General features: G+C 45.0%; 53 protein-coding genes (2 of these 53 only partly in view). 20 read left to right on the top strand and 33 right to left on the bottom strand.

The annotated features are described in order from the left end of the window. A protein-coding gene (locus MHH46_RS05715) for a translation factor GTPase family protein (RefSeq protein WP_076129526.1) crosses the window boundary here: on the bottom strand, positions 1–1,736 show its 5' portion. It extends 244 nt beyond the left edge of the window; 1,736 of the gene's 1,980 nt are visible here — the first part of the coding sequence; it begins with the start codon at positions 1,734–1,736; its stop codon lies off the left edge, out of view. Positions 1,737–1,923: 187 nt separating this feature from the next. On the opposite strand from MHH46_RS05715, the gene MHH46_RS05710 reads away from it, so the two are divergent. Together MHH46_RS05710 and MHH46_RS05705 are read left to right on the top strand one after the other, a co-directional pair. Next, complete coding sequence (locus tag MHH46_RS05710; RefSeq protein ID WP_076129527.1) at positions 1,924–2,715, top strand: SDR family NAD(P)-dependent oxidoreductase; 792 nt, start codon at positions 1,924–1,926, stop codon at positions 2,713–2,715. Positions 2,716–2,800: 85 nt separating this feature from the next. Next, complete coding sequence (locus MHH46_RS05705) at positions 2,801–3,772, top strand: S-layer homology domain-containing protein (RefSeq protein ID WP_076129528.1); 972 nt, start codon at positions 2,801–2,803, stop codon at positions 3,770–3,772. Positions 3,773–5,154: 1,382 nt separating this feature from the next. Here MHH46_RS05705 and MHH46_RS05700 read toward each other — a convergent pair. Further along, positions 5,155–5,949, bottom strand: coding sequence for a hypothetical protein (locus tag MHH46_RS05700; protein WP_076129529.1), 795 nt, complete (start codon positions 5,947–5,949; stop codon positions 5,155–5,157). A gap of 169 nt (positions 5,950–6,118) precedes the next feature. On the opposite strand from MHH46_RS05700, the gene MHH46_RS05695 reads away from it, so the two are divergent. Next, a complete protein-coding gene (locus tag MHH46_RS05695; protein WP_076194860.1) occupies positions 6,119–7,174 on the top strand; it encodes a GIY-YIG nuclease family protein in 1,056 nt (351 codons plus the stop codon). 45 nt (positions 7,175–7,219) lie between these two features. Here the strand turns inward: MHH46_RS05695 and MHH46_RS05690 are convergent, their stop codons facing one another. The 14 genes from MHH46_RS05690 to MHH46_RS05625 all read right to left on the bottom strand — a co-directional run bounded on the left by MHH46_RS05690 (position 7,220) and on the right by MHH46_RS05625 (position 21,274). Beyond that, the gene (locus MHH46_RS05690) at positions 7,220–7,561 is read right to left on the bottom strand and encodes a hypothetical protein (protein ID WP_076186722.1); all 342 of its coding nucleotides are present in this window, start codon (positions 7,559–7,561) and stop codon (positions 7,220–7,222) included. Between the two features lie 184 nt (positions 7,562–7,745). Next, complete coding sequence (locus MHH46_RS05685) at positions 7,746–9,974, bottom strand: Tex family protein (RefSeq protein WP_076129532.1); 2,229 nt, start codon at positions 9,972–9,974, stop codon at positions 7,746–7,748. Between the two features lie 172 nt (positions 9,975–10,146). Continuing rightward, on the bottom strand, positions 10,147–11,346 hold the full coding sequence (locus MHH46_RS05680) for an MFS transporter (RefSeq protein WP_076100052.1): 1,200 nt from the start codon (positions 11,344–11,346) through the stop codon (positions 10,147–10,149). A gap of 172 nt (positions 11,347–11,518) precedes the next feature. Further along, positions 11,519–12,127, bottom strand: a complete 609-nt coding sequence (locus MHH46_RS05675) for a TetR/AcrR family transcriptional regulator (protein ID WP_081383506.1) — start codon at positions 12,125–12,127, stop codon at positions 11,519–11,521. A gap of 156 nt (positions 12,128–12,283) precedes the next feature. After that, a complete protein-coding gene (locus tag MHH46_RS05670; RefSeq protein ID WP_036686777.1) occupies positions 12,284–12,634 on the bottom strand; it encodes a type II toxin-antitoxin system PemK/MazF family toxin in 351 nt (116 codons plus the stop codon). Positions 12,635–12,637: 3 nt separating this feature from the next. Further along, the gene (locus MHH46_RS05665; RefSeq protein ID WP_025698676.1) at positions 12,638–12,919 is read right to left on the bottom strand and encodes a CopG family ribbon-helix-helix protein; all 282 of its coding nucleotides are present in this window, start codon (positions 12,917–12,919) and stop codon (positions 12,638–12,640) included. Positions 12,920–13,134: 215 nt separating this feature from the next. Continuing rightward, positions 13,135–14,316, bottom strand: a complete 1,182-nt coding sequence (alr, locus tag MHH46_RS05660) for an alanine racemase (RefSeq protein ID WP_036686775.1) — start codon at positions 14,314–14,316, stop codon at positions 13,135–13,137. A gap of 188 nt (positions 14,317–14,504) precedes the next feature. Further along, entirely contained in the window at positions 14,505–15,590 is a 1,086-nt protein-coding gene (locus tag MHH46_RS05655; RefSeq protein ID WP_076129533.1) for an outer membrane lipoprotein carrier protein LolA, read from the bottom strand. Between the two features lie 206 nt (positions 15,591–15,796). Next, positions 15,797–15,970 carry an aspartyl-phosphate phosphatase Spo0E family protein gene (locus MHH46_RS05650; RefSeq protein ID WP_076129534.1) on the bottom strand — a complete coding sequence of 58 codons (174 nt, stop codon included), beginning with the start codon at positions 15,968–15,970 and terminating at the stop codon, positions 15,797–15,799. Positions 15,971–16,117: 147 nt separating this feature from the next. Beyond that, the gene (locus MHH46_RS05645; protein ID WP_076194858.1) at positions 16,118–17,503 is read right to left on the bottom strand and encodes a helix-turn-helix transcriptional regulator; all 1,386 of its coding nucleotides are present in this window, start codon (positions 17,501–17,503) and stop codon (positions 16,118–16,120) included. A 255-nt stretch (positions 17,504–17,758) separates the two neighbouring features. After that, complete coding sequence (locus tag MHH46_RS05640) at positions 17,759–18,517, bottom strand: DUF3600 domain-containing protein (protein ID WP_076194856.1); 759 nt, start codon at positions 18,515–18,517, stop codon at positions 17,759–17,761. Continuing rightward, positions 18,504–19,091 (bottom strand): sigma-70 family RNA polymerase sigma factor, encoded by a 588-nt coding sequence (locus MHH46_RS05635; RefSeq protein ID WP_076194854.1) that lies wholly within the window; start codon positions 19,089–19,091, stop codon positions 18,504–18,506. The genes MHH46_RS05640 and MHH46_RS05635 overlap by 14 nt, the downstream gene beginning before the upstream one ends. Before the next feature lie 657 nt (positions 19,092–19,748). Further along, a complete protein-coding gene (locus MHH46_RS05630; protein WP_076186727.1) occupies positions 19,749–20,711 on the bottom strand; it encodes a DUF4367 domain-containing protein in 963 nt (320 codons plus the stop codon). Then, on the bottom strand, positions 20,708–21,274 hold the full coding sequence (locus MHH46_RS05625) for a sigma-70 family RNA polymerase sigma factor (RefSeq protein WP_076129539.1): 567 nt from the start codon (positions 21,272–21,274) through the stop codon (positions 20,708–20,710). Before MHH46_RS05625 ends, MHH46_RS05630 begins: the two co-directional genes overlap by 4 nt. Before the next feature lie 218 nt (positions 21,275–21,492). Here MHH46_RS05625 and MHH46_RS05620 point away from each other — a divergent pair, with 218 nt between their 5' ends. From MHH46_RS05620 to MHH46_RS05600, 5 genes are all read left to right on the top strand, one after another. Next, complete coding sequence (locus MHH46_RS05620; protein WP_076194852.1) at positions 21,493–21,912, top strand: MarR family winged helix-turn-helix transcriptional regulator; 420 nt, start codon at positions 21,493–21,495, stop codon at positions 21,910–21,912. A gap of 171 nt (positions 21,913–22,083) precedes the next feature. Next, positions 22,084–22,731 carry a hypothetical protein gene (locus tag MHH46_RS05615; RefSeq protein ID WP_076186733.1) on the top strand — a complete coding sequence of 216 codons (648 nt, stop codon included), beginning with the start codon at positions 22,084–22,086 and terminating at the stop codon, positions 22,729–22,731. 12 nt (positions 22,732–22,743) lie between these two features. After that, entirely contained in the window at positions 22,744–23,055 is a 312-nt protein-coding gene (locus tag MHH46_RS05610; RefSeq protein WP_076129542.1) for a hypothetical protein, read from the top strand. A 103-nt stretch (positions 23,056–23,158) separates the two neighbouring features. Beyond that, positions 23,159–24,292, top strand: coding sequence for a copper amine oxidase N-terminal domain-containing protein (locus MHH46_RS05605; protein ID WP_076194850.1), 1,134 nt, complete (start codon positions 23,159–23,161; stop codon positions 24,290–24,292). Further along, positions 24,289–25,071, top strand: a complete 783-nt coding sequence (locus MHH46_RS05600; RefSeq protein WP_076194848.1) for a TatD family hydrolase — start codon at positions 24,289–24,291, stop codon at positions 25,069–25,071. The genes MHH46_RS05605 and MHH46_RS05600 overlap by 4 nt, the downstream gene beginning before the upstream one ends. A 793-nt stretch (positions 25,072–25,864) precedes the next feature. On the opposite strand, the gene MHH46_RS05595 is transcribed toward MHH46_RS05600, so the two are convergent. The 4 genes from MHH46_RS05595 to MHH46_RS05580 all read right to left on the bottom strand — a co-directional run bounded on the left by MHH46_RS05595 (position 25,865) and on the right by MHH46_RS05580 (position 30,336). Then, entirely contained in the window at positions 25,865–26,431 is a 567-nt protein-coding gene (locus tag MHH46_RS05595; RefSeq protein ID WP_076194864.1) for a histidine phosphatase family protein, read from the bottom strand. A 534-nt stretch (positions 26,432–26,965) separates the two neighbouring features. Beyond that, positions 26,966–28,267 (bottom strand): MFS transporter, encoded by a 1,302-nt coding sequence (locus MHH46_RS05590; RefSeq protein WP_076194846.1) that lies wholly within the window; start codon positions 28,265–28,267, stop codon positions 26,966–26,968. Between the two features lie 85 nt (positions 28,268–28,352). Next, positions 28,353–29,504 carry a winged helix-turn-helix domain-containing protein gene (locus tag MHH46_RS05585; protein ID WP_081387657.1) on the bottom strand — a complete coding sequence of 384 codons (1,152 nt, stop codon included), beginning with the start codon at positions 29,502–29,504 and terminating at the stop codon, positions 28,353–28,355. A 148-nt stretch (positions 29,505–29,652) separates the two neighbouring features. Continuing rightward, positions 29,653–30,336: a YjgB family protein gene (locus MHH46_RS05580; protein WP_076194841.1), complete on the bottom strand. Its 684-nt coding sequence runs from the start codon at positions 30,334–30,336 to the stop codon at positions 29,653–29,655. 447 nt (positions 30,337–30,783) lie between these two features. Here MHH46_RS05580 and MHH46_RS05575 point away from each other — a divergent pair, with 447 nt between their 5' ends. From MHH46_RS05575 to MHH46_RS05565, 3 genes are read left to right on the top strand one after another with little or no spacing between them, the layout of a single operon-like run. Next, on the top strand, positions 30,784–31,407 hold the full coding sequence (locus tag MHH46_RS05575) for an RNA polymerase sigma factor (protein ID WP_405132576.1): 624 nt from the start codon (positions 30,784–30,786) through the stop codon (positions 31,405–31,407). Further along, on the top strand, positions 31,404–31,742 hold the full coding sequence (locus MHH46_RS05570; protein WP_076194838.1) for a hypothetical protein: 339 nt from the start codon (positions 31,404–31,406) through the stop codon (positions 31,740–31,742). Before MHH46_RS05575 ends, MHH46_RS05570 begins: the two co-directional genes overlap by 4 nt. Beyond that, a complete protein-coding gene (locus tag MHH46_RS05565; RefSeq protein WP_076194835.1) occupies positions 31,732–34,023 on the top strand; it encodes a carboxypeptidase-like regulatory domain-containing protein in 2,292 nt (763 codons plus the stop codon). The genes MHH46_RS05570 and MHH46_RS05565 overlap by 11 nt, the downstream gene beginning before the upstream one ends. Before the next feature lie 77 nt (positions 34,024–34,100). Here MHH46_RS05565 and MHH46_RS05560 read toward each other — a convergent pair whose 3' ends face one another. The 11 genes from MHH46_RS05560 to MHH46_RS05510 all read right to left on the bottom strand — a co-directional run bounded on the left by MHH46_RS05560 (position 34,101) and on the right by MHH46_RS05510 (position 45,973). Next, positions 34,101–34,910, bottom strand: a complete 810-nt coding sequence (locus MHH46_RS05560; RefSeq protein WP_076129551.1) for an SDR family NAD(P)-dependent oxidoreductase — start codon at positions 34,908–34,910, stop codon at positions 34,101–34,103. 46 nt (positions 34,911–34,956) lie between these two features. Then, positions 34,957–35,391 carry a MarR family winged helix-turn-helix transcriptional regulator gene (locus MHH46_RS05555; RefSeq protein WP_076129552.1) on the bottom strand — a complete coding sequence of 145 codons (435 nt, stop codon included), beginning with the start codon at positions 35,389–35,391 and terminating at the stop codon, positions 34,957–34,959. Between the two features lie 117 nt (positions 35,392–35,508). Beyond that, complete coding sequence (locus MHH46_RS05550) at positions 35,509–36,048, bottom strand: RDD family protein (protein WP_076194832.1); 540 nt, start codon at positions 36,046–36,048, stop codon at positions 35,509–35,511. A 35-nt stretch (positions 36,049–36,083) separates the two neighbouring features. Next, entirely contained in the window at positions 36,084–36,611 is a 528-nt protein-coding gene (locus MHH46_RS05545) for a hypothetical protein (RefSeq protein ID WP_076129554.1), read from the bottom strand. A 4-nt stretch (positions 36,612–36,615) separates the two neighbouring features. Continuing rightward, positions 36,616–36,915, bottom strand: a complete 300-nt coding sequence (locus tag MHH46_RS05540; protein WP_081386495.1) for a hypothetical protein — start codon at positions 36,913–36,915, stop codon at positions 36,616–36,618. A gap of 147 nt (positions 36,916–37,062) precedes the next feature. Next, positions 37,063–38,913, bottom strand: a complete 1,851-nt coding sequence (gene abc-f / locus MHH46_RS05535) for a ribosomal protection-like ABC-F family protein (RefSeq protein ID WP_076194830.1) — start codon at positions 38,911–38,913, stop codon at positions 37,063–37,065. Between the two features lie 377 nt (positions 38,914–39,290). After that, positions 39,291–40,202: a L,D-transpeptidase family protein gene (locus MHH46_RS05530; RefSeq protein WP_076129557.1), complete on the bottom strand. Its 912-nt coding sequence runs from the start codon at positions 40,200–40,202 to the stop codon at positions 39,291–39,293. Positions 40,203–42,184: 1,982 nt separating this feature from the next. After that, on the bottom strand, positions 42,185–43,153 hold the full coding sequence (locus MHH46_RS05525) for a sugar phosphate isomerase/epimerase (protein WP_076186757.1): 969 nt from the start codon (positions 43,151–43,153) through the stop codon (positions 42,185–42,187). Then, a complete protein-coding gene (locus tag MHH46_RS05520; protein WP_038569006.1) occupies positions 43,154–43,885 on the bottom strand; it encodes a ThuA domain-containing protein in 732 nt (243 codons plus the stop codon). Positions 43,886–43,936: 51 nt separating this feature from the next. Continuing rightward, on the bottom strand, positions 43,937–45,013 hold the full coding sequence (locus tag MHH46_RS05515) for a Gfo/Idh/MocA family protein (RefSeq protein WP_076195156.1): 1,077 nt from the start codon (positions 45,011–45,013) through the stop codon (positions 43,937–43,939). Between the two features lie 6 nt (positions 45,014–45,019). Next, the gene (locus MHH46_RS05510; RefSeq protein WP_076195168.1) at positions 45,020–45,973 is read right to left on the bottom strand and encodes an AraC family transcriptional regulator; all 954 of its coding nucleotides are present in this window, start codon (positions 45,971–45,973) and stop codon (positions 45,020–45,022) included. A gap of 346 nt (positions 45,974–46,319) precedes the next feature. On the opposite strand from MHH46_RS05510, the gene MHH46_RS05505 reads away from it, so the two are divergent. From MHH46_RS05505 to MHH46_RS05485, 5 genes are all read left to right on the top strand, one after another. After that, a complete protein-coding gene (locus tag MHH46_RS05505) occupies positions 46,320–47,324 on the top strand; it encodes a LacI family DNA-binding transcriptional regulator (protein ID WP_036680403.1) in 1,005 nt (334 codons plus the stop codon). A 155-nt stretch (positions 47,325–47,479) separates the two neighbouring features. Further along, on the top strand, positions 47,480–48,745 hold the full coding sequence (locus tag MHH46_RS05500; protein ID WP_076195171.1) for an ABC transporter substrate-binding protein: 1,266 nt from the start codon (positions 47,480–47,482) through the stop codon (positions 48,743–48,745). A gap of 77 nt (positions 48,746–48,822) precedes the next feature. Further along, a complete protein-coding gene (locus MHH46_RS05495; protein WP_038568998.1) occupies positions 48,823–49,689 on the top strand; it encodes a carbohydrate ABC transporter permease in 867 nt (288 codons plus the stop codon). Continuing rightward, positions 49,686–50,507 (top strand): carbohydrate ABC transporter permease, encoded by an 822-nt coding sequence (locus MHH46_RS05490; RefSeq protein ID WP_172628781.1) that lies wholly within the window; start codon positions 49,686–49,688, stop codon positions 50,505–50,507. The genes MHH46_RS05495 and MHH46_RS05490 overlap by 4 nt, the downstream gene beginning before the upstream one ends. Positions 50,508–50,541: 34 nt before the next feature. Beyond that, positions 50,542–52,230 carry an alpha-glucosidase gene (locus MHH46_RS05485; protein ID WP_076195173.1) on the top strand — a complete coding sequence of 563 codons (1,689 nt, stop codon included), beginning with the start codon at positions 50,542–50,544 and terminating at the stop codon, positions 52,228–52,230. Between the two features lie 49 nt (positions 52,231–52,279). Here the strand turns inward: MHH46_RS05485 and MHH46_RS05480 are convergent, their stop codons facing one another. Both MHH46_RS05480 and MHH46_RS05475 read right to left on the bottom strand, forming a co-directional pair. Beyond that, complete coding sequence (locus MHH46_RS05480; RefSeq protein WP_254847711.1) at positions 52,280–52,774, bottom strand: NAD(+) diphosphatase; 495 nt, start codon at positions 52,772–52,774, stop codon at positions 52,280–52,282. 72 nt (positions 52,775–52,846) lie between these two features. Next, positions 52,847–54,322, bottom strand: coding sequence for an amidase family protein (locus MHH46_RS05475; protein ID WP_076195178.1), 1,476 nt, complete (start codon positions 54,320–54,322; stop codon positions 52,847–52,849). A 169-nt stretch (positions 54,323–54,491) separates the two neighbouring features. Between MHH46_RS05475 and MHH46_RS05470 the strand changes: the two genes are divergently transcribed. The 4 genes in view from MHH46_RS05470 to MHH46_RS05455 are tightly spaced (at most 32 nt apart) and all read left to right on the top strand, a layout consistent with a single transcriptional unit that may run on beyond the window. Beyond that, a complete protein-coding gene (locus MHH46_RS05470) occupies positions 54,492–55,337 on the top strand; it encodes an STM4015 family protein (RefSeq protein ID WP_076129565.1) in 846 nt (281 codons plus the stop codon). 7 nt (positions 55,338–55,344) lie between these two features. Then, on the top strand, positions 55,345–56,634 hold the full coding sequence (locus MHH46_RS05465) for an STM4014 family protein (RefSeq protein ID WP_076195180.1): 1,290 nt from the start codon (positions 55,345–55,347) through the stop codon (positions 56,632–56,634). After that, positions 56,634–57,416: an STM4013/SEN3800 family hydrolase gene (locus tag MHH46_RS05460; RefSeq protein ID WP_076129567.1), complete on the top strand. Its 783-nt coding sequence runs from the start codon at positions 56,634–56,636 to the stop codon at positions 57,414–57,416. The genes MHH46_RS05465 and MHH46_RS05460 overlap by 1 nt, the downstream gene beginning before the upstream one ends. A gap of 32 nt (positions 57,417–57,448) precedes the next feature. Further along, on the top strand, positions 57,449–57,671 hold the beginning of the coding sequence (locus MHH46_RS05455; protein ID WP_076195182.1) for an STM4012 family radical SAM protein. Its footprint extends 1,127 nt past the window's final position; the window shows 223 of its 1,350 coding nt (coding positions 1–223); the start codon lies at positions 57,449–57,451; its stop codon lies off the right edge, out of view.

Here is a 57,671-nt window from a genome sequence, read left to right as displayed (position 1 = left end):
GTGCCGCGCATCTGCACGAGGTCGTTCATCACCCGGCCGCCATTCTCCTCAGGGACCACGATGCGAACCTGCAGAATCGGCTCCAGAAGCTTAGTGCCTACCCGAGCGAGTCCGTCCATAATTCCCATCGGAGTCGCCACAGCAAAATCCAGCGGATGGGTATGCCATACATGATGCTGTCCCTCGGTCAAGGTCACTTTAAGGTCGGTAACCTCCCAGCCATACAAACCCTGCTGCAAGGCTTCCGGTACACGACGTGCGGTTTCGCTCTGGTATTGCGGCAGCAGATCGGAACTCCGCACTATCGAATCATAGACTAAACCACTGCCCGGAGGTCCAGGCTCAATCTGAAAGCGTAGAATCGCCCAGCACGGTTTCGGCATCGTGTAAGCGATAAAACCTTCGCCGGCACGGGCTGGCGTTTCTTTATATATGACAGAAGGCTGACCGAAAGTAACCTTCAGCGCATATCGCTCCTCCAGAACACTGTTCAGAATCTCCAGCTGAATCGGTCCCATTACTTTGATATGCAGCTCCCGCTCATCCTGCAGCCACTGCGCATCCAAAAGCGGATCTTCATCCGCCAGCTCCTGCAGCGCCCCGATAACCTTATGGTCATCCATATCTGGCTCCCAGAATACACGCACCGTTAGCAGCGGTACAGCCAGCTTCGCCTCCTCCGGAATGGCCCCCGGATGGCCGAGCACATCTCCGATGCGCACCCCGGAAAGACCATAGATAACAGCAATATCTCCCGCTTCAAGCGCTCCAACATCCTCGGTCCGACCACCTTCGACCTTGCGGATCTGGGTCACTTTCCCCTGAATATCCTGCGTATAATTCAACAGCGTATCGCGGTTACGGATCGTCCCTTCATAAAGGCGGACAAACGCCATCCGTCCCATACTTTTATCACGTTGAATATTGTATACGATGCCTGACACCGGACCCTCCACATTCCCACCAGCGCGCGGAAAATACTCAACCATCGCATCCAGCAAGGCAGTAATCCCAAGCCCCTTGGCGGCGACGCCATAAACCATCGGAAAAAAGCGACCTGATGAGGAGGCTGTTTTCATATATTTTTTCCATTCAGCCAAATCAATCGGACTACCAGACATATACTTCTCCAACAGCTCTTCGTCCCGTTCAGCTAAAGCCTCTAATAATTCTGTTCGCTTGTTAGCATCAGCTTCGTTCTCCCATAAATCTCTTGCTCCTATGTACTCCTTTTCTTTGCCGATCGGTTGCTGAACTGGAATGATATCACTAGACAAATAATTTCGCGCCTCTGCCAGCACAGCTTCAGGGTCAGCACCTACACGATCCATTTTGTTCACAAAAATAAGTGTGGGGATTCCCAGCTTGCGCAGCGCGTTCCAGATCATCTCGCTTTGGGCCTGCACACCCTCCACGGCTGAAAGAACAAGCACCGCACAATCCATCACCCGCAAAGACCGCTCAACTTCGGACAGAAAATCGACGTGCCCCGGGGTATCGACCAGATTAATCTGCACACCTTTCCAAGCAAAAGAAGCCAATGCCGCCCGTACGGAGATCCCCCGCTGCCGCTCCACATCCATAGAATCCGTCAATGCCGTCCCCGTATCTACGCTGCCAAGCGCTCGAATGCGACCGCTTTCATACAAAATATGCTCCGTTGTTGTTGTCTTCCCGGCGTCCACATGGGCAAATATCCCCACATTAATCCGTTCTGCTCCCTGCTGCTGAATCATCTATAGTTCCCCTATCATGAGCTAGATTTATCTAAATTTATCTGAATTTATATTATTTACATCCTTATGTTCCATAGTAATATATCCATCCACGTTGTTCCACCCTCCAGTTCAAATGGTTAGATTCAGCTATGCCGGGTATGTAATTACTAATATAAGAAATTTAACGCCGAGGAGGAAATTCATCATGACAGATAAACGTTTACAGGATAAAGTTGCAGTGGTTACAGGTGCTGGTTCCGGTATTGGAAAAGCTACAGCGATACGGTTTGCCCAACAGGGAGCTAAGGTATATATGCTTGACCGCACTCCCGAGGATTCCTATGAAACTAAACGTGAGATTGAATCTATTGGCGGTACAGCAACAGTAATTGAATGCGATGTCTCCAATCCAGGTCTGGTCGAAGAAAGTATTCGTAAGGTTGGGGAGGCGGCCGAGAAGATTGATATTGTTTTTGCCAATGCTGGCATTAATGGTACATGGTCTCCCATCGAAACACTAGAAATCGAAGATTGGGACCAGACACTGAATACCAACCTACGCAGCACCTTTGCCACAGTAAAATACGCCATCCCCCACATGAAAGAAAATGGCGGCAGCATCATTATCACCAGCTCCATTAACGGCAACCGAGTATTCTCGAACATTGGCGCTTCCGCTTACTCATCTTCCAAGGCAGGACAAGTTGCTTTTATGAAAATGGCTGCACTAGAGCTGGCGCAATACGGCATCCGTGTAAATGCCATCTGTCCTGGATCAATCGATACACAAATTGGAGATAATACGTATAAAAGCGATGATCTTCAAGAAGTGAAGATTCCTGTGGAGTTTCCGGAAGGTAATCATCCGCTGGAAAATGCACCGGGTAAGCCTGAGCAGGTTGCCAATCTGGTATTATTTCTCGCATCGGATGAATCTTTTCATGTGACGGGAACTGAAATTTATGTAGATGGTGCCGAATCGCTACTGCGTGGATAATATTTTACTTGAACCGTTATAATATTTTAAATTCTATGCAACATTTTGGTCTAATCTACCATCTAAGAGTATGGAGGTGACGCAAATGAAAAAACCATTATTCATAAATAACGCTAAAAAAATGACTATAGCCTGCGGCATTTTGGCAGCGAGTGTGTCTTTTGGGGCATCCGCTTTTGCTTTTTCAGATTTGAAAGGTGATCCTGCGGAAGCAAAAATCAACTCTTTGCATAAAGAGGGGATTATAAACGGAGTAGACAAAGATAAGTTTGCTCCTAAATCTAAAGTAAGCTTTGCGCAAGGGATACAATTCATCGTTGGGGGTCTGAATCTGACTCCGCAACCAGCGGCAGGTAGTAGTTCTTCCAAAGCGAGTGATTATTTTGATAAAGTGAACGACAAGGCCTGGTATGCTTCAGCTTTCCTGACTGCCAAGCAAAATGGCCTTTCACTCGACCGGACAGTGGATCCTAATGGAACTATCACCCGTGCTCAGTTCGCGCACTTATTGACGCAAGCGCTGCAAAGTAAAGGTAACTTCCCTGTTACGCTGATGTATGTAGATATTAAGGATGGCGATAAACTCTCTACTGAGGTTATAAATAGTCTCCAGATTCTGCTGAATACACATATTGCCACACTCGATAAGAACGGTAATTTCCGGCCAAATGATGCTATTACCCGCTCTGAAGCAGCCGCTCTGATCTATGATGCAGCCGCTTTTGCTAAACGTGTAATTGTATCTAATGGCAGTCCCACTACTCCAACCTACGAAACAGAGGTTACGTTGACCAAAGCGGGTGAAGGCGTAAATAAAGCCACCCTTACCGTTAATAATCTACCTAACCCCGGGTATGGGCTGGTGATTGAGCGAATCGAATTTGGTAAAGACAATACGGCTGTAATTTACTTTAACGTGACTGCTCCTGAACCAGGGAAAATGTACGCGCAGGTGATCACAAAAGCATCTGTTGCCACTTATCTGCCAGATGGATACAAAGCTATCGCTCAACCTGTAACTGGCTCCGCCTCTTATTCGTCTAGCGCGGCACAATAATATAAATCGAACTTGAGGGTTTTAGAGTTAAGGGTCAGTCGCAGCTGCGGTGAATATTTGGATTTCCAGCTACCGTTTATGACGGCTGAGATACGGAGAAGCTTATGCTTACGAAGATGGCTTTCCTGTGGAAAGCTATAGGGAGGGCATTATCGCTCTTACAGTTCCAGAGTTCCCCTTCGCCTCTCTTCCTTTCCTCAGGTATCTAAGTTCATTTTTATAAGCAAATAAGGGATGCCTGAAAAGCCATCATATGGCTGCTGAAGCATCCCTTATTTGTTCTTCCTTCTCCCTTTATCCCAACGCCAAACTCTGAATGATAAGGTAACGGATGCAGCCGCTATCGGACTCCATAGTTGCTATTGTCTTAAAAAATATCCAATATGGGCCTATTTCTAACGAATAGCTGCACTGGGCCCGAACTGTGCTCCAATCGCAATAAATTTGCAAATAACGTCGCTGGGTTCGCAAGCTAACTCAGGCTCAGAAATGCTGATTACTTGGTAGTAATGATTATCAAACTACGAGCGATTCGATCATCTTTGTGTGCATAAAGCTACTTGACGGGGATGAACATCAAACTTCGCGAGATTAGATCATATTTGCACGGACGCAGCTGCTATCGGACCCAGATGACCTTATTCGCAGAAAAATGCCAATTTCACGATACTATCGGACTCCACCGTCGCTATTGGCACAAAAAGCACCATAGATATGCCTTTTTCTAATGAATAGCTGCACTGGAGTCCGAAACTATGCCCTAATCGCTAAAAACACGCGAATAGCGTCATCTGGGTCCGTTAGGCTCAGCGTATATCAATGGATATGAAAATCCGCTAAAGCAGATAGCCAAAAACAAAATACAGGTCAGCGATGCTCCAATGTTTGCGGTATGCGAACGTAGCAGATGGGTGTGTAGCAGTTAGGTATGCAGTAACTAGGTGTTCAGTAACTAGGTGTGCAGCAGTTAGGTGTGCAGCAACTAGGTGTGCAGCAGTTAGGTGTGCAACAGATGGATTTGCAGCGGATGGGGTTGCAGTAGCTATCGGACCCAGATGACCTTATTCGCAGTATAATCGCACATTTGGACTACTAAAGGACTCCATCGTCGCTATTGGCACAAAAAGCACCATAAATGTGCCTTTTTGTAATGAATAGCTGCACTGGAGTCCGAAACTGTGCTCTAATCGCTAAAAACACGCGAATAACGTCATTTGGGTCCGTAAGGATCAGCGTATACCAACGGACGTGAATAATAAGTTGAAGCAGGCAAACAGCGTCCATAATAGCGCCATCTGAGTCCGTAAGCTAAGGCGTCCATAATAGTATCATCTGGGTCCGTAAGCTAAGGCGTCCATAATAGCATCATCTGGGTCCGTAAGCTAAGGCGTCCATTGATCATGAATAATGCCGACTAATGCATGGTCTTCTCCGATCTTTTCGAAGACTAGACGCAGGCTGCGCCAATCCATTCCCTCGACAGAAGGATCGATGCCAGCAATATGATATTCAACGAAATCATATTGCTCCTTAGGATACACTTCGTTTAAGTTATTGATCGTCGTCCCTTGCCCAAGCCCCTTGTTCACAGCAATTTCGGCCTTCTGAATGAAGTCCGCATCATAAACAAACCGCTTGTAGTAATCTGCAAATGTCAGCTCGATTAAATCACCGGAGCCAGCAAATGTTCGCCAGACTCTTTTGGTAGAGTCATTCATTAATCCTTCTACTTCCTCCCGGGTGAATACAAGATCATTTTTTGTATCCACGTATGCATATGGAGAGAAACGTAGCCCTTTATCCCGATGTACCCATGCCGCTAATTGCTTCATATCCTTGTTTTTAATTGACCTTATAACCGTCGTCGCTGCTTCCTCAACTGATGGCGGTAATCCCTCTAGATCCTGCGGCTGCCCCGTACTTGATGTCTCAGTCTCCTGTGGTGATTCCGTAGTAGCCGCTGACTGTGCAGTTGATGTCTGCTCTGGCGTCTGCTTTTGTGTCTGCTCTGGTGCCTGCTCGGGTATCGGCTTTTGCGTCTGCACTGGCGTCTGCTCTTGTGAATGCTCTGGCGTCTGCTTCGGCTCCGTCCCTGCTTCTGGCGTTCCGCTACATGCTGTAAGCCATAACATTGCTGCTATCAGCGCCAGCCCACCGATTTTTTTTGCGAAGTACATAATATCCCTCCTTAGCTTCGATCCTTCACTCTTTAGACTGATTTGAACAAATGAAGGTTGCAAGCTTATACTAAAACTATCAATCATACAACTCTTATGAGAGGGCGGGGTTACCATTCATTTAACAGAAAAACTTAAAAGCCTTCCCCTAACTCCCGGCGTTTATCTCATGAAGGATAATCTCGGTCATATTATATATGTTGGCAAGGCAAAACAGTTAAAACGGAGAGTCCAATCTTATTTTCAAAACTCAAAATCTCATTCCCCAAAGGTTAAGCAGCTTGTAAGAAATATTAAAGATCTGGAAATCATCCTTACGGATACCGAATTCGAAGCCTTTATGCTGGAATGCAAATTAATTAAAGAGATCAAACCCATGTACAATAAAAAAATGAAAAATCCGCAGGCTTATACCTATATCGTAATAGGAGCGAATGAAAAAATACGTTCGTTAGAGATTACGTATGATCCTGCGGTCAAAGAAGGCACTCAGGTTTTGGGTCCCTATACAAGCAGAAGCACGGTTGAACGGGCAGTACAAGGCATTAAAGAAAGCTCAAAAATCCTTTGCAGCAACCCTAGCTTTAAAAATTCCCTATGCCTAAACCATTCGCTTGGCCTATGCATTGGGATGTGTGCAGGCGGAGATGCCGCTGTTCAATATAATAAAATTATTGATCGGGTCATTGGCTTACTAAACGGCTCAGATTCCAGCATCCTCGAGGAAATGGAGCAACGGATGGCAGTGGCCGCGGAGCACTATGACTTCGAAACCGCCGCCAAATACAGGGATTATATTGGAGCTGTTAGCTTCCTGATTCACAAAGAAAAGGTCATCGAATTCGCTCAAGAGAATCAGAGTATTGCTGTTCTTGAGGCCATGAATGAACAGACGCTTAAACTCATTCTGCTCAAGGGCAACCGTATCCTGTCCCATACCAAGCTACAATATGATCAACCGGATATCACCCACCTGCAAGCGGCAATAAAGTCAGCGATTATGACCACTTTTCACAGTGAACCCAATCAGACCCCGGCAGCGATCGGCCGCCATGAAATTGACGAAGCACAAATAATATACAGCTATTTAAAAAGCAGCTCCTGCAGCTATATCATCATTCAAGAGGATTGGCTTGCAGCTGAGCAACGTTCCAATATGGAGGCTTCGGTAAATGAGCTGTTGCAGATTTTTTTAAATGCGCTTCCCTCTCATTCCTATAATTAAAAGGTACGGGTTGTAACTGCGGTAAATGTTTGGACTTCCGGCTGATTATAGTAAACGGCGGCCTGCCTTTGCAGGCTGCATTTTTCGGTTTTGCTTCTTCAACAATCTTTTATAGCGTTTCTGAGTGTAAAGCACCTCACCCGCCTCCATTACCGTTTCCTTCGCCTCATTAACAACCAGCTTAGTTTCCTCCACACATTCCTTCATACGATTGATCTCCGATTTGAATCCCTCAGACCTGTCCTTCGCCTGCTCCAACGTGATCTGAATGTTTCCCTTCATCTCATCTATAGGTTCTTTCAACCCCTCTACTGATTGCTTAACTCCGTCAAGGGATTGCTTCAGGCCATTCACACTATTTTTTAATTCTTTCAATGGATTTCCCACATCTATCTCCTCCTAATAATAAGCCATTAGTTCAACTGTTACTCTAAACTTACCCAAAGAGTGCACGTCCTTCACTTCTATAATGACAAAAAGGGTTCCAGCTGAAAATAATCAACAAGAAGCCAGTCCCCAATAATGGAGACTGGCTTCTTGTTGTCGTTCTTTGAGGATCACTGCGATCTGTCTACTTTACGCTTCCCGCCTCAACACGCGGCGGACGCATCGTCAAGCTGACCCGGCCCTTCTTCAGGTCAACCCCCATCACCCAGACGGTAACATTGTCTCCTACGGAGACAACGTCCATCGGGTGCTTCACAAAGCTGCCGCTGAGCTGGGAAATATGCACCAGCCCATCGTTTTTGATGCCGATATCGACGAATGCGCCGAAATCGATAACGTTGCGGACGGTTCCCTGCATTTCCATGCCAGGAACCAGGTCCTCGATCTTCAGCACATCGGTGCGGAAGATCGGCAACGGCAGCTCCTCGCGCGGATCGCGGCCCGGACGCTGCAAGCTCTCCAGGATGTCGCGCAGCGTAGGCACGCCGACATCCAGCTTCACAGCCAGCTCCTCGGCATTTTGCACCTCAAGCTGTGAGGCCACTTCTTTGCTGCCAAGCTTATTCACATCGAGGCTTAGCTCACGGAACAAACGATCCACCACCGGATAGGACTCGGGGTGAATAGGCGTGCGGTCCAAGGTGTTGTCTCCACCCGGAATCCGGAGAAAGCCGATACATTGCTCATAGGACTTGGCACCTAGACGAGGTACCTTTTGCAGCTGCTTCCGAGTCGTGAACTTGCCGTTCTCTTCCCGGAATTTAACGATATTCTTAGCAATTGTTCCATTAACCCCTGCTACATAAGAGAGCAAGGCAGGAGATGCCGTGTTCACATCCACGCCAACATGGTTTACCGCTGATTCCACGACGGCTTTAAGACTCTCCTCCAGATGCTTTTGGGAGACGTCATGCTGGTACTGTCCCACACCAATAGCTTTCGGATCGATTTTCACCAGCTCCGCCAGCGGGTCTTGCACACGACGGGCGATAGAAGCCGCGCTGCGCTCCGCTACATCCAGATCCGGGAATTCCTCCTGCGCCAGCTTGGAAGCCGAATAGACACTCGCTCCCGCTTCATTAACGATCAGGTACGCCAGCTCTGGATTGCCAATCTCGGCAATCACTTCTGCTGTAAACTGCTCCGTTTCACGCGAGCCTGTACCATTGCCGATTACGATGAGCTGAATGCCGTACTTAGCAATCAACTCTTTGAACTTAGCAGCAGCTTCGAGCTTCTTGTTGTTCGGCGGCGTCGGATAGGTCACAGCTACCTCTAGCAGCTTACCTGTATCGTCTACAACAGCCAGCTTACAGCCAGTACGGTATGCAGGGTCAACACCCAGCACACAACGTCCCTTTACTGGCGGTTGCAGCAGCAGGCTACGTAGATTGCCAGAGAAGATCGAAATCGCCTGGTTCTCCCCACGTTCGGTCATCTCTCCACGAACTTCACGCTCTACAGAAGGAGCAATCAAACGTTTGTAGGCATCCTCAGTCACTGCTTCCAGCAGTTCCTTCACCGGGGATGGCCCTTTAATGATCTTCCGTGCGATATAGGCATGAATTTTATCAGTGACGACCTCAATGCCTACCTTTAATATATTTTCACGCTCACCACGGTTAATTGCTAGGATGCGGTGAGGTGGCATTTTGTGTACAGGTTCACGGTAACTATAGTAATTTTCGTATACAGATTCTTGTTCTGCATCCTTTGCTTCAGACACAAGAATACCTTGACTTGCTGTATACTGGCGAACCCAAGAGCGGATCGCAGGATCATCTGCTATGTTCTCGGCAATGATATCCAGTGCGCCTTGCAGCGCTTGGTCTGCGCTCTCTACTCCCTTTTCCACATCAATATATTTCGATGCTTCAGTCTGTGGATCCCCTTGTCTTTGCTGCTCCAAGATCCAGTTAGCAAGCGGCTCAAGTCCTTTTTCCTTCGCAACACTAGCCCGCGTCTTACGCTTTTGCTTGAAGGGACGATACAAGTCCTCTACTTCCTGAAGCTTGACCGCATTGATAATTTGCTCATGAAGCTCTTTGGTCAGCTTGCCCTGCTCTTCAATATTGCGTATAACGTCTTTTTTACGTTCGCCTAGATTGCGAAGATAACCCAGCCGTTCTTCAATATCACGAAGCGCATTTTCGTCCAGCTCACCCGTCATTTCCTTCCGATATCTGGCGATGAACGGAATGGTATTTCCCTCATCCAGCAGTCCTACCGTAGTGCGTACCTGTTTCAGACTAATGTTCAATTCCTTGGCAATCGCTACGGTTATCAATTCCTGCTCCCGCTGTGCGTTTGCCTCATCCGTAATGACTTCCGTATTGCTGTTATCTACCGCCATTAGTATCCCTCTTCCCGTACACAATCTGCTTATACATATCTTGATCTCATAATTAAAATAGTATCACAGATTCGGCTCTGCACCAAAGACCAGCCCGAATAGCGCGCTTTGTACTGAACCGCTGTGCGATAAAGCGAGGCATGGTAGAGTGGTCAGAGCCCGGATTCGGCGATTACGCCCGCTGTCCCATTCCCCGTTTTCCGGAACTCAGTGACAATACAAAACACAAAGCCAGAACGAGCGCGGCTGCCCCATATGGGAAGTTAATACTAAGATCAAACAAATACCCTGCGACGATAGGCCCAGCAATATTTCCGAGACTTGTATAAGCTGAGTTCATTCCCGCTACGAAACCTTGCTGCGATTCTCCGGCCATCTTGGAAAGCTGTGTGCCTACTGCTGGACGCAGAATATCCATTGCAAAGAACACAATAAAGGTAACCGTAATAATCGCCCAAAAGCCGCTTACAAACAAGGTCAGCAGAATAAACAATGATGAGACTATAAGACAAGTGGAGATCACCTTGTTCTCCCCGAATTTATTCAAGATCCAGCCAAACGCGGACACCTGCACCACCGCACCTGCAATAGAACCAAAGGTAATTACAAAAGCGATATCCTTAGGCGTAAAGCCAAATTTATGGTCCACGAACAATCCGAACACCGTTTCATAATTAGCCAGCCCAAAAGCCATGACAAATACAATAATTAAGCCGAAAAAATACGGTTCGCGATAAGAACGCATCAGCTGCGTCAAGAAGCTTTCCTGATTATTTTTTGATAACGTCGCTTCCTTACGTTTCTCTTCAGATAGAGACTCAGGCAAAATTAAAACTGTAATTAGAGCTGCAACTCCAGCTGCCCCAGCCGCACAGAAAAAGGGTACCCGCATTCCAAGCTCAGCAAGATAACCGCCAATCCCAGGACCAATAATAAAGCCGGTGGTAATGGCTGCATTAATTAGCCCCATTCCTTTAGCTCTCTCTTCAAAAGAAGTCGTGTCTGCTACATAAGCCATAACTGCCGGCATAATTAAAGCAGCTCCTGCACCACCAAGCAATCTCGAAACGAACAAGAGCCAGGGTACATTGGCCAGACCAAAAATCAGCTCCGATATCGCAAACACGATCAAACCTGCTACAATCACCTTTTTTCTACCGATTCTGTCGGATAATCTGCCGGCAAATGGCGATATTAATAATTGGGCAAGCGAGAAGGAGGCGACCAAGAGCCCGACAGTACTTCCGCTGATCCCAAGCTCATTCATGTAGGTTGGCATTATTGGGACTACTAGCCCAATTCCAGTAAAAGCCAGAAAAATATTAAGCATAACAAGCAGCATAGCGCCTCTGTTTCTAAGTAACAATGACATTGTATTAACCCTCCGTGTGTTTAAAGCCAAAACTTCGAATATTATGCATGTTAAGACCGACCATCCGGTCTAAATAATAGTAAAAAAATAACCCTTCCTATTCCGGTGCCTTTGAGAAGCTTCAGCCTTCATGTTCCTGAATGTAAAGCTTCTTTTCATGCCCCTCGTTATCTTACCCCGTACGGATCCCTTGTAATAATAAATTTACTGCTTCCCGGTAATATTTTTTTATATCCTCCTGGGTCTTCTCATGAATCGAGAATTCAGAAACTCTTCCAATCCCTTCAAGCATGCCACTCACGATGATTACATAGTTCTCTAAGTCGCCCTTTACCAAATATCCCGTTTCAATACCTTCCTTCAAAAGATCACGACAAGCATGTGAGGCTGCTTCATAAAGAAGTGAAAGCCGCTTGCTAATCTCTTCCGGGTGGCATCTGCTTCTGGAGAATTCCTCGAGCGCATGAATCAATGGATTCTGAAAATCATTTGCGTAGTGTTCGGCTAACGCATAAAATCGTTCTTCGATCCCTACAATTTCCTGTTTCTTATCATCCCACGCTTGCAGCCACTCTAACGTATCCACTTCCACTACAAATAGAAAAAGCTCATCCTTGCTCGGAAAATGGTGATACAGACTGCCTTTACTGACATTCGAGGCTACACAAACTTCATTCATAGTTACGGCAGCATAACCCTTCTGTACAAACAGCTGCGTGGCCTTGCGCACAATTCTTTTTTTAGTTTCTTCTCCGTCTGAGCGTCCTTTGATTCTAAGCACCTCCTAAACCGACCGTACGGTCTAATAATATCAGATCATTTTCAAAAAGTGAAGACCTAACGATTCTTTATTTACTATACGCAAAAACGCACATTAAAAGACGCCCGGATTCGTACCCGAGCGCCAATCTCATGAGTTATCTATAACCTAGGGTGATTAAAAATCAATCAGACCAAGGCTGATTTGCAGCGATTCATCCACCTTTTTCATCGTTTCATCATCAAGGTGGGTGATCTTGTCAGTTAAGCGTTGTTTGTCAATCGTCCTAACCTGTTCCAGCAAAATAACAGAATCTCTGTCAAAGCCATGAGCAGCTGCGTCAATTTCCACATGTGTAGGTAACTTAGCCTTCTGGATTTGGGCTGTGATTGCAGCCACAATTACCGTCGGGCTAAAGCGATTGCCAATATCGTTCTGGATGACCAGAACTGGCCTTACTCCGCCTTGTTCAGAACCTACAACCGGCGAAAGATCAGCAAAAAAAACATCGCCACGTTTAACGATCAATGTCTACACCCCGCTTACTAAGCGGCCAAGAGTGCTGTCTGCATCTTCCTCCGCGAGGAAAGCCTCGCATGCCATGGTCAAGTTGATCTTAGCCATTTCCATGTAGCCGCGCTGCATGGACTCCCGGATGGAACGTTTCCTCCGTTCGCTCAAGTACAGCTTCATGGCCTGCCTAATCAATTCACTCCGGTTGGAATTCTCCAATTGAACAATTCCGTCCACTTCCTGCAAGAGATGATCGGGCAAGCTGATCATGATTCTTTTGGTGTTCTGCAAATTAGCCACCTTCTCTTCCACCCCCACAAACCTTCTGCCCTTGTGTTCCAGTGTTACAATATACAAGGAATTTTATACAAGGAATATATGCCGCCAGTATATCAAGTATGCTGCATCCCATTATAAACTAGAAATGGTGGTTCGTATAGGCTTTTAGTCACATCTCCTAATACGATACAATTCCTTCTATTTTCTCCCTTGTATAACATCACTGTCAAGAACTTTCAGTTTGTGAGCAGAGCATTTACTAATTTAGGAAGTGTGCCTTCACTTATATAAACGCGGGGCACCCGATGAGCCAACATGCAGATAACCTCGTAGTGAATTGTTCCAAGCTGGAGAGCCAACTCGTCTGCCGTGATCATCACGTCAGCTTGACGGCCGATGAGAACAACTTCTTCGCCTGCTTTAATTTGTTCCGCTTCTGCAGCGAAAGATTTGAGTGATACCATACACTGATCCATGCAGATTGTTCCGACGACAGGAACGCGGCGTCCACGTATTAGCACCTCCGCTTTGCCAGTTAGCATGCGGGAATATCCATCTGCGTACCCCACAGGTAGCGTTGCAATAATCTCCTCGCTCTCTGTGATGTACCTAGTGCCGTAACTGACGCCCCAATCGGCAGGCAGGCTTTTGACATATACAACCTGCGTCTTCAGCGTCAATACCGGACGTAGTTCTACCAGTTGACGGTTCACCTCTGTGGAGGGATAAAATCCGTACAAGCTGATGCCTACACGCACCATGTTGCTGGATAAATAAGGTGAATCAATGGCCGTAGCGCTATTGCCCGTATGTATGATCGGGATCTGAATGTTCTGCTCCCGCAGCGTTTCCGCCACGCTCATGAACCGTCGATGCTGTTCCAGTGTATAGCTTTTGTCTTGTTCGTCTGCCTTGGCAAAATGGGTAAACATACCCTCCAGCTCCGCCTGCGCAACAGACTGCACTTCAGAGATAAATGCAGGTGCGTCAGCTGGTAAAAGACCCAGTCGTCCCATCCCGCTATCAATCTTGATATGCACCTTCAGCCGATGTTCCGGATCTATAGGAAGCTGTCTTATAGCCTCCAGTACCTCCGGTGTGAACAGTGTTACAGTTACATGGTTCTCCCAGGCAACGGCTATTCCTTCTGGGGAAGTGTAGCCAAGCACCAGTATAGGAATCAGTATTCCCGCCTGACGCAGCTCCAATGCTTCATCCAAAAAAGCCACACTAACATAATCTGCTCCGAGTCTTTCCAGCTCCCGTGTCACTTCCACTGCTCCATGGCCGTACGCATTTCCTTTGACGCATCCCATAAACTTTGTCTCTGCCGGCAAGTAGCGGCGAAAGGCTTCGTAATTGGCACGCAAATCATCCAGATTAATTTCGGCTACTGTCGGTCGATAGCTTGCTTGCACTTCAAGTCACCTTCTTACGTTGTAGTAAAACGTCATTGCTGCATTGCATTAATCATTGTCTTAGTACCAATGGTAATGCTACAGAAGGTGGCTGTCAATGTGTGCTGGAGCCCCGGCAAATAAAGAAAAGCGGATACTACGTTGTAGAGGAAAGAATCCCACAAAACGCAGTATCCGCCTACTTTTTATTATTTACCCGATTGTGCCTCCATAGAAGCGGCAATTTGCATCATTTCATTAGCAGGAAGATTGGCACTTGTAATTCGGTACTCTACTCCCTCAGACATCCAAGTCAATGTCTGCTGCTCATCCCCACTCAGAACTCCCCATGTAAAACCAAGGTCTTTCAGGGTTCCAGGCGCCAGTGCTACCGCACGGTCCAGTGGACGGGATTCCATAATAGTGTACTGATAAATCCCATCATATCGGATGAGAACAGCATGGTCTTTGTTCCCCTCCAATTTATGGGAGTCCTTAAACTCTACACCAGCTGGAATATAATCAGGTTCAATGATCCCAAAGTCTCCAAGCTCTGCAGCCACTGGTTGCTCAGCCGGTTCTTGGCCTTCAGGAGCTGTAATTGGATTACCATTCTCATCAACCTCAGCTACTGTGCTCTCTGCGGACTTACCCGAGGCCATGTTCTTTTCCATATCAAAAGAATCCTTGGTGAAATCCGTATCGAATTTGAAGGTGTCAAACTTCACGTTTACAACTACCTTCGCTTCAGAATCCGAGACTTGAACCTGTTTAGGTTCATAAGTCTTTTTATCAAGCCAAATCTTTTGTCGTACAAGGGCATTGCTTTGATAATTCGCGGCTACCTCGAACACATAGTTATCCCCATCTTCCACAAATTGGCGATTATTATCCGAAACTATGCCACGAACCAACGTCTGATACAGATAGACCTGCCCTTGATCATCCGGCCAATCGCTTTGGAAGCGGAAGCTCTTATTCATACTTGGTGTGAGTACGAATACTCCCTCATCATTACGAAGTACGATCTGCGTAATATCCTTCTGAACATTTGCCAAGCTGATCCGGTAGTAGGAAGGATTCTTGTACCATACCTCTACCTTATACTCCTGCGGCTGTTCCCCGGTATACAGGGTCATTGTGCCAGAACCTTGGTACGTTCCCTGCTTACTTTCCAACTTGTCAGCCACATTGTTCAAATCCTTGACTACGGAAGCGGCATCCTTCTTCCCGCACCCCGTCATCACCAGGGCCACGCTCATAATGATCGCGAGTACCCATGTTATCCGGCGCATGACATCATCCCCTTAACCTGTTTTGAATGCATTGATTAGTACATGTCTATGAGGGACTTGGCCGCAATATGCAGACGGGCATGACAAGCGTGCAGCATTGATTTATTTTATGAGCTCCAACAAGCCAAAAAGCCCGCGCACAGCGCTGGCTCTATACTTCATCAGAAGTTGCAATATCATTATGTAGGGTGTTTTAACCATTCTCTTCAATTCTCGTTATCACTATGTACTGCTTTATTGTACTGATTAATTAATTCATCTAATCTCATGGACTGTCTGATCACATTTGGATGCGAAAGCCCTCCATGTTGCCTCTCCATCAAATAAAGTTTGTTTCTAGCACCCTCTATTCTCTTTTGGATAATTTCCTGATCATTCATTAACACTACCTCCCTAATGAAATATTCTAGAGGTATATGTCAAATTCTTAATTTTACATTGAAGTGCATTACTAGAATTCAAAAAAAGCGATTCCAGATTTAATCAGGGAACTCTCTTGATTGATATCTTCTATGAAACTATCACTACTAAGCACTGTCAATAACAAAGCAATTTTTCTTTTCATTGATTCTAAGCAGATTCTGGTACTCTTTCTGCGTTTCTAAAGATGCAATATGCCGAAGCTGCTCAAACATTCCGACACACTTAATTATACATGATTCGTTATTAATCCTTACAGAATTCTCTAAACTATCCATTATATATTTTATACTAAGCTCATATTTTCCTCTTCTTATATAATACAATGCTATTTCAGCCATAAAAAAAGTGTATCTGTCTTCGATAATTTGTCGATTATAACATTTAAGATTTCGCTGCTGATCTCTAAAATCTGATATTTCTGGCTCAAACCGCTGAAGAATATCATCCACATTAAAATCATAGTGGTTGGCTGCCTGAAGGATTTTGAACAGGCCTGGAAGAAATTCTTCTTTTCTATCTTCAATATAGGTCACATATTCCGGAAGCATTGCTGCATCACCTTTTAAAATTTTCAGCAAAAAAATATTAGCCTGCGCCCAACCCATACATTGATTCATGAGTTGCAAAGCTTCCTCCGTATCCTCACGAATCCAGCTCATGTCCATGTAAAGGTTGATATAATGCAATGCTCTATCATAATCTCCAAGCTCTCTGTAAACTACTGAACGTAACACATAAGAATATAAAATATATGAAAATAAGGGCATTGCAGGTTCCTTTTGTACCCCGTTTTTTCTGGCTCGCTCATTATTATAATTATATTGAATGGATGCTTTTTTGCCCAATTCCTTAGTCATTACCATTACCTTATCCCAATGCCTCAAAGCGCTATATGTATTCGCCAGAACCTTCAGTGCGTCAAGCTGATCAACTTCATCAAGCCGATTTACAAAGCCCTCAAACTGCACCGCTGCCCGCAAATTCACATCCTGATCGCCCCCTAGAGCAATCGTAAACAATCTGTATTGGCAAAAAGCCAGCCGCTCTGAATGCTGATACTTCTCACTCTCCGCCACACTCCGGTATAACAACGCTGCAGCTTCATATTTCCCTTGTGCAAAGAAATCTTCTGCTGTATCAAACAACGGGTGTGTATAAGATAGGCTGTCCATCATGATTCCAATCACCCGGCTTATACATTCCAGCTTATCTAGTTCAGCACAGCGATATAGAAAAGGTCGAAGACGTCTCCAATTGGGATTGGAATGTATAAAACACTCCTCCACATACATATCGTAAAAGCAGCCTTCCTCTAATCCCATACCTTTTGTAATCCGATCTAATTGCTGCATGGCTATAGGACGATTCCCATTCATAATGTTGCTAATCGTGCCTGAATTTACTTTAGATACCTCTGCGAATTGATTAATTGTTATTCCATTCTTCTTGAGGTAGTCCGCCAGTTCTGCACGAATGGTCATCTGCTTCATGATCAAAGCCACCTTTCGCCATCATGATTCATATATAGATCAATAGTATTTAAATAATAATATGTCTAATTATTCCAGTGGTCAAATACTTTTTTTGACTCAATTGATTATACATTTATTCAATTAGTGATGTATAAAATACAAATTAGCCGAATGTAAAAAACCACCAGAACACAAGGTGTATTAGACCTTTTCTGGTGGCTTTTCTAATGCTACTTCTATCCATCGTTATTCAATACATGCATTTAAATTCAACTAAGAACTAGGTTTAATCATCATGTCCAGCTTATATATATAAGGGCCGAGCGCTTCAATTAACTTCTCTTGGTTTTGTATCTCCTCTTTCGAAAGCCGATCCATATGAACACTTCCATCTGCATCAAATACCTTGGCATCATAGCTTTGCAACTCATTTATTAATTGTTCGATCTCCGCAAACTCTTCTTTAGTAAGCCTCTGTTCTGCTTTTTCCAGCAAGCCATCCCAGAAAGTATCACGATCAACGACAGCCGACTTTGCCTTAGGGATTTCCGTTTCATTCATTTTCTCAAAATAAGGTTTAAGCTCAACCTGTAAATCGTTATATGCCTTTTGATCCTTCGCACTTAACTGTTCCAGGTGAAAGACTCCTTCAGCATCGGCCATTTGCAGATTGTAAGCTCCCAATTCCTCTAGTAATGACATCAATTTTGTGAATTCCTCTTCGTTAAAACTTTGCTTCGCGCTCTGCAGCTTGGCTTCAAGCCTGTCATATTGTTGCTGGGTTAATCCAATCGTAGCAGCAGTTGCTTGTGAGCCATACAGGGTATCCGCCAAATAATTATATCCGGCATATGCTCCAGTAGGAATTAATAATGCAGCCGCCAAAATGCTTGCTACAAGCCATTTTTTCATTCGTCTTCCCCCTAACCTAGTCTCGGTCTGATTTAGTATTTGCTCCTTCAGTTCCGGTGGGGCACTTAGATTTCTCGCCTCTTCCTGCAGAACTGTCCGTAACTCTTCATTGAAATTCATGCAGGTCCTCCACCTTTCCCTTAAAAAGAGTATGATTTTCTGGCTTCTGACGAAGCTTATGCAGTGCAGCATGAATACGGGATTTCACCGTACCCAGAGGGATACCCAGTATCGCGGCACTTTCTTCCTGTGAATATTCATTTAAATAGTGCAGAATAATCACCTGCTTCAGCTTAAATGGAAGACGATCAACACTTGCTAGTAGACGGCGGTTAGCTAACCTGTCCACAACATCACTAGTGAAATCAGGTTCCATCCTTAGATCAGTCTGCTCTATTTTTTTGACCATTCGGAGATGCGTCCATCTCTTTCTTCGATAGGCATGAATTTGCCGCATAACCAGCCCCATAAGCCAAGGCCTAAAAGGACGATTGACGTCAAATTGCTCAAGCGACCGGTGCACCTGAATATAAATCTCCTGAACAACATCATCCACATCGGAGGTTTCGCGAACGAGAAAATGAACGGTCTGATACACATCCCGAATCGTTGCTTCATATAGTTCACTGTACGCTTCACGGCTGCCGGCTAGCGTAAGCGCAATGAGCTGAGAATATTCATTTGGATGTTTCATCCCTCTCAATCCCTCCTTCGGTCTTACACTATGTATTGGTAAATAGAGAATAAATCGTTCGATTTATTTTAAAAAAACAACCAGGCAGCGATTTTCCGGTTATTGGAGAATCGCTGCCTGGTGTTTTTACTCTGCAGCGGCTTATTGGAGTAGATGAAGTCGGCGGAGGCTGATCTTCAGCTTTGCTTGAGCAGATTATGCGCAGGTGGAAGCTGGTCTTCAGCTTTGCTTGAGCAGATTATGGGCGGTGGAAGCTGATCTTCAGCTTTGCTTGAGCAAATTATGCGCAGGTGGAAGCTGATCTTCAGCTTTGTACGCCAGCTTTGGCCGGACCCTGCCGAAATCTATGAGATAACTGCATTCTGTACACTTATTCCGTATGTAAAAGGGTTTACTCTGATTTTAAGTGTATTCTATACAATTAAAAAGCAGAGAAGCTTCCTATAGTGGTGTAAATCGTGAAAATAAGTGTACGAAATACAGCTATTTTCATTGGAAAGATATTTCGCAGAAATATCGTTGTACGAAGTACAGCTATATTCTCCCAATCGTTGTTTGCATGTGCCCTCAATAAAGCGAAAAAGGGGAGATCCATATGGATCATCCCCTTACCCGTATATACTCGAATAGTAACCGCCTATCTTTCTAAAAAATCAGTCAGCGGATAGACTCAGCAACTTTGATCAAATCATTCTTGTCCAAGCTAGCTGATGTTACACCGTATAACACTCCATTGGCTTCCCAGTCCAACCCTTTTCCATTAACCAATACAGCATCAACTCCGTTAATCTTCACTTTTTCGATGGTGCCATCCGTCGACATCTCATAAGCCGTTTCGGAATCAGCGTGCCGCTGCTGCATCGAGATGATCTCATCGGTAGCTTCATTAACAAAATATAAATTAATATATTTGCTATTGATCACATCACCATTGCTATCCTTATAAAACTCTGCACGATCAAAGGTATAACCCTCTGGTAAATACGCCGGTAAGCCCACATCAAAAATCGTATATTCGTTTAGCTTGCTAGAATCCCTCTCGATCAGCAATTCCGCTTTCTCTTGATCCCTCTCAGATTGCGTAACCAGTCTGCCGTCTTCAACTCCGACGATTTTTTCCCCATCAGCATTGTAGATATCACCTGCCTTTTGAGCAGCGTCGAGGGTCACAAGCGCATTTCCTTTGCTATCAAAAATCTTCCCCTTTAAGTCATCCGGAATCACGTTGGAATCCGCAGAAAATTCTACTTCATGGGCTACAATATGGCCTAAGTTTATCGTTTGCAATACTTTCATTAACAGCTCCTGCGCAAATGACGGCTGCACAAAAGTTACACTTAATACGCTAACCACTAGCAAAGTTGCCAGCATAACAGCAGGACGTCTTAATCTATGTTTTGTATGCAATCCTTTCTCCTCCTTTTGGCCGGCATACTTTCTCCGTGCCTTGTTCAGAATGGCTGTTTTGTCAGAGCCCTCGCTGAGATCTTTATGGGCCAGAACCCTGCCTAGCTCCAGCAGCTCCTTGTACTCCCCAGCACCCTTTAAATCATTTGCCGCTCCATATATACTTTCATCTAAATCTGCTGAGAACTTCTGCTGTATGTCTTTACTGTTCATAGCTGCTCCACGCTCCCTATTTCAGTCTTCAGCTTTTTCATAGTCCGGTAGAGTATCACACCGATATTGCTCTCCGAAATTCCCGTAACCTGGGCAATCTCTCTATTTCTCAGATTAGCACCAAATTTTAGAGCCACAATATTCCGCTCCTTTGAGCTCAATGTATTCAAGGCTTCGTTAAGCCTTCCACTACGTTCTCCCTGGAGGATCAAGTTTTCCGGATCTTTCCTGCTAGAAACCAGTTCCTTGACGGCATCCAGCGAAAAGAAAATTTTCCTTTTAAAACTCCGGTAATGATCATTGACCACGTTTCTGGCAATGGCGAATAACCATACCTCTAAAGGAGCTTTTTCCTGAGAATAGGTCGATAGTTTCGCCAACGTTTTCTCAAAAACGAGGCTTGTCAGATCCTCAGCCGTATGGAGAGAACTAACCCGGTAAGCGATGTAGTTAAATATTCTTTTATAGTAGGTTTCAAAAATCGTTGTGAACAAAACATCTATGTCAGCATTTTCCTGTATATTCTCTTTTACAAAAGGATGAAGCAATGCGCGCTCATGCATCAATCGAACTCTCCTTTCCCACCACATTTTCACTTAGCTAAGTAAATTCATCAGTTAATACGATACATTTCCAATTTCATTACAAGATATAAAAAAAGAAGAGTTCCAGCGCTAATTTCAGTCTTTCTAACCAAGCTACAGTAACCCAGCAACTTGACAAGCTTATTATAGCTTCTATATATTTTAGTAACTAAAGTAAATTGGAGCGAGGCAATGTTATGAGCACAAAGGAAGAGAAACAAAATGCTATCCATAAGGTCATGGAATCTATGGCAAATGTGCAGCAGAAATCCCAGTTTTTCATTGATATGATCACTAAAAAGGAAACCCTGACTCACAATCAGATCATGCTGCTGTTTCAACTCCGGCTTACCGGAAGCTTGAACATTACTGACATCTCTGAACGCTTCGTGGTTACACCCGGAGCTGCTTCTTCCATGTGCGATAAGCTTGAGGAAGCTGGACTTATTGAACGGGTGCGGACTAAAGAAGACCGCAGAGTTGTCAATATTGTCCTTACAGAACAAGGTGATCAGCGTATCCATACAATATTTGAAACATTTCCTACCCCTGATCTGAATAAAATCTCCGGAACTTTAGAACAAATAAATAAATTGATGGAACAAATGATGCACTAACAGCCTTCATTTTGCTCCTTATCAGCTATACTCTTTTCTATAAACACTGTCTGTCAGGAAACTGACGGCAGTGTTTTTTTAGCTTTAACTCCCAAATTATTATATTGACTATATATTATAATGAATATATATTTTAATCATTAAAATATATTTCGAAGGACGGTACTGTAAATGTCCAATAATAACAATACTTATGAACGTACTGACATGATCGATCCACCATTGAAGGTAAGAGGTTCGCAGTTTGTTCGAGAGAATATTAATGCGGTCACGGTTGATGTGTTTGGCCACTTAAGTACCAAAGGGAGCGTCTCGACTTCTAAACTCAAAGTATCTGGTGACTGTACAATTGGGGGCAATTGTAAGGCCAATCAGGTAAACAATCTAGGGAGTCTGCGCGTTCAAAATATCCAAGCAGATAATCTCCGCTCTTCTGGATACATGTCCGTAGCAGAAAATGCTGCAGCGGGGACTTTTTATGCTGAAGGTGCTGTGAAGATAAACAGACTAACTGCAGATTCATCGATTGAGATCCGTTTAGGCAATAGAAGCACTGTCGAGGTTATGAGAGCTGACGGTAACATTATCGTTAAACCCTCTTCCAAGTTGATTAATGCGCTGATGCACCCTTTTCGAAAACTTACCTGCACAACAATTGAAGGAACTAACATAGCGTTATACCGGACGACAGCTGACCTTGTGTGCGGTGAAGAAATCATCGTCGGACCGGGTTGTACCATTGGGGAAATCCGCTATAGCAAAAGTCTGACGGTGGATCTTAAGTCGCAAGTTGACCGAACTGTATTTTTAAACCCATAAAGGAGAGTTTACATGGAAAAAAGCACTCATTTGTCAGGAGCCACTGTGCTCAAAAACATCGCCAAAGGAGCCATCATCTTATTCTGTGTACCAATCCTTAGTGTCTGGGCCGTGGGGAGTGTTGTCTGTGCAATCATTGCACCTATCGGTGGTGTACTAGGTATTGTTGGCATCCAAGGAATAGGACTAAATGCCTTTCCAGATTATGATTTACCGAACATTCTCAGCCTTCCAATCGGTCTCTGCCTCTCCTTACTTTTGTTCATTTCTTTCTATTACACTCGTCGTTTATTGCGTGGATGCCTGCATTTTATTAAAAACTAGCGAACTGTAACAAGCTTGTATTCTCTTTGTTAATAGAAAGTGACCTACAACGCGCTGTTTTATTCTATACTTAAGGGGACTGGACTTTATCCTGGAGGTAATTATGAATAAAATCATCGCTATCGGAGCTATCACGCTCTTTTTGGCCGGATGCGGAGCATCGGCAACCATAGATATGGATACAACAATGGCTATTAACCAAACACAAGCTACTTCAGCACCACTGAAACTAATCGTCGACGGTGAAGCCGTTCTTCCTACCCTCTCCCCTTTTTTCCTAGATGATAAGGTCTATGTACCTGCAAAAGTATTAATGGAATACTACACCTCAGAACAAAAATGGGATAATAACTTAAAGACCTTAACCATCTCTGACGGAAGCAGCAGTTATGTTCTGACGCCGGACAATGAGTATATGCAAGCTGACGGTTATCAAACCTCACTTGAAGGACCAGCTATTTTACGAAACGGTATTTTATATATTCCAGCCGATTCCTTAAACTCTCTGTCTGGTGCCACTGCGCAGCTGAATGCAGCTGGAACTGAAGTATTAATAACATCAGGGGATGTTAGTACTACCGTCAGAACACCCAGCGAACCTCTTGCTATTGCTACAGAAAATGACCAAGTGAAGCTGTATGCTGCCCTTAAAGATGGCGGTACCTATGAGGGATTTGTTGTAGAGGTGAACGGTAACAAGCATACATTTGATTGGGAAGCACCCAGACTCCTAAGTTACCCTCCTGAGATTCATTATGCCGACGTCGATCAGGATGGGCAGGAAGAAGTCATTGTCATTCTGTGGCTCGGAACAGGTACGGGCATGTCCATGCAAGAGCTTCACGTGATTAAGCCTAACCAGTGGGAAGAAGTCACTGTCCCTTCTGCAGATAAAGCTGCCTCCGCATTGGTTACGTCAAAAATTTCTAATGAAAAAGGGGACGCCCTGATTCAAATTCAAGTTAAAGGTTCAACTACATCCATGGTGACTTTGCGATATCCAGATCGTGCTGAGGATGGCAATCTAGGCGAACAAGCCGGCATTGGTGCTGTTACTCACTACATAGTGGAAGAGGGCAAGCTGAAGGCGGAAACAAATGTTTATATTGGATTTCTCGAGAGTATTGGCACACTAACTTTTGCCTACAAACCGGGAAAAGATGGAATGGAACCCGACTCTATTCGCTTTGAGGTTCATGAGGAATTAGCTTCTTACGTGGAGGGCGAACAGTTATGATTGATGCCCATATACATTTAGAGCAATATGAACCTGAAGTTGCCGAACAAATACTGAGTGAACTGCCTGACATGGGAATTAAAGCCCTTATCGCTGTCTCTATGAACTTGAACTCTTGTATACGCACCCAAAGACTTGCAGCCATAAATCCCGGCGTGGTCCGTCCAGCTTATGGCTTTCATCCAGAGCAACCCTTGCCGCAGGATGCTGAGCTGGCTGCTCTACTGAAATGGATCGAAAGTCAATCTAGTGAGGATTATATTGCTGTGGGGGAAATCGGGCTACCTTACTATTCGCGTGCTGAAGCCTTAGAACGGGGCGAAACCTTTGATATGGCCCCCTATATTGAGCTGCTGGATCAGTTGCTTGGGTTAGCTTCCTGTCTCAATAAACCTGTGGTGCTGCATGCTGTCTATGAAGATGCGCTTATTGCTTGTGATCTCCTGGAGAAACATAACATACAGCATGCCCACTTCCACTGGTTCAAAGGTCCGGAAGAAGCCATTGCCCGCATGATTAAGAACGGCTACTATATCTCCTTCACCCCGGATATCCTGTATGAGCCGGAGATACAGGCGCTTGCCCGCCGTTATCCCCCAGAGCTAGTCATGGCTGAAACCGATGGTCCTTGGCCGTTCGAAGGACCTTTTGCAGGGAAAATCACCCATCCGTCTATGATTCGGGAAGTCGCCGCTGCTTGGGGAGCGCTCCATGGTTACACTCCCGGTGAAGCGGAAGAGTTATTGACTGCGAATACTAAGCGATTTTATAGCTTGTAGATGCTCTATAGCTTGTTGATAGGTCTATTCTAGGAGTAGAGGAAAGTCAGGGCCTTAGCTAGCCTAGCCTAACGCCAGACCAACATTATGAATAAACACAACTTAGCTTGTGAATCCGTATTTTTCATAGTGGAAGTACTGGTCACAAGCCGACCTTACTTAATCCAGATCCCCTTACCAATTTTCGTTTGATTCGGTAATATTTTCGCGTACATATTTTTGCGTATGTATTTACGTGTACGTAGTTTACGTGTACTTATACATGCACGTATTTACACAAGCGTATTTACACGTACTTATACCTGCACGTATTTACACAAACGTATTTACACGTACTTATACCTGTACGCATTTACACAAACGTATTTACACGTACTTATACCTGCACGTATTTCCACAAACGTATTTACACGTACTTATACCTGCACGTATTTATGCGTGCTTATTTACCTGTACATAGTTACGTGTACGTAGTTTACGCGTACTTATTTATCTGTACGTATTTACGTGTATCTATTTATCTGTACGCAATTACACGTGCATATTTACGCGTGTGAAGCCGCTATCGGACACAGCTGACCTTATATGCAGCAATTCCCCATTTTTGGGATGAGAACGGACCCCAGAGTCGCTATTGGTATAAAAAATACCCAATAAGGTGTTCTTTTTAAGGTATAATGACGCTGGAGTCCGAAACCATGCTCCAAAGGCTAACAATCTGCGAATAATGTCATCTGAGTCCGTAAGTCTCAGGTTGATGATACTCGAGGTGCCTGTAGGCAGCCCCCAAAAATCATAACCGCTCCACACCCACTAACGTTCCGCCTGTGAACTCCATTTTATAAATATCCGGCTTTGTGGTTTGAAGTAAAAAATTCAGATCATATTTGGCATCAAAATAGTTCATCATAAGCGTCATGACTGCCCCGTGAGTTCCAATAGCAACCTTTTGACCGCTGTGATTACTCAGAATTTCTGCCAGTACACTAACTGAACGCTTCTGACACGCATGAATGGATTCCCCACCAACTGGGACAAAATCCGGATCTTCAAACATTTTTGCCAGTAATGGATACAGTTCCTGATCAGTCATAATCGTACTTCCGTCCGAGAAATGGGTCTCCCGCAGGTCTTCAACACTTTGAATCTCTGCTCCTAACTCCTGCGCCAATCCAGAAATCGTATGTATAGCCCGAAGGTATGGACTTGAATAGAAGACTTGAATTCCTTCCAGACGTAATTTTTCCGTTATCTTGCGGGCATCTGCCTCCCCTTTCGCGGTTAGTCCGCGAGTCCTTTCAGTTCCTCCGGGCAGTTTGGGCGACTCACCGTGCCTCACCATATAAATAAAAGTAGCCATCCTTTCCATCCTTTCCCTCCTTTACCTCTACAAATTCTAATGTTCTAACCAATCTCCTCTACATACTAAAAAAGCCCTTACGGACGAGAAACTGTCCTATCGGGCTAGGTAATATTGTAACTTATAACGTTTCGTGCAGCAGTTGCTTTAGATCACAAAGTAATAACTTATTGAGAGGTCACTTATTAAGGAGATACTTATTGAGAAGTCACTTATTGAGATATCGCTCACTGAGAAGTCACATATTAAGGCGACTATGACTAAGGAGACTCTTAATTGCACTATATACAACTATTAAGCGGTAAAAGAGGCCTCCTGAGCAAATAAGTGTACTCTGTGCAACTAAAAATCATCTTTCCTAGACTAAAAGGGAGAAAATCAAATAATAACTGCACAAAGTACAACTAAATCCCAGTTCGATCGCTGAAAGGGAATTTAACTGCACATTCTGCAACTAAATGCTAGAAAGTCACGCTAGTTTCTCTCTCCCACTCAAGCTTTCTAGTCCAGCTAGCTAGACTAGCGTGCTACCTCCTAGCCCCCCTCCATCACCTCAACCGTCCTAGATTGCTCCGCAGAGCTATCGCTCTTCTCTTTCTGCGCGGGCCACAGCACGCGCCCGAATGCGATGCCCAGCACACCAATCAGAGCGATTACGATGCCAAAATTCAAAAAGATACGGCTAGGCCCAGCGGCCTGAACCATCATTCCGCCAAGGAGTGGAGCGCCAATCATAACTCCGCTAAGAATGGTACTCTGAATACCGAATACACGCCCTGTCATGTGCGGGGGGGTTTCTTTTTGCAGACAATAATTGAACGTGATAATAAAAATTCCGTTCCCAATACCTAGTAAGAACCCTAATAGCAATACAGAAATACTGGAAGCTCCTGGCTGAAGCAGTCCAAGTCCCCCGACCGATAAACCCATCAGCACATAACCCGTTCCAAGCTTCCAGCCATAACCTGTTCCGCGATTCATTTTGTTCATGACCATAATGATGAATACAGCACCACCTCCGGATGCCGCCACGAGCCAGCCCAGTAAAGATTCATTAGAGGGTGCAAGTACCCTGAATAGACTGGTGAATTGAAAATCAATCATCTGAATAGCCATTGAACAGACTATGCCAAACAGCATGGTATTTAACAGCAACCTACTATGCAGCATAAAGTTCCAGCCTTCCTTCCACATCGTGCGTAGAGCAACACGCTCCTCTTGATCCCCCTTACCTTCTGTGCGAACTTGTTCTACATCACTTTTCTTAACTGTAAGTAGGAGCAAATAGGAACAGCCTCTGAGACAAGCATTGATTAATATACACCACTGTGGCGTAAGAACAGACAACGCGAAGCCGCCCAGTAAAGGTCCCGCGATTTTCGAGCCTTGATTCACAAGCCCATTAAGCGAGGTGGCTTGGAGCAGCTGATCTTCTCTAACCATACTACGGGTCATCGACTGCTGAGCAGGCACGTTTAACGTAGAAATGGCAGCACGCAACATCAGTAATGGGAGCAACCACACCATACTGGGTGCAAATAATACGAATACGGTTAACAGTGCCGTAAGCAGATCACACATTCGCATCAGCTTCAGCTTGTTCAGTCGGTCAGCCACTACCCCTGCGAACGAGCCCAGCAAAATCCCCGGCAAAGCTATGGAGACCGGAATCAAAGCCAGCATTAGCGGGCTGGCCTGCCAGCGGTACCCTACGAGTACCTGAATCGCTAAGGCATCGAACCAATCCCCAAAGGTAGCCGTCGCATATGCGCTGTACACACGCATATACACCTTGTTCTTAAGCAGGCTCGTGCCTGCTTGTGTTGAAGCATTCATTAAACATTCCTCCAAATTACAATTAAGAACTTATTAGCATGACCTTAATGTAATGGAGAATTGTCAGAGAATTATCAGGGGGCAGTCAGGGGGCAGTCACAAGGTTCGTAAGCACGGCATCCAAGGATTGTTCTAACCGATGGAACCCCCGCTCTTCCTTCTCTCGTTCAAATAAATTCACATATTTGCGATACAAAGCTGGCTTGGGTGGAAACTCGTTACAAAAATGAACTATTCGATACAATGCATATATCCGCATCGGCACGAACCCTGACATCTCAAGCACCTGAAGTGCCTCATCCAACAGTTGCTCGGCTTCACGCCAAGACTTACGCCGTAGAAACCACAAGCCCCTTGTAACTTTATAACTACCGATCTCACGCAAATAAGGTTTCTCCAGCAAAAGTGCTTCAATGTCTGTTGCCATCCGTTCTATTACGTGATCTTCTGTTCCCATCCACAAGTGTGTAAGCATTTCTGAGGTCGCCGTTATAGGAATGAAACTCTCATACCCCGGCTCTTTAATCACTTCATATGTTAGCTTTAGTCGTTCCAGTGCTTTTTCCGGTTGCCCTGCCAGCGTGTACAAATCCAGAATATTTAGAATCTCCACTTCGCGATGCTGAGGCGGCAAAAGAATTTTTTTCTCAAGGACTAACTCGCAGAACTCTAATTTTTTCTTAGGATCACCCAATAGAACATAACAGATTAATAAGGAATAAAACCGTTCCTCTATCCCCACCTCAGTTGTGTTCAGCAGCCAATCCAAATCTCCCTGTACAAAATGAATATAGATCGAATAAAACGGATCCATCGCATACCCCAAAACATCCTGTTGGCGCGCGAGGATTAACATCGAGCGACCTTGGCCATATAGGTGATATTTCTTGAATACTTCCCGCATCGTCTTTTGCATCTCTAAGTCATATGTAGTCGGATTGGCCATAGCAGCTGAGGGCTCCTGCATAGTCAGACTATAACCAAATCCCCGAACAGTCTTAATATCTAAGTCTTGAAGCTTGCCTAGCTTTTTACGAAGCCGATAAATATGATCATCTACCGTTCGCTCTACCGGATATTCAAGCGGCCATACTTTATCTAACAGTTGTTCTCGACTGAATGTACGCCCTCTATTTTTGTACAAGAACTGAAAAAGCGTAAATTCTTTTGGGAATAATTCTATCGTTATCCCTTCTGCGGTCACTTTATATTCACTTTCATTTAATTCCAGCTGCATGATAGAACCTCACTTTCCCCGAACCCGCTCATTGGTTACATTATAACAGTCCGTCCAAGGCCTACTCCACCTCAAAAAAGAATATACAAAAAGAGCAACCCACAGATTCCTCTGCACGATTGCTCTCTCCTCTTCTAACCCATACCACTTACCCAGCCATATTGTTAAAAGAATCCTGTTCACTAAATACGGATATATGATCTACTGTACCGGTCGAGCTTGGAATAATAAATTTCAGCTGGTATTGGTCATTGGCTTGATAGGTGTAAATCTTATCCTCTCCGTTCACTTTGGTATCGTCAGGCTTGCCGAGTGTTGCCTCAATTTGCTTCAGCGTCAGCTTTTGCAGCGCGGAATCACTTGAACGAACATCGAAGATTAAACTTCCTTTATTAAATCCAAACACGACATGTTTGTCAGTGTAGGTTGCATAAATACCTTTTCCCGCTGACTCCTGTTGATCAGGTTTGCCCCAATCCGCTTCGACCTCATCAATGAGTCCGGTATGAGCGGCATATTTTACACCAGGCACCTTCCCTTTTTTGGCAAGCTCGAGTAACTCTTTAAGCTGTTTGTCGCTATTTTGTGAATTTGAGCTGGTTGAATCTTTATCAGTCTCCGTAGGGGAGGAAGTCGCTGCCGGTGCAGTTTCTGCTGGGGTGCTTGATGGACTAACTTCAGGCTCAGAGGTTGCTGTTACAGCCGTTTCTGTTGGCGCCGTTGCCTGGGATTCTGAATTCCCCGCCTCATTGTTCGAACTGCATCCAGCAAGCCCAATCATTCCTGTGAGCAGGATAGAGCCTGCTATTAATTTTATCTGTACTGACATGATGTCATCTCCTTAGTGGATTACCTTAAAGTCGACTTGCAAAAAATGAAACTGAACATACAGACGAGGTGAAAATCAAATAGTTGCAGGATAGCGGCAATTCTTCTGGCTAACCCTCTTTTACCCATATCTACAAATATAAATTCATACACACTCTATTTTTCTACATAAAACCCTTTTTTCCGACACCTAACTCAAGTAAGTTTCTCTTTTAAAATCTCCACATAACTCCATCTAACTATAAACTCGTGAACTCATAAACGCATGAACCATATAACCTTAGACGTCATTCCCAGCCCCGAAGGGTTTCATTGCAGAACGTACAATAGAAAGGAGATCATCCTGCTTAAAAAGCAATCCATTGCATTCTGTGCAATAGATTCCAACAGTAAACCCATATCCGGCGTTCCTGCGTCCTTCTGAGTACACGAACTGTAATCGCGACATTTGTTGAAGAATTTTCCATTCAAACGCAACCTTAATCCTCCAAGCCGCATCTTATTAGTAAAGGGAGGGGAGCTGCATCTGAATATTATAGAGAGAATTGTGGCAAAAGATGAGTCAGCTCTCCGCCTGTTAATGGACGAATATGGAGATATGCTGCTGCGAACCGCTTCTTTACTGCTTAAAGATAGACAAAGTGCCGAAGAAGCGGTACAAGATACTTTTATTCAAGCTTATACCAAAATGAGTCAGTTACAGGAGCCGGATCGGCTGAAGGCATGGCTGATACGGATAGTGGTCAATCGCTGCCGCATGAGGCAACGGACTTGGAGCTGGCGTAATATTTTCCCGGCGGGAGGGTCAGAGCTGCAAACCAACGGGGATGCTGACTTCACAGCCGGAGCAGAAGAGCTTTTTATGGTGGAATGGCATAATGTCAGGCTCACCGAGTCCCTGAAAAATCTCGATTATCTATACCGGGAATGTCTGACTTTATATTACTTTCATGAGATGAGCATCCGGGAAATTTCCGAGCAATTAAATACATCTGAAAATACGATCAAATCCAGACTCGCCAGAGGCCGGACGCTCTTAAAAAAGATTTTGGTGAAGGAGGGACATTTCTTATGAATACAGAACGCAATGTGGTCAAAAAGCAGCTGGATGAAGAATTAAAGAACCTCCAGTTCACTGGACACGACCGGGTCATTAAGCAGACTCACCCTCCAACCTTTGGAGCCCGTTTATTGGCGCTGTGGAATAAGGAAATTGAGATCCCTGTCAAACCTATAGGTGCGATCGGTGCCATTATTCTAATCGTTTCGCTGACCCTGCATCAGCCAGAGATTAAACAACAGCCACAACAAAACACCCCGCAGCGTGCGAACCGAGAACTAATCGAAGCTGGAGGAAATACGTATTGGAAGGATATCTACGAGCAGGCGGTGAAAAAACATGAGAATTAAGATAAAAATCAAACATCTGGTGTTATTCGTGTTACTCCCTGCCTCCCTGCTTATTCTTCTGTTTAACTTCTTACCTTCACAGTCGCAGATAGATCAGAGCACAGCTATTCAATCTAACATAGCTAGGACTGATCTTCTGCAAAAGCTGGCTTCCACAACCGGGAGTAAACGTATCGAGCTAATCCGTACAAACATCCTTGATAAGGATCACAGCTATGATCCCTACAGATATGACGTTAATGTTAGCCCTTCGATGAGCCAGTGGAGTAATGATGAAACCCAGCGTTCCGGTCTGTTACCGGAGGACATAGTACCTTTACTTGAGGAATATATCCTTGAGGGGCCTTCGGATAATACACGTATATTTGCGGCTAAGCAGTTAGCTTATGAATATGATGCTCTTGGCCGAAAGGAAGATGGAGATCAAGCGCTAATCACCGCAGCGAAACAGTTAAACAGCAGCTCCTCTGTAGCTAAACAGCTGGAGCTCCTTCGAGCGGAGCGAGCCCTAAATAGTGGCGATATAACAACCGCTGAAACAATTCTTGAACAAACCCCCTTTCCATCCGAGTCTCAGGAAGAGCTAAACGCACAAAAGGCATGGCTTACCGGGCGTTTACTCTTTACAAAAGGCGAAGCGCAGGAAGCACTTGCCGTAGTAAACGATGGCTTGGAGAGCTACAAAAAATTCTGGCAGGATATTCATAAACAAATGAACGCTGCCACCAGCAGTTCGAACGAAGGCTCCAGAGACAATACAGGATCAGCAGCAGCACCAGAAGCTGGGACTTCGGATACTGAAAGACAGCTGGAATCGCTTCGAACCGCAATTCAGTCTGCTATAGATATGGGAAATACTTCAACTGCTGTCGTCTCCGGTACCCTTACAAGAAGCGATGGCACCCCAGTTCCGCGGGCTGGTATTTTTCTCCGCGCTGAAAGCGAAGTTAACCATAGCATCACTTCTGCTGAACCCTACCGAATCGTCACAGATACTGAAGGACGTTTCGAATTTCACGGTGTGATTCCGGGCTTTTATCAGTTACAGCTTGGACTTGGCTATGATCAGATCGACGGCTGGACTTGGCCTGTACAATATGACGATTGGATTGAAGTTAAACCAGATGACAGGTTGAATGAGAGCATAGTTCTACAACCTCTGCTTGAGCTGCAGTCTCCCATTAATCAGGAAACCCTAACAGGCAAGACCATAGATTTCCGCTGGAAAGCTGTTGAAGGAGCAGCTTACTATCGTTTAAGCGGTGGCGGGGAGGGGGCCGTGTTGGGCGTACAAATTCGGGATCGTATTGTAGATAACCATATCTCCATTCCTGTAGAAGAACTTTACGATGGCGGCGGTTTTTCCTATGGCAGCAGTGGAGATGGCTGGGAATCTATTGATCCCCTCTCCCTTCTCGGATTTATGAATCCCGAAGTGCGCTTTTCTTGGAATATTGAAGCCTTAGATGCAGATGGACGCCTGATTACCCGCAGTAATGGCTACAGATTGAACGAAGACACCGTCGGCAATCTGCCGTTCTTTTATCTCAAGGAAAGAGAGCTTACTACGGCTGACCAACTACTACTGGATAAAAAAACGGATCAGGCACTAGAAATGTACCAAAAAAATATTGCCGATGACCCACAGGATGTTCATGCCCTGCACATGCTAGTAAAGTTGATGCTGGCAAAATCATCTCTCACAAAGGATACAACATTAGAAGATAAGGCGATTCCCTTACTCGAAAAGCTAATACAACTACAGCCTTCTACTAATTACGCCTTCACATTATCGCAGTACTATTTTGACCATGCGGACTGGAAGTCGTATAACGAATATTATTCCTACTACAACGAACTAAACGGACCCAATACTAACGGTTATGTACTTTCTATTAACGCCACAGCCCTCATGCAACAAGGGAAGCTTGAAGAAGCTCGTAAACAATTCGCGATCGCCCTAAAGTATGATGATAGCCATCGTTTTATTGGCAGCTTTTTGGCGGCAGAATTATACGCTGGTGAATCACTCTCTTCGGTAATGACACTTGCTGAGCGTTATCCTGAACTCAGCTTTGGTCATAGTGGGTATCGCTGGCCACAAATGATTAAACAACTGTTAGCGGAACGAAAAAATCAACCTAAAGTCTTTGACCAAGAGTTAAAAGAGAAGCTTGGATGGTATGTGAATGGTCAAACTGATGAGTTAAAGCAATGGATCGCAAATGCCAAACCCTCCGCTTTGAAGACCTTTATGCAGGCAGTTTTAGAGGTAAGCTAATTCATTAAAATAAACAAAAATCCGGTCCCGCTCGACAAATTCGAGCATGGACCGGATTTTTAATTACACATAATCTTTTATTTAGATTTAGCTTCCATCATGTAATTCTGGAAATCCGTGATACTTGGGTTAGACATATAGTGGCCACCCTCTACTTCAATCGTTTGGCCTGTGATGAATTTGGATTCATCCGATGCCAGGAACAAAACCGTATTGCCGATATCATCAGCTTCACCGTGATAAGGAAGCGCGTTGAATTTTTGGAAAATATCCAATACCGCTGGCGGCATATTTCTTGCAGCGGCAGGTGTTAGGATCAGCCCTGGTGCCACCCCGTTACAACGGATTTTGTCTTTACCATATTGTGTAGCGATGTAACGAGTAAGGTTCACAACAGCTGCCTTAGAGGAGCCATAAGCAGTACGCAATGAATCCCCTGCGAATGCTGACATCGAAGCTGTGTTAATGATCGAGCCTCCGCCCGCTTTAATCATATGAGGAATAGCAAACCGGCTGCCTAACAGAACACTTTTGGTATTTACGTTCATCAGGCGATCCCACTCTTCCAAATCTATATTGACCACATCAAGGTCTTTTTGCAGATTAGTTAGACCTACATTATTAAACAATATTGTGATGGTGCCATACTGAGCAACTGTGAAGTCAACAGCTTCCTTGATCGAATCCGCTTGGGAGGCATCTAAGAAAAGACCTTCAGCTTCTCCGCCTTCATTTTTAATCTTAGATGCTGCTTCTTTGGCTGCTTCCACATTAAAATCAGCAATAACAACCTTTGCTCCTTCTCTAGCTAATAGAGTGGCAGCTGATAAGCCAATACCTGAAGCGCCTCCAGTTACTAATGCAACTTTACCTTGAACTCTTCCCATGTTCATACCCCTTTATAATGTTATTGTGCTTCTAAGATGACTTGGTTTATGTTTCAGAGCTATCAAAGCTCGTTAACAACTTCTCATAGATTTTCAAGAATTGCTGCAGTTCCTCCTCATTGAGCTTTTGGAACATTTCAGCTCTTAGCTCCTGTCCCTTAAGCTGTGCTTCCTTCAAAACGTCTTTTCCTTTGTCCGTGATAGATAGAAGTACATTCCGTCGATCATCTTCGTTATATTTTCGCTCGGCCATCTCCTGCTTAATTAGTCGATTAGCAATGTTAGTCATTGCTCCCGGCGTATATCCTAGTCTCTTAGCCAAAATAGTCTGCTTCAAGGGGCCTTTTTTATTCAATTCGCCCAAGACTAGAACTGGAGATATCCCAATATTGTGATCAAATGCGTTCATCCATCGGACAATAACTTCATTCGTAAATAATTCAACTGCATGTATTAGCTTAAAAATATCTGGATTTTCCAAGAGGTTCTCCTTTGGCATTCATGATGATCGGCTGCTTATAGAAGTATTTTAACACTAAAATATTTAATAGTAAAATATCTAATATTAAAAAAAAGAATGCTTGGTGAAAAGCATTCTTCAAATTGCGGATTTCTCAACAACATAAGTGCCAGCCAGCAAATCGTGAATCGCACGTTTACGGCGATGTAATCCAACCAACAAGTAATCCACCAGCATGATTGGACCCAGGACTTGAGTGAGGTCAAAAGCCAAATCCGACCATAAGGATAATTTGGCGGAAATAACGGTAAAGTCATAGCTGCTGACCGCAATTACCATTGAAAGAATCATACTAATCATTCGGAAAACATTTCGAATCAGAGCTTCCTTCACTGTAGGGTAATTCCCTTGCTCATTGACAATTTTTATTTTTAAAATCAGCTTCCCTGGAGTTCCGCCAAATCTAACGATCATAAAGATATCAAATGCGATAAACAAAATGTACTCCAGGATAATAGGTATCTCCGAGTGTAATGAAACAGCTAATGAATTAAGTATCAAGTATACGATAACCCCAGGTATTCCAATGACCAAGAAATCAAGAATGGAAGCCAGCACTCTTTTCCAAAAGCCTATAAAATTCTCCTGATCCAAATGCTCGGGTAGAATGTTATCCATGCAAGCACTCCTCTCTCTATCATTTACTTTGTCGCTCAATCCCTATTTAACAATCCCTTCCTCAGATGCTCTTGGATAATGGACTCCAGCTCTTTGTTATTTTTCACAATTACCCGTTTATCAGACAGAGTATCCGTTAACTCTATAATCCTATGTGCGGCCTCATGATCATATCCACGGTTCCATTCAAAAATCATCACATAGAGATTCTTAAATGACTGCTTGTAATTTGCTTGCTCTAAACCCAGTCTTGTTTTTATAAACCTTGTAAACACTCTCAAATCCCTGATCACTTTATTAGGATTCAAAATAACGATTAAGTCAGCAGCTTTAAAACTCTCTTGTCCCCATTTGTAATGTGCGCCTTCCAGAATCCATGAGGGTTTATCAAGGATTTCCTCCAACTGAGCATCCCTTGCTTCAACTGAAAAGCGCAAATTCTCGGCACTTCTGTCCCATACCAAGTTGTCAGTCTCGTAATACTCTACACCGTATTTTCTAGATAACTCCCGGGCGATATAGGATTTGCCGCTGCCGCAAGCTCCAATGATTCTAATCTTCATAAGCTCAGCCTAGCCCTATCGGCAGGATTATTAGTCCTATAGAAATTACGGTGATTATTCTTGTGGTGAGGAGCGTTAGCTTTTTATTTTTCTCTGATTTATACCAGCCCTTAAACTGAAAATGATTCCGGTACAGCATAAAAAATACAAATAAATTCCCGAGTCCCATACTCCAGTTATACACGGGCTGACCAAATATCAATTGATAGATCAATCTTTCTGCCCAACCCAAAACTAACAAAGTCAGCACAAGCAATATACACAAGCGAAGTAATTCCAATATAAAAGAGCCCAATTTCAGCAACTCTGCAACCATCCTCTCAAGGTTTCTTTATCGCTAAAAAAATCCACATTCCTCCAAATTATACACCTTACACCTTACGACTCCTACCTAAAAACACAACCTGCCCAAGATAAATTTATCCTGAGCAAGGTTGTGTTTTTTATCAGCTTAGGAGGATAAGGGTTTCCCCTCGCCCCTTAGTTCCTGTATTTGTCGCTGCAAATTAACGATTTCCGCCACTAGCGCTGCATTCTCCGCCTCAGAATCCACACTGCTACTCTGAATCAGCTGATTCAGACGCAGCTGCAGGAGGGCAAGGTCATCCTCCCGAGCCTGTTCTATACCAGTAAGCAGACGGGTTCTGTCTTTTTCGAAGTATTCAGCATACGTTCCTTGAAAAAACTTTGGTGCCTGAGACGGCTCTAATATCACCAAGCGATTAGCCACTTTAGAGTGAAGATAACGGTCATGCGAGACCATTACTAACCCGCCGGGATACACCATAAGTGCCTCTTCTACTCGTTCCCTAGTATCAATGTCCAGATAATTAGTGGGTTCATCTAAGACCAATAGATTTGCTTTTCCAAAATACAACTTGAGGAAAGCCACACGGCATTTCTCCCCCAGACTCAAATCCCCAATCCGTTTAAATACATCGTCCCGCGTAAATAAAAAGCAACCCAGAATCGTCCGCGCCTCCGTGTGGGTCATTCCCGGCAGTTCAAGCAAGCTATCCAGAATCGTAGAGTTCATTTCTAAGTTATCTAGCTCTTGTGCAAAATAACCGATTGTCGTCCGTGGATGCAGCCGCACTTCACCTTTTGTAGGCTTATTGCTCCCTGCAATCAATTTCAGCAGCGTAGACTTTCCAACACCATTAGGACCCAGAATAGACAGTCGGTCTCCCCGGTTTAGCGACAAACTGAAATCCCTAAGAAAAGGCGCACTCCCCTCATAGGCAAACTCTATCTCACGGAGTGTCAGTAAAGAATCTGCCAGAAACTCTTCGCTTTCCAGCTTCATCTTCAGCTTGCCAGTCTCACGGGGCAATTCTACACGGTTCTTATTTAACCGTTCCAGTGCAGCTTCCTTGGCATGGAAACGAGACACATTTTTCTTGGATTTCGAACGCAGAAAATCATTTTGTCCGGCAGCACGATGCGCTTGCTGGAACCATTCTGCATACCGCCTAATGCTCTCCAGCAGCTTCTCCTTTTCTTGCTCCTGCTTTTTATACTGTCCCTCCAATGTTCTCAGCTCTATAGTCTTCTGCTCCCGGTATTGTGTATATCCACCCGAATAACGCCGGCATCCCTCCGGACTAAGCTCCAGCACAGACGTCGCAGTTCGATCAATAAATGTACGATCATGTGATACATAAAACACGGTTCCAGGGTAGGTGCACACCCAATGCTCCAACCACTCCATCGTTTCTCCATCTATGTGATTGGTCGGTTCATCCAGAATCAATAGCTTGGGCTGCCGGGCTAATAAAGCTGCCAATTGCACCCGTGTCTTTTGCCCTCCACTAAGTGAGGCGTATGGCAAATCCCAGACTGCATGTTCAAGCTTGAGCTGCTTTAGACTTTTTTCCGCTTTGACCTCCCAGCCATATCCATCGAGCTGCAAGTAACGATCGTACACCTCTGTATATTCAGCCAATTCAGTTTCGTTATCAGCATTCTGCTCCTGCAGTCTCTGACTGAGGGCTTCCAGCTGGCGTTTTAATTCAGGCAGCTGTGCTGACCCTGAAAGAACGTAGTCCAATGCGGTTACTTCCCCCGGTACCTCAAGCTGTTGATCGAGCACACCCCATTCTTCAGATGGCAAACCATGATAGATACTTCCCTCTTCAAAAGTAAGCCGACCGATCAGCCCCTTAAGCAGTGTGGTTTTGCCAATCCCGTTTCGTCCGAATAAAAGCACGCGCTCTCCCTCTGCTATCTCAAAGGATACCTCCTTAAATAAAGGGATCCCATTCCATTCCTTACGTAAATTCTTCACTTTAATTACAGTCATCTTTCATTCCTCCGATTTCATTGCAATAAAAAACCGCAGCCAGCGGTCTGCGGTCGAATAGCGTATGAAGGGGGAATGTGCCCAGACATGGATAGACTACGGCCGTGTTCACCTGCTGGATGCAGAGTAAACCAACACAATAGATAGAACTATCCATATAAAAGCATCGTAAGACCCCCGACCGACACACGTATCCCTGACCGTTATCACCCTGCGCGGGTGCTCCGTGACTTGTGCATATGCACTTCACAAACTTTATGGTCTGTTTCAGGAAACGTGTTAGTTATTCATCAGTCGGTGGCCCTCCGTAATTGTCCGTATTTTAGAATAAGTACAGTATATAACAATTTAAATCAGAAATAAAAGGTCAAGAACAATTATAACTTAATCTTTACCACCTGAGTCTGCGCATTCCACTGCACCTGAACAGCAAATAAATCAGGCAGGATACTCAGCGGAATTAGTAATCGGTTATTTTCATTGCGTGACGGTAAAATCGTAATGGATTTCCCATTCACAATAGCCTTATTGGATAATGGCTTATGTGTCACCGTACGATTGCCGATCGTAATTATCAGTGCTCCTGTCCCCGCTTCACTCTGCAAAGTACCACCCAGTAAGGCCACGGATTCTCTCAGCGGAACAAACACACGGGAATTTTCCAATATAAAAGGATCCTTCAGCTTTGTTGTCGTCCCATTGATCTCAAAAGTCCCCGCAAACTTATTACTTCCCACAGAGTACCCGTTTTTAGTTGCAATATTCTCCATAGCCAGTGTGCTCGTTGTAATGATAACTCGAGTATTCTTGGCTACTTTTGGATACAGCCAATGAATATCATCATTATGCATTCGAATACAACCGGCGCTAACATACTTCCCTATCGATGACTCATTATTATTGCCGTGAATCGCATACGTCGTGCCATAGGTACCGTTCACTTCCAGCCCCAGCCAGCGGTCGCCAAGCGGATTGGCCGGATCCCCACCGGGAATTTTCTCTTTGTAGTAGGGTCTGTTTTTTACTTTAACCACCATTTTGAAGCTACCTTCTGGCGTCAGTTCCTTCGACTTTCCTGTGGCAACCGGAAAAGTCTTCACCAGCTTGCCGTCACTGAAATACGCGAGTTTGTTTGTTTTTTTGTTCACGATGATCAGATCTGAGCCAGCAGCTTCCACCCTTCCAACTCCTGTAAAGCAAGCAGCGAACAAAAGTCCAAATACTAGCATCAGTTTAATGTTCCGCTGTAAAAAAGTTTGAAACCGGCCTCCCGAAAAGCATAAATTCATCTTGCTCCACCTCCGTTATATAAAGACGAAATCATTTCAAATATGTTGCGTACCAGCCTGTACCTATTCTTTTCAACTCGTCCACTCCCGCTTGACGCAGAGATTGCAATACTGTAACCAGTGAATGCATGACAAAAAGCAGATCTTTAGATACGCAAAGATCAGCATGCGCATAAACACATAAGTTGCGGACTCCAGGGCCCCTATTTGCAACTATTGCGCTGTTTTGGGATGTTATCGGACTCCAGCGCAGTTATTTGCTCAAAACACCTCGAATTCCTTGCTCTTCACGACCAATAACGTCTCTCGGGTCCGAAACTCGCTCCATAAACCCTAAAACACGCGAATAGCTGCATCTGAGTCCGTTAGCACAGTTATCTACTCCCACACCCCACCACGCTTCTAACGCTCTAACACCAAACTAACTACGTTTTTACCATCGAAGATCAGCTAGCGTATTAGTCGCGGACCCCAGAGACCCTATTTGCATCTATTTCGCTGTTTCGGGATGCTATCGGACTCCAGCGCAGTTATTTGCTCAAATACCCTCGAATTCCTTGCTCTTCGGGACCAATAAGGTCTCTCGGGTCCGAAACTCGCTCCAAAAACCCTAAAACACGCGAATAGCTGCATCTAAGTCCGTTAGCACAGTTACCTACCACATCTCTACCACATCTCCACCACGCTCCTGACGCTCCAGCCCCAAACTAACTGCGCTGCACATTTGCCCGTATCCCATTCTCCCGAAGCTCCACGCACCAGCCCCCAAACTAACTACGGTTTTACACCATCGAAGATTAGCTAGCGCATCAGCGCATAAGTCGCGGCCTCCAGAGACCCTATTTGCAGCAAATTCGCTGTTTTGAGATGCTATCGGACTCCAGCGCAGTTATTTGCTCAAAAACCCTCGAATTCCTTGCTCTTCAGGACCAATAAGGTCTCTCGGGTCCGAAACTCGCTCCAAAAACCCTAAAACACGCGAATAGCTGCATCTAAGTCCGTTAGCACAGTTACCTACCACATCTCTACCACATCTCCACCACGCTCCTGACGCTCCAGCCCCAAACTAACTGCGCTGCACATTTGCCCGTATCCCATTATCCCGAAGCTCAACTCACCAGCCTCCAAACTAACTACGATTTTACCGTCGAAGATTAGCTAGCGCATCAGCGCATAAGTCGCGGACTCCAGAGACCCTATTTGCAGCAAATTCGCTGTTTTGAGCTGCTATCGGACTCCAGCGCAGTTATTTGCTCAAAACACCTTGAATTTCTTGCTTTTCAGGACCAATAAGGTCTCTCGGGTCCGAAACTTGCTCAAAAAGGCCTAAAACACGCGAATAGCTGCATCTGAGTCCTTTAGCACAGTTACCTACCACATCTCTACCACATCTCCACCACGCTCCTGACGCTCCTGACGCTCCAGCCCCAAACTAACTGCGCTGCACATTTGCCCGTATCCCATTCTCCCGAAGCTCAACGCACCAGCCCCCAAACTAACTACGGTTTTACCATCGAAGATCAGCTAGCGTATTAGTTGCGGACTCCAGAGACCCTATTTGCAACAAATCCGCTGTTTTGAGATGCTATCGGACTCCAGCGCAGTTATTTGCTCAAAACACCTCGAATTTCTTGCTTTTCAGGACCAATAAGGTCTCTCGGGTCCGAAACTTGCTCAAAAAGGCCTAAAACACGCGAATAGCTGCATCTGAGTCCTTTGGCAAACCAGTTAGTTTCAGGTTGGTTTTTAGTTGGTTTTTAGTTGGTTTCCAGTACATTTCTGATTAGTTTCTAGTTCGTTTCTTATTAGCTACTACTCGTCCCTACCTCCTCCCTATCTCTTTGTCAGCTCGTTTCTACTCCCTTCCGCTCTTCCGCTCTTCCGTTCTTCCGTTCTCCCCTCCCGCTCTCCCTACATCCCCATTACACGCAAAAAAAAGCCTTGATTCTCTAAATAGAGAATCAAGGCTTTCTAATTCGACCTTACACCCACCACATACCCTGAGGCTGGTCATGAATAAGAATGGATTGCAAATTGGTTACTGCACGTTGGAAGCCTTCGTCAACCGTCATAAGAGGGTCTTCATGCTCGATGCTCACCACGTAATCATAACCGTAAGTGCGCAGCGCGCTCATGATATCTGACCACTCAGATATGCTGTGGCCGCAACCAACGGAGCGGAAGGTCCATGCGCGGGTCTGCACATCGCCATAAGGTTGCATATCGGTCAGACCATACATATTGATGTTGTCCTGATCCAAGTAAGTATCCTTGGCATGGAAATGGTGAATCGCGCCAGCTTTACCGAGAATCTTGATAGCACCTACAGGATCAATACCTTGCCACCACAGATGGCTCGGATCCAGATTAGCTCCGATAGCATCGCAGGTTGCTTCTCTAAGCTTCAAAATCGTATAAGGAGTATGGCACAGGAAGCCGCCATGCAGCTCGATGCCGATCTTAACGTCATGCTCCTCGGCCAGCTTGCCGATTTCCTTCCAGTAAGGGATCAGCTTATGTTCCCACTGCCAGGTTTTGATGTCGCTGTACACGGTAGGCCAAGGTGTGACTGGCCAGTTCGGTGCTTTTGCCTCATCGCTGTCCCCAGCCGTTCCCGAAAAAGTGTTCACGACCTTAACACCCATGAGTGAAGCCAGCTTGATCGATTTACGGAGAATTTCATCCCCGGCGCGGGCTTCTTCTTTATCTGGTGAAATCGGGTTATTATGGCAACTGAAGGCACTGATCATAATGCCACGTTTCGTGAACTTTTCCAAATATTCTTGACGTGCTGACTCGCTCGCAAGCAGCTCATCTGTCGGACAGTGAGCATTGCCGGGATTACCGCCCGAGCCGATTTCTACCGCATTCAAACCTGCGGCGGCGATTTTATCTAACATCTCGTCAAGACTCAAGCTTCCAAATACAGGATCAAATACGCCTAATTTCATTTATACGACCACCTTTTCTTTGATAGGCTCTAAGGCTTCAGAATGTCCGTAAACCGGATAGTCACGTTTCGTTGGTGCACACCAGTTCACGCCATTGATGATAACTTTTTGAATATCCTTGTTGTAATAAGTTGGATAAGATTCATGACCAGGCTGGAAATAAAAGATCTTCCCGCTGCCTCTACGGTAGGTCGATCCGCTTGGGAAGACGTTGCCGCCTTCGAACCAGCCGACAAATACAAGACTCTCTGGTGCTGGCACATCAAAATGCGCACCGTACATTTCCTCTTGCTCCAAGTCGATGTATTCACCAATGCCCTCAGCAATCGGGTGACTTGGGTCCATGACCCACAGGCGCTCCTTCTCCTCAGCTTCACGCCATTTCAGATCGCAGCTGGTGCCCATTAATTTCATAAAGATTTTGGACATATGGCCCGAATGAAGTACTACAAGTCCCATACCTTGCAGCACTCGCGCATGTACACGGTTTACAATCTCATCACTTACTTCATGATGGGCGATATGTCCCCACCAGATCAGTACATCCGTGTTATCCAATACCTCTTGCGTCAGTCCGTGCTCTGGTTCATCCAGCGTAGCTGTCTGAGTGTCCAGTCCTGCCTCTTGCAGAAAACTTGCCAGTTGTCCATGAATACCTTGCGGATAGACCTTAAGAATTCTTTCTTCCTGCCGTTCATGACGGAATTCATTCCATACGGTTACTCTTGTCACTTGAGACACGCTCCTAGTTCATATTTATCTATGACCATCGAATTTGCTTGATTATTCAAAAAACACAGGCATACCAGTTTCAGAGGATTTATAAATAGCCTCCAAGATGCGAGTCACAACCAACGCCTGCTCCGGCTTCACTACAGGCTCGGTGTCATTTACAATGCTGTCAATCCACTGAGCTGCCTCTATCACCGCAGGATCATCTCCTGCACCATCATAAAAGTCGACGCCACCGGCATCCAGACCGATATGCTTTTCAAAGGTTTTACCGTAGGCTTCTCCGTTAATGCGCAGACCCTTCTCCATATCTGCTCCGCCTTCAGTCCCACAAAGTACCGTTTTGGCCTCACCGACATCGAGTGTATTCAGTGCCCAGCTTGCCTCTAAGATGATGGTAGCCCCATTCTCCATAGTGATGAATCCAATGGCGGAATCCTCCACTGTAAACTTCTCAGGATCCCACGGGCCCCAAGCATTCGCAGCATTTTTACGACCGGACAGCTTATGATAAGCGTTGCCCACGACATATTTAGGTTTGTAATTATCCATCATCCACAGGGTCAAATCGAGCGCATGGGTGCCGATATCAATCAACGGACCGCCGCCTTGCGCTTCTTCATCCAAAAACACACCCCAAGTTGGGACCGCGCGACGACGGATAGCCTTAGCTCTGGCGTAATAGATCTCACCAAGCTCATTATTCTCACATACCGCATGCAGATAAGCTGAATCTGGTCTGAAACGGTTCTGATAACCGATGGTCAGCTTTTTCCCAGTTCGCTCTGAGGCCTCGATCATCGCTTGTGCTTCTGCCGTGGTTTTAGCCATCGGCTTCTCACACATTACGTGTTTGCCTGCTTCCATAGCCGCAATGGAAATCTCCGCATGGGAAATGTTCGGCGTACATACATGAATCACATCTATACTTGCATCGTTAAGAAGCTCTTTATAATCTGTGTAAACTACGGACTGCTCATCTCCAAACTCCGCTTTTGCCTTCTCGGCACGTTCAGCGACGATATCACAAAAAGCAACCATTCGCGCACCTTCTACTTTTTTTAACGCGGGCATGTGCTTGCCGTTCGCAATACCTCCGCAGCCGATAATTCCTACTGTTAAAGTCATTCTGGTCTAACCTCCACTTATTCCTGTTTTGATATCTCTATCATACAAAGCTGAAGAAGGGCTTTCTTCCTGTAATCTTGCTGTATTATTCCCGAATATTGTCTTGTGGTATTTCAGCGGGGATATCCCCGTTGCTTCCTTGAAAAAATGATGGAAGGTCTTCACGCTGCCAAACCCGGCTGCTTCCGCCACGGCAGACATCGGCAGATCTTCATTGATCAAGATCCATTTGGCTTTGTTAAGCCGGTATTCGTTTAAGAACGCGATAAAGGTCATGCCCGTGTTTTTCTTGAACAATTTGGTAAAATAATAAGGACTAAAACCCATATAATTAGCTACCTCATTCAGCGTAATAGCCTCCTGGTAATGCTGCTCCACATAGATAAAAATCCGCTCTAGTCTCTCCAGTGTCTCTCTGGATTGATTCAGTGTATCTTCCGAGAACTTAGGCTGTTTCTTGATCGGACTCTTCGGTACCTCCCGTAGAATAACGGTCAGCAGTTCAAACAATCTAGCCTTGATTAGAAAAACATATCCTTCTCTTCGCTGTACATCTTCCTCGTAAATACTCTCAATCAGCCCTTTGACCTTCGCGGCAGTTGCCACGGGCCATCTAGAACTGGAATACTCCATAAGCGTAAAGACCTCACGAAGTGAGTAGTCATTACCGTTCAAAGCGGCTACTTCTTGAAACAAATTCAGGTCAAATTGAATCACTACCCGTTCACTCTCAGGTGAAGAGAGAAAATAATGCACATCCCCACCATTGATAAACTGAACCTCGCCCTGTTCCATGTGAATAGGGGTATCATTAATTCCCAGATTCAGGCTTCCTTTGGTAACATAGATAATTTCAATTTCTTTATGCCAATGCGGATAACACAACGTATCACCATTGCAAAGTAAACTGCGGTAAGGAAAGTGCTTATCCACATCCGGAATCTCGAGATAAATATTCATAAATACAACTCCTTATCCGAGTAAATCATTAAAACCAGGGCTTGCATGCCATATTTAAAAGTTTTACGTAAGCGTTTACTCTCTAAATGTTAGACCTCCAATATTCTTTTGTCAATTCCGATATTTCTAAGTAAATTTTTGGTATATACATTGGTTTCATTCCTATTTAAAGATTACTGCTCTTGCGTAGTTTTGATCATTTTTTTATTTTTTAAGTACAGTTGACAAAAGCGCCTACCAGCATTTATATTCGGGGTAAGCGTTTACGTTCTCTTCTTTCATAACTTACTCTCATCAGCGTAAGCGTTTAATTCAAGGATAACCGTAGTTTAAGGAGCTCATAGGAATGAACCCAACGATTAAAGATGTTGCACAGAAAGCGAACGTTTCCATTGCCACAGTCTCTCGCGTGCTAAACAATTTAAGTGGGTATTCGGACAAAACGAAACAAAAGGTAAATGAGGCGATCAAAGAAATTGGTTATCAACCCAATGCGATTGCCCGGGGTCTAATCAATAAGCGTACACAAACCATTGGTGTTATGTTCCCTAGTGTTTCTGGTGCCTTCTCTTCCGATCTGCTCAAAGGTATTGAAGAATTGGCCAATGACCGGAACTACAGTGTGATGGTATGCAATACCGATCAGGACGGTAAAAGAACGTTGAAGTACTTGCAGCTCCTGAGAGAGAAACAGGTTGATGGCATTATTTTTTCTAGTGAAGTCCTTAAGAAAGAATATTACGATGTGCTCGAAACCATGAGGATCCCCGTTGTATTGGTCTCTTCCCAAACAGAATTCGCCAAGGTCCCTTATGTGAAAGTAGATGATTATCGAGCAGCTTTTGACGCTATCCTCTACTTAATTTCAAAAGGTCACCGCAAAATAGCCATGATTAGTGGAAACCCTAGCGATCTTATCGCTGGTGCGCCAAGAGCAGAAGGTTATAAGCATGCGCTTGAAGCAAATGGTATTCCTTTTGACAGCCGCTATCTTGCTTACGGAGATTTTTTGTATGAGAGCGGAAGTATAGCTATGGAGACTCTTTTGGAGCAAGCGCCTGATGTGACTGCCGTTTTTGCTGCTAGTGATGAAATGGCGATTGGTGCCCTCTCCACCGTTATCAAAAATGGTCTAAGCGTGCCCGAGGATATCTCCATTATGGGATATGACGATCTTGGATTAGCCAAAATGGTTATTCCGCCTCTAACAACAGTACGCCAACCGCTGTACGATATTGGAAAGATCGCCGTGGAGAAGCTCATTCAGATGATTGAAACAGGCGAGTCTGTCAACAGCCAGATTGTCGATCACACAATTGTGGAAAGACAAACGGTAAGATCGCTTACCTAAGTCTTTTTATCAATATTACGTAAACGTTTACTGTTCACTTTATTGCATACCCGTCGCTTAGAAGAACACGAACATCATTTAAGTTTGCCGTCAACGTAAACGTTTACTCTTATCAAATTCACCATAATACCAACACATTATTAGGAGGATTTATCATGAAAAAAACAATTAAACCCGTAATGGTTAGTCTACTGGCTATGTCCGTGCTTAGCGCCTGCGGTAGCAATAGTGGTAACAATGCGGCTGACAACACATCTAGCGGCGGGAACTCCTCCGGTGACAAGGTGAAAATCGAGTTTTTCCAAAATAAGACCGAAGCCAAAGCCACCTTCGACAAGCTGGTTGCGAAATTTAATGAAGCCAATCCGAACATCGTAGTCACTCAAGTGAACCCACCGGATGCCGAAACAGTGCTGAAGACTCGTGCAGCTAAAAAAGACATCCCTGACGTGGTCGGTATCGGTGCCACTGACACCTACAAAACATTATCCGGAAGTGGTCTGTTTGAAGACTTCTCAAGTGATCCACTTGCTGAAAATATCCAGCCTGCTTATGTTCAAATGCTGAAAGACCTGACGGGTTCGAGCGAGCTGAATGGTCTTCCATTCTCTTCGAACGCAAGTGGTGTCATTTACAATAAAGCGATGTTCACTGAAGCCGGCGTTGCCGTGCCAACCACTTGGGATGAGTTCATTGCCGTCGCTCAAAAGTTCAAGGACAGCGGTAAAAATGCTTTTTACCTGACCCTTAAGGATTCCTGGACAACCCTTACGCCGTTCAACTCCCTCTCTACAATCATTAAAGGCAATGATTTCTTCAAGCAACGTGCTGAAGGTACTGTGACTTTCGCAGACAGCTTCACCGAAATTGCTGAAAAGCTGCTTAAGCTGACGGAGTTCGGTCAAAAAGATATTTTTGGAAAAGGCTACAATGACGGCAACACAGCTTTCGCTAAAGGTGAATCTGCAATGTATCTGCAAGGGGTATGGGCGATTCCAGAAATCGTGAAGGCTAATCCATCCATTGAGCTTGGTGTATTCCCTTTCCCAGCGACAAATGATGCTGCTAACAATAAGGTCATTTCTGGCGTAGACACATTGTTGACTATCTCTAAGAGCACTAAACATAAAGAAGAAGCTAAAAAATTCGTTGAATTCCTGCTCCAGCCTGAGAATGTCAGCCTCTACATTAACGAGCAAAAAGCATTCCCAGCTGTGCAAGGTGTAACTCAAGATGATCCAACAATGGACGGCTTCAAAGCAGCATTTACCTCAGGTAACTTGGCCGACTTTGCGGACCACTACATCCCAAGTGCAATGAAAGTGGATACCATCAATCAAGCCTTCCTACAAAAGAAAGATGTTGATGCGTACCTGAAACAGCTTGATAAAGAATGGGATAAGGTAGCTGACCGGAAATAACGAGACCTGACAAATAAGAGCCGAGAAAGAGAACGGGACTCCCCCTTCTCTTTCTCTTTTCCAAGGAGGATTACATGATGGCCAAACGCCGAGTCGCCTTTTATCTAATGACTATACCGGCATTGCTTCTTTTCTTTGCCTTTCACACCTTTCCTGCACTGCAGGGTATTTATTATTCGTTCACTAACTGGGACGGCTTCAGTGACAGCTTTGATTACGTAGGATTTAAGAACTTCATTAACATTTTTCAAGATGAAAATGTGCTGAATTCATATGTGTTCACTTTTAAATATGCCATCTTAACGACTATTCTCATCAACATCATCAGTTTGTTGATTGCGCTTGGGCTTAACGCCAAGATTAAAGCCAAAAACTTTTTCCGCGGTGTATATTTCCTGCCAAATATCCTCAGCGTGCTGATTGTCGGCTTTATTTTCAACTATTTGTTCGCAAATGTATTCCCTATCTGGGGCGAGAAGCTTGGCAGCGAATTCCTTTCGCAGAACATTCTCGGCAACTCCGATTGGGCCTGGATCGGTATCGTCATTGTAGCCGTTTGGCAGGGAATTGCTTATAACACGATTCTCTATCTGGCAGGTCTACAGACGATTCCGCAAGATCTTTACGAAGCCTCCAATCTGGACGGCGCTAGCCGCTGGAGAGAATTCTGGAGTATTACTTTTCCAATGCTTGCTTCCTTCTTCACGATCAACATGGTGCTGGCGATGAAGGGCGGCTTAATGGTATTCGACCAAATCGTAGCCTTGACAGGTGGGGGACCTGGACGTTCAACACAATCCATTGCCCACTTAATCTATACAGGCGGCTTCCAAGGCGGAGAATTTGCCTATCAATCGGCGAACGCCGTGATTTATTTTATCGTGATCGTTGTGATCTCCGCCCTTCAGCTTAAATTTCTGCAGAAACGGGAGATGGACTTATGATCAAAAAATCAAGCAACTGGCCTGCAACGATTCTTATCGCGCTAGGCTCACTACTGATCCTTTTTCCGCTGTACATGACTATTGCTATCGCGCTAAAAAATCCCGAGGAAATGGCTCAATCCATCTTTTCACTGCCGACTGGCCTGCATTTTGAGAACTTCGCCAATGCCATTAAGGCAACCAATTTCTTCAACGCCTTAGGAAATAGCGCCACGATCACAATAACATCAGTAGTGTTCATCTTGCTTACCAACTCCATGGTAGCCTACGCGATTGCCCGCAATATGAACCGAAAATTCTTCAAAGCGCTCTACTTTTATTTTATCAGCGCAATGTTTATTCCTTTCCAGATTATTATGCTGCCTGTGGTCAAAGTGACAACGGATCTGCATATGAACAACATTCTGGGTCTTATTATTCTATACATTGTTTATGGCTTGGCTTTTAACGTGTTTGTATACACTGGCTATATCCGCTCTATTCCTTATGAGCTAGAGGAAGCTGCCACAGTAGATGGTGCGACGACATTCGGAACGTTCTGGAAGATTATTTTCCCACTTCTTGCTCCGGTCAGTGCAACAATTGGTATTCTCTCTTGTCTTTCGACCTGGAACGACTTTATGCTGCCGCTGATTCTGCTCGGTGATCAGGATTCATACACACTTCCGCTTGTACAGTATGTCTTCCAAGGTCAATTCAGCACAGATTTCAACTTAGCCTTTGCTTCGTATCTGCTTGCTTTATCCCCGATGCTCGTGGTCTATTTGTTCGCGCAAAAATGGATTATCAGTGGACTAACATCAGGGTCCATTAAATAACTAAGATTTATATAGAGAGATAGGAGAGCTATACATGGATAAGAAATGGTGGAAAGAAAGCGTAGTTTATCAAATCTACCCCCGCAGCTTCAAAGACAGTAACGGGGACGGCATCGGTGATCTGCAGGGCATTATCTCGAAACTCGATTATTTAAATCAGCTTGGCGTCGACGTAGTCTGGTTATGCCCGGTATACGAGTCGCCAAACGACGATAACGGCTATGATATCAGTAACTATCAAAGTATTATGGATGATTTCGGAACACTCTCTGATTGGGAGGAACTGCTAGCTGGACTTCACAGCCGCGGCATGAAGCTGATTATGGATCTCGTGGTCAACCACTCCTCTGATGAGCACGCTTGGTTCGTGGAGTCCCGCAAATCGCAGGATAATCCTTATCGTGATTATTATATCTGGCGGCCAGGCCAGGACGGACAGAAGCCTAACGACTGGGGTTCCTTCTTCAGCGGCTCGGCTTGGGAATTCGATGAGAAGTCGGAGGAATATTACCTCCATCTCTTCTCGAGAAAGCAACCCGATCTGAATTGGGATAATCCTAAGCTGCGCCAGGAAGTCTACGATATGATGACCTGGTGGCTGGACAAGGGCATTGACGGATTCCGCATGGATGTAATCAACTTGATCTCCAAAGTACCGGAATTACCTAGCGTTGCCCCAGAAAATAACGGAGAACAGCCTACGCACCACTTCGGAGGAGACTATTTCGTTAACGGACCACGCGTACATGAGTATATGCAGGAAATGAACCGTGAGGTCCTGTCCAAGTACGATATCATGACAGTAGGCGAAGCCGTTAATGTCACTCCCGAGGAGGCTTCGTTGTACGTTTCCGAGGATCGCAACGAGCTGAACATGGTATTCCATTTCGAGCTTATGGACGTCGATTCTGGACCTGGAGGCAAATGGAATGTGCAGCCTTGGAAGCTGGCGGACATCAAGTCCATCATTTCCAAATGGCAAATCGCGCTGGACGGTAAAGGTTGGAACAGTCTGTATATGAACAACCACGATCAGCCGCGTATGTTATCCCGCTTCGGAGATGATAAGTTATATCCGAAAGAATCTGCCAAGATGCTGGCAACACTGCTGCACACGCTCCAAGGCACACCTTACATCTATCAAGGCGAAGAAATCGGCATGACGAATGTACAGTTTGATTCCATCAACGATTACAAAGATATTGAAATCTTGAATATGTATAAAGAATACTTGGCTGCCGGACATTCGGAAGAAGCTATCATGAACTCCATTTACATTAAAGGCCGGGACAATGGCCGTACGCCGATGCAATGGAACGCCGAGCCGCAGGCAGGCTTCACGACGGGCTCTCCTTGGCTAGCCGTAAATCCTAATTACAAGGAAATTAATGTGGAGCAGGCGCTGGCTGATCCTGATTCTATTTTTTACTATTATAAGAGACTTATTGAGCTGCGCAAGCAGCATGAAATTATCGTATACGGAAATTATACAATTCTGGCTGAGGAGAATGAACAGGTATATGCTTATCTGCGTACTCTTGGTGAAGAACAGCTACTGGTTGTATTGAATTTCTTCGGAGAGCCTGCGACCTTCGAACTTCCTTCTACTGTGAAGTTCCAAGCGAAGGCATTGCTTATTGCCAATTACGAAGTAAATCCAGAAGAAGAACTAAACACAATTCAGCTTCGTCCTTATGAAGCTCGTGTGTATAAGCTTAAATAAACTAGACCCCCTACATGGAAACAATAAAAAGGAGCCTCACGGCTCCTTTTTACTTTCCTCCAACAGCTACCGGATTGACCTGTACCTGTCCCGCGTTCAATTTCTCAATAATCGCCAGTAAGAAGGTTTCGGCTAGGCTGTTCTTTTTAATCGCTCTGGCGGCTTCTTCCAAAGTAAACCATTCAGCATGATCAACCTCAGTACTCACCTGGCTCAAGTCCTCCGAATCTGCAACACCTATAAAATTCAGCATTAGCGTATTGGATGGTGCGAAGTACAAGCTGCGCATATATTCATAAGCGACAATATCAAGTCCTACCTCTTCTTTTACCTCACGTACGAGAGTCGTTTCCGCATCTTCACCTTTGTTCACGTATCCTGCGAGTAATATGTAGTCTGGCCGATTATATTGCTGAATTAATAAAATCTTGTTTTTCTCCCTGTTTAATACTGCTGTACTAATCGCCGTGCTGAAAATAGGGAATCGGAACATTTCACACGCATTACAATAAGGTACCTGCCCTTCCCCTTCACTTTCTTTCATTACTAACTCTGTCCCACATTCCAGGCAATACTTCAAACTGATCGCTTCCTTCTATTCTAAGTTAGCCTAATTCTACTCCAATTGAGGTGGAATCCGGTGATACGTAGCTTGTTCAAACCCGTATGCTAAGGCTATGAGCGTAGGCTCGCTATAAGCTTTTCCGGAAAAAACAACACCAAAAGGTCCCCTGGTCGAATCCCCATCCGCATCAATAATGCCTTGAGATACATATCCCGCCGGAACAGTAACTAATGGATAGCCTAAGCGTGCCGCAATATACATGCCATCTACATCACCAGGCAGCAATAACGCGTCTAAACTATATTGCTCCAACACATAATCTATTCCTTGCTCAAGCGCTAATTCCTTGTATTCTTGTCTCTTCTCTTGATAGGCCTCTTCAGTTAATGTTACTTCTTCTGATCTTGTCAGGGTGTCTTGCCCATATTGCAAAGCAATCTCAGCATGTCTTTCATTATAGGCTATCAATTCTTGCAAAGAGTGAATCGGAACGGAATCATCTACTTGTGCTAAATACTGGTTGAGCCCTTTTTTAAATTCATAACAAATCACATCATTATTCCAATTCTGTTGTTCAACATGTACTGTGACAGGATCTATAAGGGTAGCCCCTTCATTCTTCAAGGTCAAGATAGCTGCTTCCATAATTGCAAGCCTCTCAGCGTCTAAATGCTTATAATAATGCCGTGGAATACCTATTCTTGCTTGTCGTATAAAGCTTTTATCTAAACTTGAAGTATAGTCTGTATAAGCGTATTTTTCGCTTGAAAATGTTGCTGAATCGTTGGCGTCCACTCCGGTTAACGCCCCTAAAATAATTGCCACATCTGTAACCGTTCTAGCTATAGGCCCAGGGGTATCCTGGCTTACTGAAATGGGAATGACTCCAGAACGGCTCACTAATCCCACCGTAGGTTTGATTCCGACAAGAGCATGTTGGCTGGCTGGACCGACAATAGATCCTGCGGTTTCCGTTCCGATCGCTGCTGCTGCCAGATTCGCTGCTACGGCTGCCGCAGGCCCGGAGCTGGAACCACTGACAAATACCGTCCCAGGTCCATACGGATTCAGTACAAGCCCTCCCCGCGAGCTATATCCCGCAGGCATTGTACTAGACATAAAATTAGACCACTCCGACATATTCGCCTTCCCAAGTAAAATAGCCCCCGCCAATCGAAGCTTGGCCGCTACAAATGAATCTTTTGCCGCAATTGATCCAGCTAAAGCTACAGAACCGGCACTCGTATGCATCTTATCCGCGGTGTCTATATTATCCTTCAATACAATAGGAATACCGTGCAGGCTCCCGCGGCTCCCTTTTTCTGCTCGTTCTTTATCGAGTGCTCGCGCGATTTGTATAACCTCTGGATTTATTTCTAAAATAGAGTTTATGTCTATATCGTATTTATGGATCCGCTCCAAATATACTTGAACTATATCCTCTGAGGTAATTAAACCTGCTTCCAGAGCCTCTTGCATTTTAATTATATCCGTCTCAATAATCCATTCCTGAAGTTTATTCTTCATACGAATAACTCCTTCCAAAAAAATAAAATTGCCTCTAGTATAAACCTACCACAAAATTTCACCTCAATAATATGGAGAGTTTAACTATAGTTATATTCAGCTATTTGACTCCCTCGGCTACAGATGATAGGGTATTTTCGAAGTTAAATTTTTCCGGGAGGGAACACCCATGACGGAAGTAAAGCTTAGTATTGGATACGACGAATTCGAAGAAGGTCAAAGAATTGGCGAAGCAATTGAGAAGTTAAGCAGCAGCCCTGAAGGTGCGTCGCTGACCAGCCTAATTATCGGTGATTGGGGGCAAGCCTACGAGAATAGCTCGGAAGAGGTTGTAGAGGCACTGGTTACGCATAGCGCCAGCTTCCCGGCTTTACGCAAGCTTTTTATTGGTGAGATGGGCTATGAGGAATGCGAGATTTCATGGATTACCCAAAGCGATCTATCACCGCTGCTCCCTGCTTTTCCAGAATTACAATCACTCACGATTCAAGGTGGGAATGAGCTGAGCCTCTCAGAGCTAAAGCATGACAAGCTGGAGGAACTGATAATTATTAGCGGCGGCTTAAGTAAAGCCGTACTTGAAAATATTGCAGCCAGCCAATTGCCGAATTTACGCAAGCTGGAACTCTATCTTGGCGTAGATAACTACGGCTTTGACGGAAGCCTCGCAGATATTCTACCTCTTATAGAAGTAGGAAAGTTCCCTAAACTTACCTATCTGGGATTAAAAAATAGCGAAATACAAGATGAAATCGCCGGTGCAGTAGCAAATGCGCCTATCTTAGATCAGCTGGATACGCTAGATCTATCTCTGGGTACCCTCAGCGACGAAGGTGCTGAATTGCTTCTTGCCAGCGAGAGAATCAAGGGACTAAAAGCATTGAATCTAAGCCATCATTTTATGTCCGACGAGATGATCAGCCGGTGGCAGCAGAGTGGATTACCTGTCGATGTCAGCGACAAACAGGAAAGCGATGATGAGGAAGACTGGCGTTATCCTTCCATCACAGAGTGAGCCCCCTATGCGGCCGATGATCGTTATCGGTATTCCTGGGGATAAACGGACTAGCGGCATTCAGCAAGCACGTTCCGATCTCGGAATGCCACCTGCCATCATTTTATCGTACGCTGAATTTCTGCAAGGCCAATCGTTAGGTGATCTGCTGGAAGTGCAGAAGCAGCAGTTATCCAGCCAGCCGGCTGTTTATAACGGAATAGATCTCAGTGCGGCTCCCCCGCTGCTGAGATTGGAATCGCCTGGCAGCAGCTTTGAAGTAGAACGTGCCTTAATCGCTCTTGGCGCACCTGATGCCGTTGATGTTGACGATTCGCTGCATCCCTACGCTGAAAGACCTGATCCGCGCCCACTCCGTGTGAAGGTAGCCCATCAATTGAAGGAGATGCAGGGTGTCCTGCATCATCCTTCGCAATGGTTCCGCGGTTATTGCCGCATGCTGGCTAGACTACAGCGCGAAGCCAAAGAGGTTTGTCCAGGCTCGCTATGGTTAAATGACCCCGCTGACATTGCGGCCATGACCGATAAACGGCGGGCACAACAGATTCTGAGTGAGGCAGGCATCACTATTCCTCGTCCATTAGGCGAGGAACAACAGCCTACCGACTATGCCTCTCTCCGTGAGATGATGATCTCCCGGCGAATGCACCGGGTATTCATTAAGCTAGCCTTCGGCTCTGCCGCTTCCGGGGTGATCGCCTATCAGCTCCATCCCGTTACAGGTGCCGAAGTTGCCTTAACTACAGTGGGGGTCGAGAATTACATCACCCGACCGCCCATTTACTATAATTCCGGTAAACTGCGGCGATACACAGATACCGCCACGATCTCCGGCATTATTAACTGGATTTATCGGCATGGTGGTTATGCCGAGCAATGGATCCCTAAGATCGGCCATAACGGCAAAGCCTTCGATATCCGCCAGCTCGTGGTTCTCCGCGAGGCCTGTCATGCAATTGCTCGTGTAAGTTCCACCCCAATTACGAATCTGCATTTACGCAGCCAGCGGATGTCTCCTTCAGAAGCCGGTTTATCAGAATTCATACAGGAGCAGGTACGAAATACCGCGTTGCAAGCGCTGGCGGCATTTCCCCGTTCTGGAGTTGCCGGGATAGACGTGCTGATATCTGGAGGATCGCAGCAGTGTTTTGTCGCCGATGTTAATCCATTTGGCGATTTGCTGTACGATGTAAAATACCGTGGCTGCAGCACCTACGAATGGGAAATGAAGGTATTGACCGCCAGAGACTATATTACTCATCCCTCAACACCGCTTATAAAGGAAGGATCCTCTTAATGGATATGAACACTATCGTTGGCACCCATGACATTCTAATGATCACACTTGATACCCTTCGATACGATGCAGCTACTATGGAGGAAGCGAACTGCCCGAACCTGTGCGGAACGGGATCCTGGGAGAAAAGACATACTCCCGGCAGCTTTACTTATGCGGCCCATCACGCTTTTTTCGGCGGCTTCTTGCCTACTCCAGCTACAACGGATAAGACTGAGCATATCCGTATGTTCCATTCCCGAAATACCGGAATGAAGACGCATCCTCATACATGGCTGTTCGATACGCCGGATATCGTGTCAGGACTTGCTGCCGAGGGCTATCGCACGGTTTGTATTGGAGGTGTTATTTTTTTCACCAAAAAAAATCCACTCGCTCGTGTGTTGCCAAGCTATTTCCAGCAAAGCTACTGGCGGATGACCTTCGGTGTGACCAATCCGCGTTCCACAGAGCATCAGGTGAACCATGCCTTGAAGCTGCTAAAGGATACTCCTAGCGAGCAAAGATTGTTTATGTTCCTCAACGTCTCTGCCATTCACGGACCAAATCATTATTTTGTACCTGGTGCTAAAAAAGACTCCGTAGACAGCCAGCGCGCCGCTCTTCGTTATGTGGACGGTGAACTGGGCCGGTTGTTCGATGCGTTCCGGGAACGCGGCAATCCTGTCTTCTGCCTGGCTTTTTCAGATCATGGAACCGCTTATGGGGAAGATGGCTATCAGGGGCATCGCCTTGCCCACGAGACGGTATGGAACGTCCCTTATCGGGAGTTTATTTTATAATATTTATAACAAGGAAAGGATGGAGAACTGATATGACGTTATCGTCCTTCTCTTTAGAAGAGCTTCACAAGTGGAAAGACAGCATTACTGCTCACCCTTACCGTTCTTATCTGTATTCCTATCCACACAAAACGGCTTACAGGGATTTGCAGCCTCCGATGCCGCTAGAAACACTCTGGCGTGATGAGCCTGCGGAATCTTTCTTTCTATATATGCATATTCCGTTTTGTGGCGCACGCTGCGGATTCTGCAACC

This window comes from Paenibacillus sp. FSL H8-0175 (genome assembly GCF_045040615.1).
Taxonomy (GTDB): Bacteria; Bacillota; Bacilli; order Paenibacillales; family Paenibacillaceae; genus Paenibacillus_AQ; species Paenibacillus_AQ odorifer.
The sequence above is the reverse complement of the archived record's forward strand: the minus strand, read 5'-3'. Positions and strand labels throughout refer to the sequence as shown.

What these genes read in the sequence shown, in the direction of transcription:
- MHH46_RS05495 (WP_038568998.1), top strand. Translation starts at nt 48,823, where the DNA reads ATGGCCAAACGCCGAGTCGCCTTTTATCTAATGACTATACCGGCATTG.
- abc-f (WP_076194830.1), bottom strand. Translation starts at nt 38,913, where the DNA reads ATGACTGTAATTAAAGTGAAGAATTTACGTAAGGAATGGAATGGGATC.
- MHH46_RS05615 (WP_076186733.1), top strand. Translation starts at nt 22,084, where the DNA reads ATGTCCAATAATAACAATACTTATGAACGTACTGACATGATCGATCCA.
- MHH46_RS05620 (WP_076194852.1), top strand. Translation starts at nt 21,493, where the DNA reads ATGAGCACAAAGGAAGAGAAACAAAATGCTATCCATAAGGTCATGGAA.
- MHH46_RS05630 (WP_076186727.1), bottom strand. Translation starts at nt 20,711, where the DNA reads ATGAACAGTAAAGACATACAGCAGAAGTTCTCAGCAGATTTAGATGAA.
- MHH46_RS05525 (WP_076186757.1), bottom strand. Translation starts at nt 43,153, where the DNA reads ATGAAATTAGGCGTATTTGATCCTGTATTTGGAAGCTTGAGTCTTGAC.
- MHH46_RS05545 (WP_076129554.1), bottom strand. Translation starts at nt 36,611, where the DNA reads ATGAAGATTAGAATCATTGGAGCTTGCGGCAGCGGCAAATCCTATATC.
- MHH46_RS05500 (WP_076195171.1), top strand. Translation starts at nt 47,480, where the DNA reads ATGAAAAAAACAATTAAACCCGTAATGGTTAGTCTACTGGCTATGTCC.
- MHH46_RS05640 (WP_076194856.1), bottom strand. Translation starts at nt 18,517, where the DNA reads ATGAATTTCAATGAAGAGTTACGGACAGTTCTGCAGGAAGAGGCGAGA.
- MHH46_RS05605 (WP_076194850.1), top strand. Translation starts at nt 23,159, where the DNA reads ATGAATAAAATCATCGCTATCGGAGCTATCACGCTCTTTTTGGCCGGA.
- MHH46_RS05565 (WP_076194835.1), top strand. Translation starts at nt 31,732, where the DNA reads ATGAGAATTAAGATAAAAATCAAACATCTGGTGTTATTCGTGTTACTC.
- MHH46_RS05585 (WP_081387657.1), bottom strand. Translation starts at nt 29,504, where the DNA reads ATGCAGCTGGAATTAAATGAAAGTGAATATAAAGTGACCGCAGAAGGG.
- MHH46_RS05710 (WP_076129527.1), top strand. Translation starts at nt 1,924, where the DNA reads ATGACAGATAAACGTTTACAGGATAAAGTTGCAGTGGTTACAGGTGCT.
- MHH46_RS05595 (WP_076194864.1), bottom strand. Translation starts at nt 26,431, where the DNA reads ATGGCTACTTTTATTTATATGGTGAGGCACGGTGAGTCGCCCAAACTG.
- MHH46_RS05475 (WP_076195178.1), bottom strand. Translation starts at nt 54,322, where the DNA reads ATGAAGAATAAACTTCAGGAATGGATTATTGAGACGGATATAATTAAA.
- MHH46_RS05650 (WP_076129534.1), bottom strand. Translation starts at nt 15,970, where the DNA reads ATGAATGATCAGGAAATTATCCAAAAGAGAATAGAGGGTGCTAGAAAC.
- MHH46_RS05560 (WP_076129551.1), bottom strand. Translation starts at nt 34,910, where the DNA reads ATGGGAAGAGTTCAAGGTAAAGTTGCATTAGTAACTGGAGGCGCTTCA.
- MHH46_RS05550 (WP_076194832.1), bottom strand. Translation starts at nt 36,048, where the DNA reads ATGGATAACATTCTACCCGAGCATTTGGATCAGGAGAATTTTATAGGC.
- MHH46_RS05570 (WP_076194838.1), top strand. Translation starts at nt 31,404, where the DNA reads ATGAATACAGAACGCAATGTGGTCAAAAAGCAGCTGGATGAAGAATTA.
- MHH46_RS05480 (WP_254847711.1), bottom strand. Translation starts at nt 52,774, where the DNA reads ATGAAAGAAAGTGAAGGGGAAGGGCAGGTACCTTATTGTAATGCGTGT.
- MHH46_RS05460 (WP_076129567.1), top strand. Translation starts at nt 56,634, where the DNA reads ATGGATATGAACACTATCGTTGGCACCCATGACATTCTAATGATCACA.
- MHH46_RS05600 (WP_076194848.1), top strand. Translation starts at nt 24,289, where the DNA reads ATGATTGATGCCCATATACATTTAGAGCAATATGAACCTGAAGTTGCC.
- MHH46_RS05655 (WP_076129533.1), bottom strand. Translation starts at nt 15,590, where the DNA reads ATGCGCCGGATAACATGGGTACTCGCGATCATTATGAGCGTGGCCCTG.
- MHH46_RS05515 (WP_076195156.1), bottom strand. Translation starts at nt 45,013, where the DNA reads ATGACTTTAACAGTAGGAATTATCGGCTGCGGAGGTATTGCGAACGGC.
- MHH46_RS05505 (WP_036680403.1), top strand. Translation starts at nt 46,320, where the DNA reads ATGAACCCAACGATTAAAGATGTTGCACAGAAAGCGAACGTTTCCATT.
- MHH46_RS05625 (WP_076129539.1), bottom strand. Translation starts at nt 21,274, where the DNA reads ATGCATGAGCGCGCATTGCTTCATCCTTTTGTAAAAGAGAATATACAG.
- MHH46_RS05705 (WP_076129528.1), top strand. Translation starts at nt 2,801, where the DNA reads ATGAAAAAACCATTATTCATAAATAACGCTAAAAAAATGACTATAGCC.
- MHH46_RS05485 (WP_076195173.1), top strand. Translation starts at nt 50,542, where the DNA reads ATGGATAAGAAATGGTGGAAAGAAAGCGTAGTTTATCAAATCTACCCC.
- MHH46_RS05685 (WP_076129532.1), bottom strand. Translation starts at nt 9,974, where the DNA reads ATGGCGGTAGATAACAGCAATACGGAAGTCATTACGGATGAGGCAAAC.
- MHH46_RS05530 (WP_076129557.1), bottom strand. Translation starts at nt 40,202, where the DNA reads ATGAATTTATGCTTTTCGGGAGGCCGGTTTCAAACTTTTTTACAGCGG.
- MHH46_RS05590 (WP_076194846.1), bottom strand. Translation starts at nt 28,267, where the DNA reads ATGAATGCTTCAACACAAGCAGGCACGAGCCTGCTTAAGAACAAGGTG.
- MHH46_RS05490 (WP_172628781.1), top strand. Translation starts at nt 49,686, where the DNA reads ATGATCAAAAAATCAAGCAACTGGCCTGCAACGATTCTTATCGCGCTA.
- MHH46_RS05465 (WP_076195180.1), top strand. Translation starts at nt 55,345, where the DNA reads ATGCGGCCGATGATCGTTATCGGTATTCCTGGGGATAAACGGACTAGC.
- MHH46_RS05695 (WP_076194860.1), top strand. Translation starts at nt 6,119, where the DNA reads ATGAAGGATAATCTCGGTCATATTATATATGTTGGCAAGGCAAAACAG.
- MHH46_RS05645 (WP_076194858.1), bottom strand. Translation starts at nt 17,503, where the DNA reads ATGAAGCAGATGACCATTCGTGCAGAACTGGCGGACTACCTCAAGAAG.
- MHH46_RS05700 (WP_076129529.1), bottom strand. Translation starts at nt 5,949, where the DNA reads ATGTACTTCGCAAAAAAAATCGGTGGGCTGGCGCTGATAGCAGCAATG.
- MHH46_RS05470 (WP_076129565.1), top strand. Translation starts at nt 54,492, where the DNA reads ATGACGGAAGTAAAGCTTAGTATTGGATACGACGAATTCGAAGAAGGT.
- MHH46_RS05610 (WP_076129542.1), top strand. Translation starts at nt 22,744, where the DNA reads ATGGAAAAAAGCACTCATTTGTCAGGAGCCACTGTGCTCAAAAACATC.
- MHH46_RS05680 (WP_076100052.1), bottom strand. Translation starts at nt 11,346, where the DNA reads ATGTCATTGTTACTTAGAAACAGAGGCGCTATGCTGCTTGTTATGCTT.
- MHH46_RS05635 (WP_076194854.1), bottom strand. Translation starts at nt 19,091, where the DNA reads ATGAAACATCCAAATGAATATTCTCAGCTCATTGCGCTTACGCTAGCC.
- MHH46_RS05510 (WP_076195168.1), bottom strand. Translation starts at nt 45,973, where the DNA reads ATGAATATTTATCTCGAGATTCCGGATGTGGATAAGCACTTTCCTTAC.